Origin of the sequence: Sphingomicrobium arenosum (assembly GCF_026157085.1) — a bacterium.
In the GTDB taxonomy this organism is placed as follows: domain Bacteria; phylum Pseudomonadota; class Alphaproteobacteria; order Sphingomonadales; family Sphingomonadaceae; genus Sphingomicrobium; species Sphingomicrobium arenosum.
On record NZ_JANPVN010000001.1, the window covers coordinates 2486510 to 2539781 of the forward strand.

General features: G+C 64.5%; 57 protein-coding genes and 1 tRNA gene (1 of these 58 only partly in view). 25 read left to right on the top strand and 33 right to left on the bottom strand.

Annotated elements, in window-relative coordinates:
• A protein-coding gene (locus tag NUW51_RS12425) for an SIMPL domain-containing protein (RefSeq protein WP_265587829.1) crosses the window boundary here: on the top strand, positions 1–101 show its 3' end. Its footprint begins 634 nt before the window's first position; the window shows 101 of its 735 coding nt (coding positions 635–735); the start codon falls outside the window, past its left edge; it ends in the stop codon at positions 99–101.
• 86 nt (positions 102–187) lie between these two features.
• Here NUW51_RS12425 and NUW51_RS12430 read toward each other — a convergent pair whose 3' ends face one another.
• The 3 genes from NUW51_RS12430 to NUW51_RS12440 all read right to left on the bottom strand — a co-directional run bounded on the left by NUW51_RS12430 (position 188) and on the right by NUW51_RS12440 (position 1241).
• Positions 188–460 carry a GlsB/YeaQ/YmgE family stress response membrane protein gene (locus NUW51_RS12430; RefSeq protein ID WP_265587830.1) on the bottom strand — a complete coding sequence of 91 codons (273 nt, stop codon included), beginning with the start codon at positions 458–460 and terminating at the stop codon, positions 188–190.
• 193 nt (positions 461–653) lie between these two features.
• Positions 654–953 carry a CtrA inhibitor SciP gene (gene sciP, locus NUW51_RS12435; RefSeq protein ID WP_245112778.1) on the bottom strand — a complete coding sequence of 100 codons (300 nt, stop codon included), beginning with the start codon at positions 951–953 and terminating at the stop codon, positions 654–656.
• A gap of 90 nt (positions 954–1043) precedes the next feature.
• Entirely contained in the window at positions 1044–1241 is a 198-nt protein-coding gene (locus tag NUW51_RS12440; protein ID WP_265587831.1) for a hypothetical protein, read from the bottom strand.
• Between the two features lie 76 nt (positions 1242–1317).
• Here NUW51_RS12440 and mnmA point away from each other — a divergent pair, with 76 nt between their 5' ends.
• The gene (gene mnmA, locus NUW51_RS12445; protein WP_265587832.1) at positions 1318–2424 is read left to right on the top strand and encodes a tRNA 2-thiouridine(34) synthase MnmA; all 1107 of its coding nucleotides are present in this window, start codon (positions 1318–1320) and stop codon (positions 2422–2424) included.
• An 89-nt stretch (positions 2425–2513) separates the two neighbouring features.
• On the opposite strand, the gene NUW51_RS12450 is transcribed toward mnmA, so the two are convergent.
• The 4 genes from NUW51_RS12450 to pdxH form a co-directional block, all read right to left on the bottom strand.
• Positions 2514–2858, bottom strand: a complete 345-nt coding sequence (locus NUW51_RS12450; protein ID WP_265587833.1) for a hypothetical protein — start codon at positions 2856–2858, stop codon at positions 2514–2516.
• Positions 2859–3036: 178 nt separating this feature from the next.
• On the bottom strand, positions 3037–3834 hold the full coding sequence (locus NUW51_RS12455) for a PhzF family phenazine biosynthesis protein (RefSeq protein ID WP_265587834.1): 798 nt from the start codon (positions 3832–3834) through the stop codon (positions 3037–3039).
• A complete protein-coding gene (locus NUW51_RS12460; RefSeq protein WP_265587835.1) occupies positions 3834–4796 on the bottom strand; it encodes a cation diffusion facilitator family transporter in 963 nt (320 codons plus the stop codon). Before NUW51_RS12460 ends, NUW51_RS12455 begins: the two co-directional genes overlap by 1 nt.
• Positions 4793–5371 carry a pyridoxamine 5'-phosphate oxidase gene (pdxH, locus tag NUW51_RS12465; protein ID WP_265587836.1) on the bottom strand — a complete coding sequence of 193 codons (579 nt, stop codon included), beginning with the start codon at positions 5369–5371 and terminating at the stop codon, positions 4793–4795. Before pdxH ends, NUW51_RS12460 begins: the two co-directional genes overlap by 4 nt.
• A gap of 69 nt (positions 5372–5440) precedes the next feature.
• Here pdxH and NUW51_RS12470 point away from each other — a divergent pair, with 69 nt between their 5' ends.
• The 5 genes from NUW51_RS12470 (at position 5441) to NUW51_RS12490 (ending at position 8943) form a co-directional block, all read left to right on the top strand.
• Positions 5441–6406 (top strand): DnaJ C-terminal domain-containing protein, encoded by a 966-nt coding sequence (locus NUW51_RS12470; RefSeq protein WP_265587837.1) that lies wholly within the window; start codon positions 5441–5443, stop codon positions 6404–6406.
• Between the two features lie 120 nt (positions 6407–6526).
• Positions 6527–7447: a YihY/virulence factor BrkB family protein gene (locus tag NUW51_RS12475; RefSeq protein WP_265587838.1), complete on the top strand. Its 921-nt coding sequence runs from the start codon at positions 6527–6529 to the stop codon at positions 7445–7447.
• Positions 7444–8247 (top strand): enoyl-ACP reductase FabI, encoded by an 804-nt coding sequence (gene fabI, locus NUW51_RS12480; RefSeq protein WP_265587840.1) that lies wholly within the window; start codon positions 7444–7446, stop codon positions 8245–8247. The genes NUW51_RS12475 and fabI overlap by 4 nt, the downstream gene beginning before the upstream one ends.
• A 62-nt stretch (positions 8248–8309) precedes the next feature.
• Positions 8310–8579: an acylphosphatase gene (locus tag NUW51_RS12485; protein WP_265587841.1), complete on the top strand. Its 270-nt coding sequence runs from the start codon at positions 8310–8312 to the stop codon at positions 8577–8579.
• A gap of 10 nt (positions 8580–8589) precedes the next feature.
• The gene (locus tag NUW51_RS12490; protein WP_322597095.1) at positions 8590–8943 is read left to right on the top strand and encodes a YkvA family protein; all 354 of its coding nucleotides are present in this window, start codon (positions 8590–8592) and stop codon (positions 8941–8943) included.
• Here NUW51_RS12490 and NUW51_RS12495 read toward each other — a convergent pair.
• Both NUW51_RS12495 and NUW51_RS12500 read right to left on the bottom strand, forming a co-directional pair.
• Positions 8940–9677, bottom strand: a complete 738-nt coding sequence (locus NUW51_RS12495) for a class I SAM-dependent methyltransferase (RefSeq protein ID WP_265587843.1) — start codon at positions 9675–9677, stop codon at positions 8940–8942. The two genes, NUW51_RS12490 and NUW51_RS12495, sit on opposite strands and share 4 nt — an antisense overlap.
• Positions 9674–10963, bottom strand: a complete 1290-nt coding sequence (locus NUW51_RS12500) for an adenylosuccinate synthase (protein WP_265587844.1) — start codon at positions 10961–10963, stop codon at positions 9674–9676. Before NUW51_RS12500 ends, NUW51_RS12495 begins: the two co-directional genes overlap by 4 nt.
• 127 nt (positions 10964–11090) lie before the next feature.
• On the opposite strand from NUW51_RS12500, the gene NUW51_RS12505 reads away from it, so the two are divergent.
• Positions 11091–11909 (top strand): aldo/keto reductase, encoded by an 819-nt coding sequence (locus NUW51_RS12505; protein WP_265587845.1) that lies wholly within the window; start codon positions 11091–11093, stop codon positions 11907–11909.
• On the opposite strand, the gene serA is transcribed toward NUW51_RS12505, so the two are convergent.
• Complete coding sequence (gene serA / locus NUW51_RS12510) at positions 11906–13492, bottom strand: phosphoglycerate dehydrogenase (protein ID WP_265587846.1); 1587 nt, start codon at positions 13490–13492, stop codon at positions 11906–11908. The genes NUW51_RS12505 and serA overlap by 4 nt on opposite strands.
• A 109-nt stretch (positions 13493–13601) precedes the next feature.
• Positions 13602–14714, bottom strand: coding sequence for a phosphoserine transaminase (locus NUW51_RS12515; RefSeq protein WP_265587847.1), 1113 nt, complete (start codon positions 14712–14714; stop codon positions 13602–13604).
• Between the two features lie 376 nt (positions 14715–15090).
• Here NUW51_RS12515 and NUW51_RS12520 point away from each other — a divergent pair, with 376 nt between their 5' ends.
• The 3 genes from NUW51_RS12520 (at position 15091) to xth (ending at position 17168) form a co-directional block, all read left to right on the top strand.
• Complete coding sequence (locus NUW51_RS12520; RefSeq protein ID WP_265587848.1) at positions 15091–15996, top strand: M23 family metallopeptidase; 906 nt, start codon at positions 15091–15093, stop codon at positions 15994–15996.
• A 69-nt stretch (positions 15997–16065) separates the two neighbouring features.
• On the top strand, positions 16066–16389 hold the full coding sequence (locus NUW51_RS12525) for a HesB/IscA family protein (RefSeq protein WP_265587849.1): 324 nt from the start codon (positions 16066–16068) through the stop codon (positions 16387–16389).
• Positions 16389–17168 carry an exodeoxyribonuclease III gene (gene xth, locus NUW51_RS12530; protein ID WP_265587850.1) on the top strand — a complete coding sequence of 260 codons (780 nt, stop codon included), beginning with the start codon at positions 16389–16391 and terminating at the stop codon, positions 17166–17168. The genes NUW51_RS12525 and xth overlap by 1 nt, the downstream gene beginning before the upstream one ends.
• 3 nt (positions 17169–17171) lie before the next feature.
• Here the strand turns inward: xth and NUW51_RS12535 are convergent, their stop codons facing one another.
• A complete protein-coding gene (locus NUW51_RS12535) occupies positions 17172–18308 on the bottom strand; it encodes an N-acetyltransferase (RefSeq protein WP_265587851.1) in 1137 nt (378 codons plus the stop codon).
• A gap of 136 nt (positions 18309–18444) precedes the next feature.
• On the opposite strand from NUW51_RS12535, the gene NUW51_RS12540 reads away from it, so the two are divergent.
• Positions 18445–19572: a fatty acid desaturase family protein gene (locus tag NUW51_RS12540; protein WP_265587852.1), complete on the top strand. Its 1128-nt coding sequence runs from the start codon at positions 18445–18447 to the stop codon at positions 19570–19572.
• Between the two features lie 23 nt (positions 19573–19595).
• On the opposite strand, the gene lptG is transcribed toward NUW51_RS12540, so the two are convergent.
• A complete protein-coding gene (gene lptG / locus NUW51_RS12545; RefSeq protein ID WP_322597096.1) occupies positions 19596–20693 on the bottom strand; it encodes an LPS export ABC transporter permease LptG in 1098 nt (365 codons plus the stop codon).
• On the bottom strand, positions 20690–21934 hold the full coding sequence (locus NUW51_RS12550; RefSeq protein WP_265587990.1) for an LptF/LptG family permease: 1245 nt from the start codon (positions 21932–21934) through the stop codon (positions 20690–20692). Before NUW51_RS12550 ends, lptG begins: the two co-directional genes overlap by 4 nt.
• A 113-nt stretch (positions 21935–22047) precedes the next feature.
• On the opposite strand from NUW51_RS12550, the gene NUW51_RS12555 reads away from it, so the two are divergent.
• Positions 22048–22566 carry a DUF2141 domain-containing protein gene (locus tag NUW51_RS12555; RefSeq protein WP_265587853.1) on the top strand — a complete coding sequence of 173 codons (519 nt, stop codon included), beginning with the start codon at positions 22048–22050 and terminating at the stop codon, positions 22564–22566.
• A 9-nt stretch (positions 22567–22575) separates the two neighbouring features.
• Here NUW51_RS12555 and NUW51_RS12560 read toward each other — a convergent pair whose 3' ends face one another.
• The 5 genes from NUW51_RS12560 to obgE all read right to left on the bottom strand — a co-directional run bounded on the left by NUW51_RS12560 (position 22576) and on the right by obgE (position 28324).
• Positions 22576–24555, bottom strand: coding sequence for a response regulator (locus NUW51_RS12560; RefSeq protein WP_265587854.1), 1980 nt, complete (start codon positions 24553–24555; stop codon positions 22576–22578).
• 38 nt (positions 24556–24593) lie between these two features.
• A complete protein-coding gene (gene spt, locus NUW51_RS12565; RefSeq protein ID WP_265587855.1) occupies positions 24594–25835 on the bottom strand; it encodes a serine palmitoyltransferase in 1242 nt (413 codons plus the stop codon).
• Positions 25832–26074, bottom strand: coding sequence for an acyl carrier protein (locus tag NUW51_RS12570; protein WP_265587856.1), 243 nt, complete (start codon positions 26072–26074; stop codon positions 25832–25834). Before NUW51_RS12570 ends, spt begins: the two co-directional genes overlap by 4 nt.
• A 265-nt stretch (positions 26075–26339) precedes the next feature.
• On the bottom strand, positions 26340–27263 hold the full coding sequence (locus NUW51_RS12575; RefSeq protein WP_265587857.1) for an NAD-dependent epimerase/dehydratase family protein: 924 nt from the start codon (positions 27261–27263) through the stop codon (positions 26340–26342).
• On the bottom strand, positions 27260–28324 hold the full coding sequence (gene obgE, locus NUW51_RS12580; RefSeq protein ID WP_265587858.1) for a GTPase ObgE: 1065 nt from the start codon (positions 28322–28324) through the stop codon (positions 27260–27262). Before obgE ends, NUW51_RS12575 begins: the two co-directional genes overlap by 4 nt.
• A gap of 99 nt (positions 28325–28423) precedes the next feature.
• Here obgE and NUW51_RS12585 point away from each other — a divergent pair, with 99 nt between their 5' ends.
• Entirely contained in the window at positions 28424–28939 is a 516-nt protein-coding gene (locus tag NUW51_RS12585) for a VOC family protein (RefSeq protein WP_265587859.1), read from the top strand.
• 15 nt (positions 28940–28954) lie between these two features.
• On the opposite strand, the gene NUW51_RS12590 is transcribed toward NUW51_RS12585, so the two are convergent.
• Positions 28955–29512 (bottom strand): TetR/AcrR family transcriptional regulator, encoded by a 558-nt coding sequence (locus NUW51_RS12590; RefSeq protein ID WP_265587860.1) that lies wholly within the window; start codon positions 29510–29512, stop codon positions 28955–28957.
• 84 nt (positions 29513–29596) lie between these two features.
• Here NUW51_RS12590 and NUW51_RS12595 point away from each other — a divergent pair, with 84 nt between their 5' ends.
• A complete protein-coding gene (locus NUW51_RS12595; RefSeq protein WP_265587861.1) occupies positions 29597–30469 on the top strand; it encodes a metal-dependent hydrolase in 873 nt (290 codons plus the stop codon).
• A 146-nt stretch (positions 30470–30615) separates the two neighbouring features.
• Here the strand turns inward: NUW51_RS12595 and NUW51_RS12600 are convergent, their stop codons facing one another.
• The 8 genes from NUW51_RS12600 to NUW51_RS12635 form a co-directional block, all read right to left on the bottom strand.
• Positions 30616–31152 carry a GNAT family N-acetyltransferase gene (locus NUW51_RS12600; protein WP_265587862.1) on the bottom strand — a complete coding sequence of 179 codons (537 nt, stop codon included), beginning with the start codon at positions 31150–31152 and terminating at the stop codon, positions 30616–30618.
• A gap of 180 nt (positions 31153–31332) precedes the next feature.
• Positions 31333–31602 (bottom strand): 50S ribosomal protein L27, encoded by a 270-nt coding sequence (gene rpmA, locus NUW51_RS12605; protein ID WP_265587863.1) that lies wholly within the window; start codon positions 31600–31602, stop codon positions 31333–31335.
• A 2-nt stretch (positions 31603–31604) separates the two neighbouring features.
• Positions 31605–32102 carry a 50S ribosomal protein L21 gene (gene rplU / locus NUW51_RS12610; protein WP_265587864.1) on the bottom strand — a complete coding sequence of 166 codons (498 nt, stop codon included), beginning with the start codon at positions 32100–32102 and terminating at the stop codon, positions 31605–31607.
• A gap of 151 nt (positions 32103–32253) precedes the next feature.
• Positions 32254–32589, bottom strand: coding sequence for a heat shock protein HspQ (gene hspQ, locus NUW51_RS12615; RefSeq protein ID WP_265587865.1), 336 nt, complete (start codon positions 32587–32589; stop codon positions 32254–32256).
• A 29-nt stretch (positions 32590–32618) separates the two neighbouring features.
• Positions 32619–34010, bottom strand: a complete 1392-nt coding sequence (locus NUW51_RS12620; RefSeq protein WP_265587866.1) for a sensor histidine kinase — start codon at positions 34008–34010, stop codon at positions 32619–32621.
• The gene (locus tag NUW51_RS12625) at positions 34007–34726 is read right to left on the bottom strand and encodes a response regulator (protein WP_265587867.1); all 720 of its coding nucleotides are present in this window, start codon (positions 34724–34726) and stop codon (positions 34007–34009) included. Before NUW51_RS12625 ends, NUW51_RS12620 begins: the two co-directional genes overlap by 4 nt.
• 70 nt (positions 34727–34796) lie before the next feature.
• Positions 34797–35306: an EF-hand domain-containing protein gene (locus NUW51_RS12630; RefSeq protein ID WP_265587868.1), complete on the bottom strand. Its 510-nt coding sequence runs from the start codon at positions 35304–35306 to the stop codon at positions 34797–34799.
• Between the two features lie 121 nt (positions 35307–35427).
• Positions 35428–36135: an SDR family NAD(P)-dependent oxidoreductase gene (locus NUW51_RS12635; protein ID WP_265587870.1), complete on the bottom strand. Its 708-nt coding sequence runs from the start codon at positions 36133–36135 to the stop codon at positions 35428–35430.
• 174 nt (positions 36136–36309) lie between these two features.
• Here NUW51_RS12635 and NUW51_RS12640 point away from each other — a divergent pair.
• Positions 36310–36399: transfer RNA gene (locus tag NUW51_RS12640), tRNA-Ser, on the top strand.
• Positions 36400–36783: 384 nt separating this feature from the next.
• Here the strand turns inward: NUW51_RS12640 and NUW51_RS12645 are convergent.
• Genes NUW51_RS12645 through NUW51_RS12655 form a run of 3 tightly spaced genes read right to left on the bottom strand, consistent with a single transcriptional unit; the run spans position 36784 to position 38916 of the window.
• On the bottom strand, positions 36784–38313 hold the full coding sequence (locus NUW51_RS12645; RefSeq protein WP_265587872.1) for a recombinase family protein: 1530 nt from the start codon (positions 38311–38313) through the stop codon (positions 36784–36786).
• On the bottom strand, positions 38310–38708 hold the full coding sequence (locus NUW51_RS12650) for a DUF2924 domain-containing protein (protein WP_265587873.1): 399 nt from the start codon (positions 38706–38708) through the stop codon (positions 38310–38312). Before NUW51_RS12650 ends, NUW51_RS12645 begins: the two co-directional genes overlap by 4 nt.
• Positions 38701–38916, bottom strand: coding sequence for a DUF3489 domain-containing protein (locus NUW51_RS12655; protein WP_265587874.1), 216 nt, complete (start codon positions 38914–38916; stop codon positions 38701–38703). The genes NUW51_RS12650 and NUW51_RS12655 overlap by 8 nt, the downstream gene beginning before the upstream one ends.
• Positions 38917–39087: 171 nt before the next feature.
• On the opposite strand from NUW51_RS12655, the gene NUW51_RS12660 reads away from it, so the two are divergent.
• The 3 genes from NUW51_RS12660 to NUW51_RS12670 are packed head-to-tail and all read left to right on the top strand — an operon-like array spanning position 39088 to position 41446.
• Positions 39088–40368: a site-specific DNA-methyltransferase gene (locus NUW51_RS12660; protein WP_265587875.1), complete on the top strand. Its 1281-nt coding sequence runs from the start codon at positions 39088–39090 to the stop codon at positions 40366–40368.
• Entirely contained in the window at positions 40368–40895 is a 528-nt protein-coding gene (locus NUW51_RS12665; RefSeq protein ID WP_265587876.1) for a DUF5681 domain-containing protein, read from the top strand. The genes NUW51_RS12660 and NUW51_RS12665 overlap by 1 nt, the downstream gene beginning before the upstream one ends.
• Entirely contained in the window at positions 40871–41446 is a 576-nt protein-coding gene (locus NUW51_RS12670; protein WP_265587877.1) for a DUF5681 domain-containing protein, read from the top strand. The genes NUW51_RS12665 and NUW51_RS12670 overlap by 25 nt, the downstream gene beginning before the upstream one ends.
• Before the next feature lie 180 nt (positions 41447–41626).
• Here the strand turns inward: NUW51_RS12670 and NUW51_RS12675 are convergent, their stop codons facing one another.
• Positions 41627–44137 carry a DUF4238 domain-containing protein gene (locus tag NUW51_RS12675; RefSeq protein ID WP_265587878.1) on the bottom strand — a complete coding sequence of 837 codons (2511 nt, stop codon included), beginning with the start codon at positions 44135–44137 and terminating at the stop codon, positions 41627–41629.
• Positions 44138–44184: 47 nt separating this feature from the next.
• Between NUW51_RS12675 and NUW51_RS12680 the strand changes: the two genes are divergently transcribed.
• The 4 genes from NUW51_RS12680 to NUW51_RS12695 are packed head-to-tail and all read left to right on the top strand — an operon-like array spanning position 44185 to position 47565.
• Positions 44185–44553, top strand: a complete 369-nt coding sequence (locus tag NUW51_RS12680; protein WP_265587879.1) for a hypothetical protein — start codon at positions 44185–44187, stop codon at positions 44551–44553.
• 14 nt (positions 44554–44567) lie between these two features.
• Entirely contained in the window at positions 44568–45515 is a 948-nt protein-coding gene (locus tag NUW51_RS12685; RefSeq protein ID WP_265587880.1) for an MvdC/MvdD family ATP grasp protein, read from the top strand.
• A 23-nt stretch (positions 45516–45538) separates the two neighbouring features.
• Positions 45539–46456 (top strand): hypothetical protein, encoded by a 918-nt coding sequence (locus NUW51_RS12690; RefSeq protein WP_265587881.1) that lies wholly within the window; start codon positions 45539–45541, stop codon positions 46454–46456.
• Positions 46453–47565, top strand: a complete 1113-nt coding sequence (locus NUW51_RS12695) for a hypothetical protein (protein ID WP_265587882.1) — start codon at positions 46453–46455, stop codon at positions 47563–47565. The genes NUW51_RS12690 and NUW51_RS12695 overlap by 4 nt, the downstream gene beginning before the upstream one ends.
• A 331-nt stretch (positions 47566–47896) precedes the next feature.
• On the opposite strand, the gene NUW51_RS12700 is transcribed toward NUW51_RS12695, so the two are convergent.
• On the bottom strand, positions 47897–49372 hold the full coding sequence (locus NUW51_RS12700) for a hypothetical protein (RefSeq protein WP_265587883.1): 1476 nt from the start codon (positions 49370–49372) through the stop codon (positions 47897–47899).
• Positions 49373–50169: 797 nt separating this feature from the next.
• Between NUW51_RS12700 and NUW51_RS12705 the strand changes: the two genes are divergently transcribed.
• Complete coding sequence (locus NUW51_RS12705) at positions 50170–51075, top strand: Calx-beta domain-containing protein (RefSeq protein ID WP_265587885.1); 906 nt, start codon at positions 50170–50172, stop codon at positions 51073–51075.
• 53 nt (positions 51076–51128) lie between these two features.
• A partial coding sequence (locus tag NUW51_RS12710) for a hypothetical protein (RefSeq protein ID WP_265587886.1) occupies positions 51129–53272 on the top strand: 2144 nt, incomplete at its 3' end.

Below are 53272 nucleotides of genomic sequence, written 5' to 3' on the forward strand. Positions count from 1 at the left end.
CGGGGAGCCGGATGCGGATGGAAGCCGCCTCCGCGCCGCCGATCGCGGCGGGCGAGCAGGAAGTCGGGGTGATGCTCAACCTGCGCTACATCCTCGAATAGCGCGCTTCACGGTGGTGCAAACAGAAAAGGGCCGGTGCCTCGTCGGAGGCACCGGCCCTTGTCTTTTCGCCTGGTGGCGCGGTCCGTTAGCGGACGCGGCCGCGGCGGACGAGGTTCACGATGGCGAGCAGGATGATCGCGCCGAGAAGCGACACGAGCAGGCTCGAAACCGAGAAGTCGCCGCTGGTGATCGCGCCGCCACCGATGAGCGGGTTGAGCAGCAGGCCGCCCAGAATGGCGCCGACGATGCCGACGACGATGTTGAGCAGGATGCCCTGCTGGGCGTTGGTGCGCATGACGATGCTGGCGAGCCAGCCGAGAATGCCGCCGACGATGATGATGAGAATCCACGTAAGCATGTCTGTCTCCCTATGAGATACGCCCGGCTTCTGTCGGCCGGTTGTGACCCATCAATCGGTCGGACCGGGGGATTGTTCCGCGCGCGACTCTTTTGGGACAGGCATAAAAAAACGGCCCCGTCAGGGAGAAGACGGGGCCGTTTTCCAGGGAAGACGATTAAGTCTTTGATACGCTTACGCGTGAAGGGGCGACCTAGAAGCGCTGCTGGCGCTCATATTGGTCGCGATACTGCTTGAGGCGGGTGACGCGAAGGCCGGGCATGCCCGAGCGATCGACGGCACGCTGCCAGCTGGTGAATTCCTCGAGGCTGAGGTCGTAGCGCTCGCAGGCCTCATCGACGGTCAGCAGGCCACCGGCGACGGCAGCAACGACCTCGGCCTTGCGGCGCACGACCCAGCGGGTGGTGGTCGCCGGCGGCAGGCTGTCCAGCGTCAGCGGTTCACCGAGCGGGCCAATCACCTGTGCGGGGCGGATTTCCTGGTTCTCGAGCATTGAATTCCTCAACCTGATGTCTCTCGTTACACCCTGATGTTTAACCGGACCCCTTGAACAAATGGTCATGGGGAAGGGTTAACGGGGCGCTTAACTATCCTTGTCGGCCGTTAACCTTGCGATGTCCGCGAAGGCGCCCGAGAGCGTACCTTCGATCGTCTCTCCCGAGAGGAAACGCACCAGATCCTGGTCCTTCGCGATACGGACCTTGAATTCGGGCAATCCCGCCTCGATCATCTCGAGGGTGACGGGGGTGCCATCGTCAAAGTCCTGTTCATGTTTCGCCAACGGCTTTTCCCCTATTTACACCTCGTGGTTCCCAAGCCCTATGCGAACAGGGTGAATTTCCGGTAAAGAAGACGTCATGTTTCCGACTTTCGATCTCCCCGGCGCGCCGTCCGCAGCGCGCATCGTCGTCGCCATGTCCGGCGGCGTGGATTCGAGCGTGGTCGCCTGCCTCGCCGCCAAGACCGGCGCCGAGGTGATCGGTGTCACCTTGCAGCTCTACGACCATGGCGAGGCGGTGGCGCGCTCGGGCAGCTGCTGCGCGGGGCAGGACATCTATGATGCCAAGATGGTGTGCGACCGGCTGGGCATCGCCCATTATGTGCTCGATTACGAATCGCGCTTTCGCGAAGGGGTGATCGACAAGTTCGCGGACGATTATGCGGCGGGGCGCACGCCGATTCCCTGTTCGCAGTGCAACCAGGGGGTGAAGTTCGTCGACCTGCTCGCCTTCGCGCGCGAACTGGGCGCGACCTGCCTTGCGACCGGCCATTATGTTCGCCGCGTCATCGGCGAGGATGGCAGGCCGCAGTTGTGGAAAGGGCGCGATCCGCGGCGCGACCAGAGCTATTTCCTTTCTGGCACGACGCTCGACCAGCTCCAGTTCCTGCGCTTTCCGCTGGGCGACCTGCCCAAGCCAGAAGTACGCAGGCTCGCTGAGGAAGCGGGGCTCGAGGTGGCGGGCAAGCCCGACAGCCAGGACATCTGCTTCGTGCCCGACGGCGATTATGCCAGCCTCGTGAAGAAACTGCGTCCCGAGACCGAGGCGCCGGGCGAGATCGTCGGGCTGGACGGCAGCGTGCTCGGCACGCATCGCGGCACGGTACATTATACGATCGGCCAACGCCGCGGGCTCGAGATCGGGGGGCAGCCCGAGCCGCTTTACGTCGTGCGCATCGACGCCGAGGCGCGCCGCGTGGTGGTCGGCCCCAAGGCCGCGCTCGCGGTGTCGGCGGCAAGCATCGAGGATATGAACTGGATCGGCGAGACGCAGGCGCTGGTCGATGCCAAGGTGCGCAGCCTCGCGCCGCCGGTGCCCGCGCGGCTCGAAAACGGGGCGGTGCGGTTCGAGACGCCGCAATATGGCGTCGCGCCGGGCCAGTCGGCGGTTTTCTACGAGGGCGAGCGCTTGCTCGGCGGCGGCACGATCACGGCGACGCAGGCGGCCGAGCTGGCGCCGGCCTGAGCCGCGACCCGGTCAACGAGGGTTGAAACGACAAGCCCGGCGGTGGTCCGAGAACCACCGCCGGGCTTTTTGTCGGTTCGATCGAGCGCCTAGTTGGAGGCGGCACGGTCCTTATCGGTCATTTCGAGGATGGCACCGACGACCAGCGCGCCCTGGACGCCGCCGAGCACCGCATGGCCGACGCCGAGCTGGCCGCCCTGCGTACCGGCCGCGGCCTGGCTTTCGACCGGCTGGCAGGCACCGGCACCGGCAGCGGTGCTGTCATCCTCGTCGACGACACGGCGGTCGTCCTCGTCGGCAGCGGCGACCACGGGTACCCACACGGTGCCGAGCGGGCAGGTCGGGACGACGGCAGCAGCTCGATCATTGGACTCTGCAGCCGGTTCGGGCGCGACGGCGAGCAGCGCGGTGGCGGCGAGAAGCTTCAGCATCATATGCTCCAATTAAATATGCGGCCTTTCACGCGCCGCAAAAAATTCAGGTCGGTTCGGCAAGGTCACCGAAACGGGATCGTCCGGTATCTAAGGGGTAATTGTCACCAACTCGTTGATGGCGCAAGGCGTTTGTGCGCGTGCGAGATCGGCGCGGCCGCGATGACCGGCGACCGGGCTGCTAGAGAGTGAAGCGGCCTTCGATCACGCTGGTGGCGGTGCCGCCGAGCGCGAGGCGGTCGCCATGGATGCGGCACGATAGATCGCCGCCGCGCGCACTGGCCTGGTGCGCGGTGAGCGTGTCGCGGCCGAGCCTGTTCGACCAGTAAGGCGCGAGGCCCATATGCGCGGCGCCCGTGACCGGGTCCTCATCGATGCCATAGGCACCGGCGAAGACGCGGCTGGCGAAATCGCATCGCTCGTCCGGCGCGGTGACCATGACGAGCGCCTCGATGGTCTTGAGCGCGCGAAAATCGGGGGTGCAGGCACGAACGGCGGCTTCATCGTCGAGCGGGATGATGACGATCGGCTCGACGCCGGCGTAGAAATGCGCCTTCGTGCCGATGCCGACGGCAGCGAGGGCAGCCTCGGCGCGCGGATCCTCGGCAGGGGTGGCGACGGGAAGGTCGAGGACCAGCCGCTCGCCATCGCGGGTCACGGTGATGATCCCCGCCTTGCGAGTGCGAAAGCGGATGCTGTCCGCCGTGCCGATGAGGGCGTGGGCGCTGGCGAGCGTGGCATGGCCGCACATTGCGACTTCGCAACCCGGCGTGAACCAGCGCAGCTCATAGTCGGCCTCGGCATCGGCGCACGGCAGGGTGAAGGCGGTCTCGGACAGGTTGTTTTCGATGGCGATGGCGAGAAGCGTGTCGTCGTCGAGCCAGTCGCCGCCCAGCGGCATGACGGCGGCGGGGTTGCCGGTGAGTGCGCGTCCATCGACGGTAAAGGCATCGACCTGATGGAAGGGAATGGTCGGCATCAGTCGCTCGCCGTCTCGGGCGTCATGTCCTGCCCCGGCTCCTCCAGCCCCTTGGGATCGGGATGGATGAGGATGTCGACGCCGGGGAATTCCTTGACGATGCGCGCTTCGACATCGTCCATCACGTCATGTGCTTGTGCCACCGTCATCTGGGGATCGAGCCAGATGTGGAATTGCGCGAAGTCGTGGCCGCCCGACGTGCGGGTGCGCAGTTCGTGGATGCCGTGCAGTTCGGGATGGGCATTGATCATGGCGATGAAGCGGTCGCGTTTTTCATCGTCCCACTCGCGGTCCATTAGCTGGTCGAGGGCATGGCTCGCCCCTTTCCATGCGCCGCGCAGCAGCCAGGCGGCGATGAGGATGCCGAAAATCGGGTCGGCGAGCGGGAAGTTGCCGAGCTGGTCCAAGGCCAGCGCGGCAATCACCGCCATGTTGAGGAGGAGATCCGACTGGTAGTGGACATGGTCGGTGGCGATGGCGACCGAGCCCGTTTTCCTGATGACCATGCGCTGGTAGGCGAGCAAGGCGAGGGTGACGAGGATCGCCACCGCCGACACGCCGACGCCCAGTTCGAGCTCCTGCGTCCGCTCGCCCGAGCCGAAGCGGGCGATGGCGCGCCACGCGATACCGATGGCGCTGACCGAGATGAGGATGACCTGGAACAGCGCGGCGATGCTCTCCGCCTTGCCGTGACCGAAGCGATGCTCCTCGTCGGCGGGCATGGCGGCGTAGCGCACGCCGAAGAAGGTGACGAGGCTGGCGATGAGGTCGAGGCTGGTGTCGGCAAGGCTGCCGAGCATGGCGACGCTGCCCGTCGACCAGCTGGCCCAGACCTTGAGGGCGACGAGGAAGAGCGCGACCGAGACCGAGAAGATGGCGGCCTTCGAGGTCAGGCTGGCCCGTTCGCCGTGATGGTCGTGGCCGTGGCCGTGGCCGTGGTCATGTCCGTGAAATCCGCTCATGGGTAGAGAAGCCCTTCCTGCCAGCCGCTGCCAGTCCGGGTGAAAAGAATGCGGTGGTGCATACGTTCCGGCGTGCCTTCCCAGAATTCGATAGCGTCGGGGATGAGGCGAAAGCCGCCCCAGTGCGCCGGACGCGGCAGATCGCCTTCGGGATAGTCTTCTTCCAGCGCGGCGATCCGCTCGAGGAAGATGTCGCGCGAGGGCAGCGGGCGGCTCTGGTCCGAAGCGGTGGCGGCGAGCTGCTTGTCGCGCCCGCGGCTGGCGAAATAGGCATCGGCGGTGGCGTCATCGACATGCTCGATGCGCCCCGTGATGCGCACCTGCTTGTAGGTCGATTTCCAGTGGAAGGCGAGCGCGGCATGGGCGTTGGCGGCCAGTTCCTCGCCCTTTCGGCTCTGCTTGTTGGTATAGAAGGTGAAGCCGTCCGGCCCATGGTCCTTCAGGAGCACGATCCGCACCGAAGGGAGCCCCTCGGGAGTCGCGGTGGCGAGTGCCATGGCGTTGGGATCGGACGGTTCGCGGGCGCATGCCTCGGCAAACCAGTCGTCGAACATTTGGAACGGATCCATGTCCATGGCGTAGGGGGCAGGGAGGAGCCTTGCAAGGCTGGCTTTTCGGTGAAGGATGCGCTTTAGGACTGTTCTATGGACCTATACCAGCAACTGGGCGTCTCGCGCAGCGCGAGCGAAGCCGATATCAAGAAAGCCTATCGCAGCCTCGCCAAGCAGCTGCATCCCGACCGCAACAAGGATAATCCCAAGGCGGCCGAGCGGTTCGGCAAGGTGACGCAGGCTTATGATATCCTGTCCGACAAGGACAAGCGCGCGCAATATGATCGCGGCGAGATCGACGAGGACGGCAATCCCAAGTCGCCCTTCGGCGCGGGCTTTGGCGGAGGCAGCCCGTTCGGCGGCGGCGCGCGCGGCCGGGCGCAGGGCTATCCCGGCGCGGGCGCGGGGCAGGCCGGTTTCGAGGAAGCCGATCTGTCCGACCTGTTCGAGGGACTGTTCGGTGGTGGCGGCGGCGCGCGCCAGCGCCAGTCGCAGGGCGGCGGTGGCTTCGGCGGTTTCGGTCGCCGCAGCCCGCCGCAAAAAGGCGCCGACGTCAATTATCGGTTGAGCGTACCCTTCGTCGATGCCGCGACGCTGGAGCCGCAGCGGGTCAAGCTGTCGGGCGGAAAGACGCTCGACATGAAATTGCCCAAGGGGGTCGAGGACGGCATCAAGATCAGGCTCGCCGGACAGGGCGAGGACGGCCCCGGCGGCAAGGGTGATGCGATCGTCACCATCGCCATCACCGGCCATAAGCATTTCAAGCGCGACGGCGACGATATTCGCCTCGACCTGCCGATCACGCTGCCCGAGGCGGTGCTGGGCGGCAAGGTGAAGGTGCCGACCGTGACCGGCGCGGTGACCATGACGATCCCCAAGGGGACCAGCGGCGGCACCGTGATGCGCCTCAAGGGCAAGGGTTTTTCGAAGAAGTCGGGCGGCAATGGCGACCAGCTCGTCACGCTTGAAGTCGCCATTCCCAAGGGCGATGCGGCGCTCGAGGAGTTTGCCAAGGATTGGAGCCATCCCGGCAATCCGCGCGAGGGAATGGGAGGCTAGCGCCTGACCCAGCGATCGCCCCAATCGCCCGAGGCGCGGCGGCGCCGGCTGGCGGCGCTCAAGGCCAGGTTCGGCGGCGACGCGATCCGACGCTTTCGCGACAGCGACCGGCCGTGGGAGGTGACCAAGCGGGTTGCCATCGGCGTCTATTCGGACGGCTTCATCCATGCCGGCAATCTCGCCTACATCTCGATGCTGGCGATTTTCCCCTTCATCATTCTCGCCACCGCCATCGCGGTCCTGTTCGATGCAGGCAGCGCCAGCGAGGGCGCGATCCTCACGATCCTGTCGCGGCTGCCGCCCAATGTCGCCGAAGCGCTCGCCGATCCCCTGTTCGAAGTGTCGGCGCGCGATCCGGGGCCGCTTTTATGGTTCGGTGCCATCGTCGGCATGTGGACGACGGGCAGTTTCATCGAGACGATCCGCGACGTGCTGCGGCGGGCCTATGGCGTGCGGATGGTCGCGCCCTTCTGGGAATATCGGCTCGCTTCGATTGGGCTCATCGTCGGCGCGGTGATCCTGCTCATCATCGCCTTCGCATCGAGCCTCACGCTGTCGAGCATCCAGGAACTGATCGAACAATGGTTCCCGGTGACGCGCGAGGGGTCGGGGCTGGTGATGGCGCTGCGCATCATCCCGGCAGTGACGCTTTACATCACCGTCTATCTCGTCATCTGGGCGCTGACCCCGACGCGCTATCGTAAGAAGCAATGTCGCATCTGGCCGGGCGCGCTGGCGATCACTTTGTGGTGGCTGATCACCGTCGCGCTTCTGCCGCAGGCGGTGCAATTGTTCGGCGGCTACGGGCGCACCTATGGCAGCCTCGCGGGCGCGATGGTGGCGCTCATCTTCTTCTACATCATCGGCTTCGGGGTGGTGATCGGCGCGGAACTCAACGCGGCCCTAGCGTCATCGGGCGACAAGGCGCTAAAGGGCGAACATTATTCGGGACCGCATGCGGACGAACTCGAGGTCGAGGACCCGGGCGAGGACGAGGAGGTCGACGAGGAAGAACCGGACGAAGAAGAGGGAAGTCGATGACCGGATTGATGAAGGGCAAGCGCGGGTTGATCATGGGCCTCGCCAACAACAAGAGCCTGGCGTGGGGGATCTCCAAGCAGCTCGCCGACCAGGGCGCCGAGCTCGCCTTCACCTATCTCGGCGATGCGCTGAAGAAGCGCGTCGGGCCGCTTGCCAATGAATTGGGCAGCGACATTCTGATCGATTGCGACGTCAGCGACATGGACAATCTCGACCGCGCCTTCGCGGAGCTGAAGGGGCATTGGGACAGCCTCGACTTCGTCGTTCATGCGATCGGTTTTTCGGACAAGAACGAGCTGCGCGGCGGCTATGTCGACACCAGCCTCGACAATTTCCTCATGACCATGAATGTCTCGGCCTACAGCCTGGTCGCGGTGGCGGCGCGCGCGAAGGAAATGATGACGAACGGCGGTTCGATCGTGACGCTGACCTATTATGGCGCCGAGAAGGTCATCCCGCACTACAATGTCATGGGGGTTGCGAAGGCGGCGCTGGAAACGAGCGTACAGTATCTCGCCGCCGACCTCGGGCCGCAGAACATCCGCGTCAATGCGATCAGCGCGGGGCCGATCAAGACGCTGGCGGCGAGCGGTATCGGCGATTTCCGCTACATCATGAAGTGGAACGAATATAATTCGCCGCTCCGCCGCAACGTCACCATCGAGGATGTCGGCGGGGCGGGGGTCTATTTCTGTTCGGACCTGTCGAGCGGGGTGACGGGCGAGGTGCATCATGTCGATGCGGGCTATCATGTCGTCGGCATGAAGAACCCCGAGGCGCCCGACATCACGGTCGAATAGCGCGCGGAACGTCAAAGTTTGCTGCAATGCAACAGAGGGAGGCGAGGTGCGTTATTTCCCTCATGGTTGCACGTCATCTCCATATCACCGGCAAGGTGCAGGGGGTCTTCTTTCGCGACACGACGCGCAAGGAGGCCGAGGCGCGCGGCGTCACCGGCTGGGTGCGCAATTGCGAAGACGGCAGCGTCGAGGCCTATGTCGAGGGCAGCCGGATTGCGGTGGACGAGCTGATCGACCGGCTCGCCGAGGGGCCGCCCGCCGCCAAGGTGACCGCGGTCGAGAGCGAGGATGTCGAACCGCTGGGCTGCGAGAAATTTCTCATTCGGCGATGAGGCCCCTGTCGTGAAAGATTGGGCACGGCGGCTGAAGCGCGAGGCGCTGCTGCTGTGGGTGGCGGCGCGGCATCCGGGCGTACCGCTGCTCGCCAAGACAGTAGCGGGGCTGGTCGCGGCCTATGCCTTTTCGCCGATCGACCTCATCCCCGATTTCATCCCGGTGCTGGGGCTGGTCGATGACCTGCTCATCGTGCCGCTCGGCGTGTGGCTGGCGCTGAAACTGGTGCCGCGCGGGCTGCGGTCGCAATTGCGCGCCGAGGCGGCGCAATTGGCGGAGAGGCCGGTCAGCCGCACGGGACTGGCGCTGGTGATCGTCGCCTGGATCGCTTTGGCCGCGCTTGGTTGGCGGCTCTTGGCCTAGGCCTTTTTCTTGCCGACCAGCGTGCCCTTTTCGCCGCCCTTCCAGAGGTGGAAGTCCATTTCGGGGTGGAGCTTCTTCCAGCGGCGCGCGACGAGGCGTTCGCCGGGGCGGGCGGCATCGTCGAGGAAGACGGTGGCGCCGGGGGCGAGCTTGCCGAACAGGCGTTCGGCACCGCCGCGGGTCATCGGATGGATCGTCCAGGGCGGGCCGTCGATGATCATCATGTCGACGCCGTCCTCGAGCGGGCCGGTGTCGTAGAAGAGGCCGGGCCAGTCGCTGTCGATGGGCTTCAAGGGCGCGTGGCGGATGTCGGCCTCGAGGCCGTGATCCTCGAGCCAGCTCATCGTCTTCTCGACGAATTCGAGATGCTGATCGAAGCTGATGTGCGGCGGGCAGCCGGCCTTTTTCAGGGCGGCGGCGATGACGAGGCTGGAGGCGCCGCAACCGAATTCCACGACGCGCTTGGGGCGATGCTCGAGGATATGGTCGACGATGAGGTGGAGAAAGCCGGTGTCGGCCTTCCACGAGCCGAGGTTGGGCAGCGCATCGGGCGCGAGATCGAGCCGGTCGCACAGCCGCTCCTTCTCGGCCACCGATCCGCCGCGCAGGCTCTTGAGGAGGAAGGGCGCGGTGAAGGGGGCGAGCAGCGCCACGGCGATGCGGTCGGCAAGGCCGACATGGGCGTTGGCGGCATCGTCGCGGGCGAGCAGCCCGGTGGTTTCGCGGCTGGTCATTGGCTGAAGGGGTCCGAAACGAGAATGGTGTCGTCGCGCTCGGGGCTCGTCGACAAGAGGGTGACGGGGCAGCGCACCAATTCCTCGATGCGGCGAACATATTTGATGGCGTTGGCGGGCATGTCGGCCCAACTGCGCGCGCCGGCGCTGGTCTCGGACCAGCCGGGCATTTCCTCGTAGATCGGTTCGATCTTCTCGGTCAGCTGCGCCGAGGCGGGGAGATAGTCATACTCCTTGCCGTCGATCTTGTAGCCGGTGCAGATCTTGACGGTGTCGAGCCCGTCGAGCACGTCGATCTTGGTCAGCGCGATGCCGTTGATGCCGGTGACGGCGACGGACTTGCGCACCAGCACGGCGTCGAACCAGCCGCAGCGGCGCTGGCGACTGGTGACGGTGCCGAATTCGTGGCCCCGCTCGCCGAGGCGCTGGCCGATCTCGTCATGCAATTCGGTCGGGAAAGGCCCCGAGCCGACACGGGTCGTATAGGCCTTGGTGATGCCGAGCACGGTGCCGGCCGCATTGGGGCCCATGCCCGAGCCCGCGCCGACCGTGCCCGACACGGTGTTGGACGAGGTGACGAAGGGATAGGTGCCATGATCGACGTCGAGCATGGTGCCCTGCGCGCCTTCGAACAGGATGCGCTTGCCTGCGCGGCGTGCCTCGTCGAGGTCGCGCCAGACGGGGCGGACGAAAGGCGTGACGAAATCGGCGATGTCGCGCAGCTGCCCCAGCAATTCGTCGCGGTCGATCGGATCCTCGCCGAACCCGGCGCGCAGATGATCGTGATGCGCGCACAGCCGTTCGAAGATGGGCGCGATATGGTCGAGTTCGGCAAGGTCGCAGACGCGGATCGCACGGCGACCGACCTTGTCTTCATAGGCCGGACCGATGCCGCGGCGGGTGGTACCGATCTTACCCTTCGACAAAGCATCCTCGCGCAGCGCGTCGAGGTCGCGGTGGATCGGCAGGATGAGCGGCGTATTCTCGGCGATCCACAGATTGTCGGGGGTGATCGAAACACCCTGGCCCGAGACCTTCTCGATTTCGCTCTTCAGCGCCCAGGGGTCGAGGACGACGCCATTGCCGATGACGCTCGGCGTGCCGCGCACGATGCCCGAGGGTAGGAGCGAGAGCTTGTAGGTGGTCCCGCCGACGACCAGCGTGTGGCCGGCATTGTGCCCGCCCTGGAAGCGGACGACGAGGTCGGCGCGGCTGGCCAGCCAGTCGACGATCTTGCCCTTGCCTTCATCGCCCCACTGGGCGCCGATGACGGTCACATTGGCCACAAATTCGCTCCCGAGACGATGACGGGGGCTGTCTAGGCAAGGCACGGCCAGTCGTCCAGCAAGGATTTGCCCACCTGCTGGGAACGCTGGCCGGGGTTCGGCTCTTGGAGGGGCAAAGGAGACATTCATGACCGACCAGCCGATGCTCACCCTCAACGATGATCGCGCGATGCCCCAGCTGGGCTTCGGCACCTACAAGATCGACGAGGAGGATGCGGCCGAGGCGGTGCGCAGCGCGCTCGAGGTCGGCTACGGGCTCGTCGATACGGCGGCGATCTACGAGAATGAGCGCGGCGTGGGGTCGGGGCTCGAGGGTCGCGGCGACATCTGGCTGACGACCAAGGTGTGGAACGACGATCAGGGGTATGAGGCGGCGAAGACGGCGTTCGGCCACTGCCTCAACAGGCTGGGCCGCGAGGATGTCGACCTCGTGTTGATCCACTGGCCCTGTCCCGACAAGGGCAAGTTTCTGGATACGTGGAAGGCGTTTATCGAGCTTCGCGAGGACGGGCGGGCCAAGTCGATCGGCGTTTCGAACTTCCGCCGCCAGGAGATCGAGGCACTGGTCGAGGAGACGGACTTCGCGCCCTGCGTCAACCAGGTCGAATGCCACCCCGCCTTCCAGCAGCGCGAATTGCGCGCCTTCCATGACGAGCTCGGCATCGTGACGCAAAGCTGGTCGCCCTTAGGGCGGGCCAAGCATTTCGACGACGAGGTGCTACAGGCGCTGGCCGAGGAAACCGGGCAGTCGCCCGCCGCGATCGTGCTGCGCTGGCACCTCCAGCATGGGCTGTCGGCGATCCCCAAGGCCTCGGGCCGCGCGCATATGGAGGACAATTTTTCGGCGCTGTCGTTCAGCCTGTCGGACGAACAGATGGGGCGGATCGACGGCATGGACCAGGGCGAGGCCGGGCGCATGGGGCCCGACCCCGCCGATTTCTGCTAGTCGAAGCGCAGCGGCACCACCCGCTTGACGTCGGGGATGGCGCGGAGCGCGTCGAGCAGCGGGGCAGTGGGCTCTGAATCGATGGCGATGAGCGCCAGCGCCTCGCCGCCGATGTCGCGGCGGCCCAGCGCGAAGGTGGCAATGTTGACGCCCGCATCGCCGAGCGTCGAGCCCAGCGCACCGATGAAGCCCGGGGCGTCGGCGTTGACGATGTAGAGCATCGGGCCGGCCAGTTCTGCCTCGACCGTCACGCCGAACATGTCGACGAGGCGCGGGTTGGCGTTGCCGAACAATGTGCCCGCGACCGAGCATTTGGAGCCGTCCTTCAGGGTCGTCTTGACGCGCACAAGCGTATGGAAGTCGCCCTCGTGGCTGTGGCGCACCTCGGACACGTCGAGGCCGCGGTCCTTGGCCAGCACGGGGGCGTTGACCATGTTCACGCTCGACGAATAGCTGCCCATCAGCCCGGCGAGCACGGCGCCCGAAATGGGGGTGATGTTGAGTTCGGCGGCCGCGCCCTCGACCTCGACCGAGATGGCGCAGACATCCTCGCCCAGCACTTGGCCGACGAGGCGTCCGAGGTTGGTCGCAAGGCCCATGTAGGGACGCACGCGCGGGGCTTCCTCGGCACTGATCGAGGGTGAATTGAGGGCGTTGGTCACGCCGCCAAGGAGGAGGTAGTCGGCCATCTGTTCGGCGACCTGGATGGCGACATTGACCTGCGCCTCGGTGGTCGAGGCGCCGAGGTGGGGGGTGGCGACGAAGCCCGGCGTGCCGAAGAGCGGACTGTCCTTGGCGGGCTCTTCCTTGAAGACGTCGAGGGCGGCGCCGGCGATATGGCCGCTTTCCAACAGGTCCTTGAGGGCGGCCTCGTCGATCAGCCCGCCGCGCGCACAATTGACGATGCGCACGCCCTTCTTCGTCCGCTCGAGCCGCTCGCGCGAGAGGATGTTGCGCGTCTCGTCGGTGAGCGGGGTGTGGAGCGTGATGAAGTCGGCGCGGGCGAGCAGCGTGTCGAGATCGACCTTCTCGATGCCGAGGTCGAGCGCGCGTTCGGGGGTGAGGAAGGGATCGAAGGCGACGACCTTCATCTTGAGGCCCTGCGCTCGGGCAGCGACGATCGAGCCGATATTGCCCGCGCCGATGAGGCCCAGCGTCTTGCCGGTCAGCTCGACCCCCATGAAGCGCGACTTCTCCCACTTGCCGGCCTGCGTCGAGGCATCGGCCTCGGGGAGTTGGCGGGCGAGCGCGAACATCAGCGCGACGGCATGCTCGGCGGTGGTGATCGAGTTGCCGAAGGGGGTGTTCATGACGACGATGCCGCGCGCGGTGGCGGCGGGGATATCGACATTGTCCACGCCGATCCCGGCGCGGCCGATGACCTTGAGCCTGTCCGCGTGGGCGAGGATGTCGGCATTGGGCTTGGTCGCCGAGCGCACGGCGAGGCCGTCATATTCGCCGATGATGGCTTTCAGCTCATCGGGCGACAGGCCGGGTTTCTCGTCGACCTCGATGCCGCGTTCGCGAAAAATCTCGGCGGCGCGCGGGTCCATCTTGTCGGCGATGAGGACTTTGACGGTCATATGGTGATCCTTTTGTTCGTCGTCCCAGCGCGGGCTGGGACCCATGTCGTCTCGCCTGCATCAAGTCGCAGGCATGGGCCCCAGCCTTCGCTGGGGCGACGCTTTGAGTTTAGGCGGTCTGTGCCCACGCCCAGTCGAGCCACGGGCCGAGTTTCTCGATGTCGGCACTGTCGACGGTGGCGCCGCACCAAATGCGAAAGCCCGGAGGGGCGTCGCGATAGGCGCCGAAGTCGTAGGCGACCTCCTCGTCCTCGATCAGCTTGACCATCGCCTTGGCGCGCGCCGGTTCGGCGTCGAGCGTGAGGCAGACGCCGGTGCGGCTGCGCAGCGCGGGGTCGGGGCAGAGATGATGGAGCCAGTCGCGCGCCTGCACCAGCGCATCGACCGCGGCGGCATTGGCCTTGGCGCGCTCGATCATGCCGTCCAAGCCGCCGATGCTGTTGGCCCATTCCATCGAATGGATCGCATCCTCGACGCACAGCATCGAGGGGGTGTTGATGGTAGCGCCGGTGAAGATGCCTTCGTTCAATTTGCCGGCCTTGGTCAGGCGAAACAGCTTGGGCAACGGGCGGTCGGGCTTGTAGCTCTCGAGCCGCTCGACCGCGCGCGGGCCGAGGATGAGGACGCCATGCGCAGCCTCGCCGCCGAGGACCTTTTGCCAGCTGAAGGTGGCGACATCGATCTTGTCCCACGGCAGGCGGTGGGCGAAGACCGCGCTGGTGCTGTCGGCGAAGGACAGGCCCTCTCGGTCGTCGGGAATCCAGTCGCCGTTCGGCACGCGCACGCCCGAGGTCGTGCCGTTCCAGGTGAAGAGCACGTCGGTGGTCCAGTCGACCTCGTCGAGATGGGGCAGGTCGCCATAATCGGCCTCGACCGCGATGGGATCGAGTTTCAATTGCTCGATCGCGTCCTTGACCCAGTCCTTGCCGAAGCTCTCCCAGCCCATGGCGGTGACGCGGCGCGCCCCGAGCATCGTCCACATCGCCATTTCGAAGGCACCGGTGTCGGAGCCGGGCACGATGCCGATTCGGTGCGAATCGGGCAGTTCGAGCAAGTCGCGCATCATCGCGATGCAATGCGCGAGGCGGGCCTTGTTAACCGCACCGCGGTGCGATCGGCCGAGGCCGCCCAAGTGCAACTTGTCGGGGCTCCAGCCCGGCGGCTTGGCGCAGGGGCCGGACGAGAAATAAGGGCGCGCGGGGCGCACGTCAGGCTTGTTCAATCAAACTCTCCTCCCAGAGAGGCGCGCCGCGTTGGGGCGGCGTGTCCCGAGACGGTGTTAAGCCCCTTTGAACCAAGAAGATAGCCGGGACTTTAGCCCGTTAAAATTTAACAAGAACAACGGATTACTGCGTTAAATCTGCGTTAAAAAGTTAATCTAATGTAATCGGTGCCTCAACTCATCGCTTCGTCTCATCGACTCGTCCCCTTATTGGGAACAGGCGCTTGAGTTTCTTAACCAAAGCAGGACAGGGTCACCCTCGACAAAGCGCTGTGAACCTTCACGGCGAGAGCGGGAGGGATGGGGCCCTCCATTGTATTGGACGCGATTTTCTCCCGGGGGAGGGGTCGCACGAGTGACTGGAGCGGGCGGTATCATGGCTTTCATGTCGATGTTGAAGGGCGGGCTTTTTCGAAATCGCGAGATTTTCCTGCGTGACGGTGAAAAGGTCACGCGGTTGAAGGTGTCGGCGATCTCGCAGATTTTCGCCGTCGCCATGGTTTTCGGCCTGACCAGCTGGTCGGGCTTCGCTACCGCGCAGCTGCTCAACGAACGCGAAGAGGTGATGAGCCTCGAACAGGAACTGGCCTTCCATGAGAAGGTCGAGACCCGCCAGCGCGTGCTCGCCGAAATGGCCGGCCGCCTGCTCGATGAACGCTATGCCGCGCAGGTCAAGGAGCTCGAGAGCCTCGGTGTCGCCGACCGCGTCGACGGCGTCGGCGGTCCGCTCGAAGCCGCCGCCAATGGCGATGAAACTTTCGCCCAGCTGTTCCAGAGCTGGAAGCGCCTCGACAATCTTCAGGGCAGCGCGATCGCCGTGCCCTCGGCCAAGCCGGTGGAAGCCGCGCGCCTGACCTCGAGCTATGGTACGCGTAACGACCCGTTCAAGAAGCGCCGTGCCCGTCACGGCGGCATCGACCTTGCCGGCCCGGTCGGCACGCCGATCCTCGTCACCGCCGACGGCATCGTGAAGCGCGCCGGTTGGAACTCGGGCGGCTATGGCAACCTCATCGAGGTCGATCATGGCAATGGCATCACCACCCGCTATGCCCACTTGTCGAAGGTTGAGGTTCGCGCCGGCGAGCGCGTCACCCGCGGCATGCAGATCGGCAAGATGGGCTCGACCGGCCGTTCGACCGGTAGCCACCTCCACTATGAGGTCCGCATCGACGGTCGCTCGGTCAACCCGATCCCCTTCATGGAATCGACCGATTACCTCGTCGCCATGCGCGATGGTGGTGAGGGCGACATGATGCACGGCGTGGGCGGCGGCGCGCAGTAAGCGCCTCGCGACCACAGGAATGCAAGAAGGGCGGTTGCCGGGGGCAGCCGCCCTTCTTACATCGGGGCCATGGATATTCCGCTTCTCACCAAGAACGCCGCCGCGCGCGTGCGTGCGATCGCCGACAAGCAGGGCAAGCCCGCGATGCTGCGCCTCGGCGTCGATGGCGGCGGTTGCGCCGGCTTCACCTATCGGTTCGAATTGAGCGAGCCCGAGGAGGGCGACGTGACTAGCGAGACCGACGGCGTGACGCTGTTGGTTGACACGGTCAGCCTCGATTTCCTCAAAGGCAGCGCGGTCGATTATGTCGAGAACCTCGGCGGCGCGAGCTTCCAGGTGACCAACCCGCAGGCGGCCTCTGGCTGCGGCTGCGGCTCGAGCTTCTCGATCTGATGCCCAGTATCGTCAGCTTCAACATCAACGGCATCCGCGCACGCCTCGAGCGGCTGACCGAATATCTGGCCAAGGAACAGCCCGACATCGTCTGCCTGCAGGAGCTGAAGTCGGCCGACGACACGCTGCCGAAGGCGGCGTTCGAGGAAGCGGGCTATCCGGGCGTCTGGCACGGCCAGAAGGGGTTCAACGGCGTCGCGATCCTCGCGAAGGGGGAGCAGCCCGAGCTCGTGATGAAAGGGCTTCCCGACGACCCCAATCCCGACCAGTCGCGCTATATCGAGGCGCAGGTGAAGGGGGTGCGGGTCGCCAGCATCTATCTGCCCAACGGCAATCCGATCGGGACCGAGAAATTCAGCTACAAGCTCGACTGGATGGAGAAGCTCAGGCTGCACGCCGCCGAACTGCTCGCGAGCGAGACGCCGGTGGTGCTGGCGGGCGATTACAACGTCATCCCCGAGGATCGCGACACATTCTCGCGCTCGGCGATGAAGGATGATGCGCTGTTCCAGCCGGAGAGCCAGCATGCCTTTCGCCGGATCGTCAACCAGGGATGGACCGACGCGCTGCGCAGTTTCCATCCGAACGAGCCCAAGCTCTACACCTTCTGGGACTATCAGCGCGGGGCGTGGCAGCGCGATGCTGGGTTCCGCATCGATCACCTGCTATGCTCGCCCTCGGCGGCCGACCGGCTGACCGGGGCGGGGGTCCACAAATGGGCGCGCGGCGAGGAAAAGGCGTCGGATCACGCGCCGGTGTGGGCGACGCTGGCGGACTGACCGCTAGAGCGTTTTTTCGTAGACGCGATAGGTGTGGTTGGTGCCGGCCCCGGGGAGTTGGGCGATGCTCATCATGCCCTGATTGTCCTCGAGCACCCAGCCGAACTCGCCCCAGTTGATGCCATATTTGTCGACGCAGACGCGGCGGGTGAATTCGATCATCATGAAGGCGAGCTGGGTCGCCATGCGGCCCTTCTGGTGCGATTTGCGCACCCCCATGAGCGGCACGCGCACACGGCTGGTAATGGGGCGGCGCAGGCGCCAGTGCAGCTTGGCCCAGCCGAAGGGCAGCAGCTTGCCATCGAGGTCGGCGATCAGTTCGTTGATGTCGGGGATGGTCAGCATGAAGGCGACCGCCTCGCCATCGACTTCGGCGATCTTGACGAGATCCTCGACGATGATCGGTTTCAATTTCTTGCCCGCATAAGCGATCTCGGCATCGGTCAGCGGGATATAGCCCCAATTGTCCGACCAGGCGTCGTTCAAGATATCGAGGATGATCGCGGCTTCCTCGTCGAATTTCGACTTGTCGACGTCGCGGATGCGGATGCGCGGGTTCTTCTCACCCAGCTGGATGAGCTTGTCGATTACCGGGATCATGTCGATGCGAATATCGAGCGCGAAGGTGTGGAGGTCCTTGACCTTGGTATAGCCCGCCGCCTCGACCCAGCCCTCGTAGGCGGGGCGATGATGGCCCATCATGACCATCGGCTTTTCCTCGAAACCGTCGATGAGGAGCCCGGGTTCGTCCCAGATCGACAGCGAGAAGGGGCCGACCGCTTGGCCGATGCCCTTGGCGCGGAGCCAGTCCTCGGCGGCGGCGATGAGCGCGGCGGCGGCCTCTACGTCCTTGGCCTCGAACAGCCCCCAATGGCCCTGTCCGGGATAGCGTTCGATCCACAAATGATCGATGTGCGCGCTGATGCGGCCGACGACCTCCTCGCCGCGACGGGCGAGGAAAAGCTGCAATTCGCCATGACCGAACCAGGGGTTCTGCCGAGGATTCAGCAGGGCCTTCACTTCGGCTTTCAGCGGCGGCACCCAATAAGGATCATCGGCATAGATCGACCATGGAAGATCGACGAAGGCGTCGAGGTCGGCGCGGCCCTCGACCGGCGTGATGCGAAGCGCGTTTGACATGGCGCAAAGCGCTAACCGCGAATGAATGATTTGTCATCCTGGCTTCAGCTTCGTTTTGATAAAAGACCGAAATCCAGGCCGCTGCCATCAGCTTGCCCTATTTGGCGGTAAAAGGCGCAAGATAGAGACACGCATCATGACCTTCGAGAGCAAGACCATCGCCCCCGCCGAGACGGGCTTCATGCTGGCCGGCGCGTCGGCCCGCACGGCTGCGCCCGTGCGCAAGGCGGTGAAGAAAAGCAATGACGACAAGGCGATGCTCAAGGCCGCTGCGCAGCTGACGCGCGACCTCAACCGTCCCGATGCGCGCATCTTCTGGGCCGACATGCTCGGCTCGGTGCTGCTAGGTTATCTCGGACTGGCCGCGACGATCCTCGTCGGGCCGATGGCGCTCAAGCTCGTCTTCGGGGCGATGGCGACGCTGGCGCTCTATCGCGCCGGCAGCTTCATCCACGAAATTTCGCACATCAAGCGTGGCGACCTGCCCTATTTCCGGCTGGCGTGGAACGCGCTGGTCGGGGTACCGCTGTTCGCGCCGTCCTTCATGTACGAGGGTGTCCACAACCAGCATCACGCCAAGACCAAGTTCGGGACCATCGAGGACCCGGAATATCTGCCGCTTGCCTCGATGAAGCCCTGGAGCCTGCCGCTGTTCATGCTGTTCGGCACGCTGGCGCCGGTGCTGCTCCTCTTCCGCTTTGCCGTGCTCGCACCGCTGAGCTTCTTCTCGCGCCGCCTGCGCCGCCAGGTCGTCGAGAAATATTCGGGGCTGCAGATCAATCCCGATTTCCGCCGCGCCTGGCCCGAGGGCGAGTTCGCCAGGCAATTCACCTATCAGGAAGTGGGCAGCGTCATCTGGAGCTGGCTGCTGATCGGTTCGGTGGCGAGCGGGGTGGTGCCGCTGTCGGCCTTCGTCACCTTCATGGTGGTGGCCTGCGCGCTGATGGGCTTGAACCAGCTGCGCACGCTGGTCGCGCATCTGTGGGAGAATGACGAGCGCCAGCCGGTGTCGGTGACCGAGCAGTATCTCGACAGTGTCAACGTGCCGCCGCCCAACCTCCTGTCCGCTTTGTGGGCGCCGGTGGGCCTGCGCTATCACGCGCTGCATCACCTGCTGCCGGGTGTGCCTTACCATAATCTCGGCAAGGCGCATGCGCGGCTGTCGAGCGAACTGGAAGCGGGGTCGGCCTATCATCGGACGACCGCCACGGGGCTGTGGCCGCTGGTCGCGAACCTCGCGCGTCAGACGCTCAAGAGCCGCTAACGGCTGCGCCGACGTGGCGGCGCTTACTCTTCCGATCGAATGAGAATGGCTTCGCCCAGTGCGGCGAAGAGCATCACCGGTCCCCATGTCGCGAGCAGGGGCGAATAGACGCCTGCATTGCCCATCGCGAGGCTGAAATTGTCGGCCACGAAATAGGCGAAGCCCAAAGCCATGCCGATCACCGCGCGCAGCAGGAGCTGGCCCGAGCGGGCGAGGCCGAAGGCGGCGACGGCGGCCAGCAGCGGCATGAGGATGGTCGAGATGGGCCCCGTGATCTTGTGCCACCAGCCCGCGCGCGCGACGGTGGTCGACAGCTCCGCGGCCTCGAGATCGTCGATGGTGCGGCCCAGTTCGACGATGTTCAATGCCTCGGGATCGACCTTGGCGAGGCGGAACTGCGCGGGTTCGACCCCTTGAAGGCCGGTTTCGCGTGCCGTCTCGGTCACGAGGTTCATCTCGGCATCGTAGCGGCGGATATTCTCGAACGCCCAGCGATCGCCGTAGGGCCGGGCGCGCTCGACCTCGACGATACGCGCGACGCTGCCCGCCTCGCGTTCGTAGAGGGTGAGGCCCGACAGCTGGAAGTCCATGCCCCGACCCGAGGCGCGGCGCGCGTGGACGAGGGTGCCGTCCTGCGCCAGCCAGATGTTGGCATAGATGCCGGTGTCGGGCGGGATGGGCTCATAGTCGCTGTCCTTCCACGCGTTGATGACGCGGGCGGAATCCACCACCACCGCCTCGTTGAAGGCGAACAGGAGGCCGCCGAGCCCCGCCGCCGCGATGATCAGCGGCGCGAGGATCTGGTGCGCCGACAGGCCCGCCGCCTTCATCGAGATCACTTCGCTATTCTGGTTCAGGCCGGCAAAGGCGATGAGGCAGCCCAAGAGCACCGAGAAGGGGAGGAAGCGGCTGACGAGCATGGGCAGGCGCAGGCTGGCGTAGCGCCACAGGTCGGCCTCGCTGTTTCCCTCGATGGCGAGGATCTTGCCGCTCTCGCCCAAGAGATCGAGCATCAGGAGGACGAGCACCAGCGCCACCAGCACGGCGAGGCTGCGGGTCACCATCAGCTTGACCATGTAGAGCGCGAGGCGGCGCGAGGGCATGAAATCCATGTTGATCATGAGCTGGCGGCCTCCCCCGCGTTGCGTTCGGCCTCGCGGCGGGCGAGCGCGCGGGCGCGCGGGTTGGGCAGCACCTTCTTCACCGCCTTGGCGATGGAGGCGAAGGCGGCCTCGAGCGCGCCGATGGGTTGGCCGCCGGGGCGGTGGGCGATGACGTGGTACATCCAGCCGATCATGATGATGAAGGCGAAGAAAGGCGTGTAGAGCGCGAGTTCGGGATTGAGGCGCCCCTGTGCGCCCGCGCCCTGCGCATATTGGTTGATCTTGTGATAGGTCACGACGGTGACGATGGCGACGAAGATGCCGAGCGAGGAGGATGATCGCTTGGGCGGTACGGCGAGCGCGACCGCGAGCAGCGGCAGCATCAGCATCATGATGACCTCGACGAGCCGGAAATGCAGGTTGGCGCGCGCGGCGAGGCGATTGTCGAGACTGGCCTCGGGGGTGAAATAGGCGAGGCGGGTCAGCTCCGGCAGGTAAAGCTCGCGGATCTGGTCGAGCCCGCGTTCACGGAAACTGCCGACCTGCGGCAGGCTGACGGGCAGGTCGTAGCTGTCGAAGGCGAGCGTGCGCGGCGTGGCGAAGCCGGGCTCGTCCTGGATCAGGCGACCGTTCTTGAGGCGGAAGATGATGGTGTCGGGATCGTCGGTGGCGAGGAATTCGCCGCGCTCGGCGGTGGCGGCGACGTCCATCTCGTCAGTCTTCAGCGAGACGAAGATGCCCGACAGGTCGCTGCCCTCGTCCTCCGACTTGTCGATGCGCAGCGTCAGATTGTCGCCGAGGCGGTTGAACTCGCCGACCTTGATCGAGGCACCGAGCGTGCCCGAGCGCAAATCGAACTGGAGGCCTTCGTAATTGTAGCGCGTATAGGGCTCGACATAGGAGACGATGAAGAGGTTCAGCGCCATGAGCGCTAGCGCATACATGTAGGGCACACGCAACATGCGGCCATAGCCCACGCCGATGCCGCGCAAGGCGTCGAGCTCGGAGGACAGGGCGAGGCTGCGGAAGGCGAGGAGGATGCCGAGGAGAAGCCCGATCGGGATGCCCAGCGCGAAATATTCGGGCAGCATGTTGGCGAGCAGTTGCCACACCACGCTGACCGGCCCGCCCGCAGAGATGACGAAGTCGAACAGGCGCAGCATCTTGTCGAGCACCAGCAGCATCGCCGCGAGCAGCAGCGTGCCGACCAGCGGGACGAAAATGGCTCGTCCGAGGTAGCGGTCGATCAGCGCCATTATTCTCCCGTTCATCAACCGACCATGAAAATGCCCAAATTCCGACCATAAGGGACGGCTGGGGCGCCTCGTGAGGCGCGGCTGCCCCCTGTGCCCATAGCCCGGAAGCCAAGTCAATGATCTCCAAACCGCTGTTTGCCGTCAAAAGTGCCGCACTGCTCGCGCTGGCCGCCACGGGGCTCGCCAGTCCGGCGCAGGCCGCGGTGAGCGTCCTTGGCGACATCGCCGCCTGCGATGCTGGCAAGCCGGCGGTGCTGATCCGCGTCTCGGGCTTCAAGGAGCAGCGCGGCAAGATCCGCCTGTCGCTCTATGACGGCAATCCCGACAATTGGCTGGAAGGCGGCAAGAAAATCCATCATGTCACGGTCGACGTGCCCTCGCGCGGCGATGTCGATGTCTGTGTCGCGGTGCCGCGGCCGGGCACTTATGCCTTCGCGCTGCAGCACGATCTCGACAATGACAAGGAAATGAGCCGCCGCGACGGCGGGGCCTTTTCCAACAATCCGAGCATCACGCTGCTCGATCGCAAGCCCAAGTTTCGCGAGGCCGCCTTTACCGTGGGCAATGGCACCAAGCGGATGGGCATCCGCCTCCTGTATTTGAAGGGCCTGTCGATCGGGCCCTGGCGCAAGTAGCGCCGCGGGTCAGCCGAGCGCGCTTCGCGGGGCGGGCTTGATCGCCGACTTGAGCGCATCAGCCACCGATTTCGACAAGGCACCGACCGTGAAGGGCTTGCGCAGCAGTTCATGGTCGGCGAGCTCGTCGCTCTGGTCATCGCCGACATAGCCGGTGACGAACAGCACGGCGAGATCGGGCTCGCGCGCTTTCAAATGGCGAACGAGTTCGGTGCCGGTCATCTCGGGCATGATGACGTCGGAGATGACGAGGTCGAACTTGCCCGGTTCGAACAGCGCCAATGCCTCGTCGCCGCTGCCGCAGCTGACGGGGTCGTAGCCCAAATCCTCCAGCGCGCCGACGGTGGCGGTGCGCACGCGTGGATCGTCCTCGACGAGGAGGATGCGCGCGTTGGCGCAGACCATGCTGTCGTCCTGGTCGTGGGCGAGGGGGTCGGCGGGCACGGCCTGCGGCGCATTGGCCTCGAGCGCGGTGCGCGGCAAGTAGATGGACACGGTGGTGCCGGTGCCGACCTTGGTGTCGATGCCGATGTCGCCACCCGACTGGTGCGCGAAGCCGAAAATCTGCGACAGGCCGAGCCCGGTGCCCTTGCCCACTTCCTTGGTGGTGAAGAAGGGTTCGAAGGCGCGCTCGCGCACTTCCTCGCTCATCCCCTTGCCGGTGTCGGACACCGAGACGCGGACATAATCGCCGGCGCGGATGTCGCCGACCTCGCCATCGCCCAGCGTCACGTTCCTGGCGCTGATGACGAGTTGTCCCTCGCCCTCCATCGCGTCGCGGGCATTGAGCGCGAGGTTGAGCAAGGCGTTTTCGAACTGGTGGGCATCAACGAAGACGGGCCAGGTCTCGTCGGCCATGGCATAGGTGATGTTGATCTGTTCGCCGAGCGTGCGGTCGAGCAGCTCGCGCATCGAGCCGATCATAGCGCCAGCCTCGACGCGTTCAGGGAGCAGCGGCTCGGCGCGGGCGAAGGAGAGCAGGCGGCGGGTCAGCGCGGCGGCGCGGGTGGCCCCCTCCATCGCATTGGTGAGGTGGGCCATGAGGTCGCGGCGCGGGCCGTCGATGTGGCGGCGCGCAAGGTCGAGCCCGCCGACGACAACCGCGAGCATGTTGTTGAAGTCGTGCGCGATGCCGCCGGTCAGCTGGCCGACGGCTTCCATCTTCTGGGCCTGGCGGAGGCGGGCTTCGGCGGCCTCGCGCTCCTCGGCCTCGGCACGCAGCGCCTCGTTGGCGGCGGACAGTTCGGCGGTGCGCTCGGCGACGGCTTCCTCGAGCGCATCGGCGCGCTCGGTCTCCTGCTCGGCTTCCTTTCGGGTGAGCGCATATTGGCGCAGCACCTCGAAGGCGAGCCCGCCGAGGAAAATGGCGATGAGCCCCGAAATGGCCCCGAGCCAGATGAGATAGTCGTTGAGGCGGTTGGCGCGCGCGGCGAACAGCTGGGTCGCGTCGATCGAGGAAGACAGCGCCTCGCGCTCCGCATCGGCGATATCCTGAAGCGCGCTGCGCAGCCTCGGCCCCGTGGTCGAGCGACCAGCCGCATAATAGAGGCTGACCCCGCCTTCTCGCTGCTTTGCGGCGGCGGCGCGGGCGGCGGCCGAAAGCTCGTCGTCGCGGGCGTTGAAGAGGGCAACGAGCTGCTCGACCCGCTCGCGCTGCTCGGGGCGGGCGCGGGTGAGGCGGTAGAGCTGGTTCAGCTGCTGCCGGGCGAGGCGCCAATTGTTGTAGTAGAGATTGCCGCTCTCGGTCTCCTCGTCGAGGACGAAGCGGCCGAGCGCGGCCTCGGAGCGCGACATGCTGGCATCGAGCGTGCGGGTGAGCAGGGTGACGTCATAGGCGGCGCGCTCGCGCTCCATGGCCGCATCGCGGGCACCGGACGAGACCGAGACGAGCCAGATCGTGCCGAGCAGGGCGAGCATGGCCATGAGGCCGATGACCGCGACTCCGGCGCGTCGCCACTCGGCCGCGCCCTTCTGTTCCCCACCCGTCATTGGCTCGACCATAAGCGAACGCACCGATGGTTAAAAGGTCAGATACATCCGGTCTTCTTGCCGGCCCGTTCGAACATGCCGAGAATGTCGCCGACCTGTTCGTCCGAATGCAGTGCGCAGAGCGAGCAGCGCAGGAGTGTCATCCCCGCGGGCGTCGCGGGCGGGCGCGCGAGATTGACGTAAAGGCCCTCGTGGAGGAGCGCTTCCCACATCATGGCGCCTTTTTCGAGGTCGGGCATGATGACGCTGATGATCGCCGATTGCGGCTCCTTGGTGCCAAGGATGAAGCCCATGTCGGTGAGCCCCTTGTGGAGGCGGCGCGAGTTTTTCCAGAGGTGCTCGCGCTTGTCCTTGGCCGTCATGATCTTGCGGATCGAGGTCGCGGCAGTGGCGACGACGCTGGGCGGCAGCGAGGCGGTGAAGACATAGCCGCGGCTGACGAGGCGCATGATCTCGAACTTGGGATGGTTGGAGACGCAATAGCCGCCGACCGTGCCGACCGACTTGGAGAAGGTGCCGATGATGAAGTCGACATCGTCGATCACGCCCTGCGCTTCGCACACGCCGCGGCCATGTTCGCCGATGAAGCCCATCGAATGGGCTTCGTCGACCAGCACCATGGCGCCATATTTCTTGGCGAGCGGGACCATCTTGTCCAAGGGCGCGACGTCGCCGAGCATCGAATAGACGCCCTCGAGGATGACGAGCTTGCCGGCGCCTTCGGGCAGGCGCTTCAGGCGCTTTTCCAGCGCTTCGATGTCATTGTGGCGGAAGGGCACGACATTGGCGTTGCCCATCGCGCAGCCATCGAAGATGGAGGCGTGGCTGTCCACGTCGAGGATGATGTAGTCATCCTTGCCCGCGATCGTCGAGATGATGCCGGTGTTGGCGAGATAGCCCGTCGAGAAGACCATCGCATGGTCCATGTCGAAGAACTCGCGCAGCGCTTCTTCCACGTCCTTGTGACCGGCATAGGTGCCGTTGAGGACGCGGCTGCCGGTGGTTCCGGCACCGAACTCGTCCAAGGCTTTTTTGCCCGCCGCGATGACGTCGGGATCGAAGGTCATGTCCATGTAATTATAGGTGCCGAGCAGGATCGTCTCGCGGCCGTTGCAGATGGCGACGGTGGGCGAGACGACGCGTTCCATGACGAGGTTGAAGGGGTCGGTGACCCCGGTCGCCAGCAGCGCCTCGCGCTGGTCGATCAGCGGCTGGAACTTGTCGAACAGGTCGCCGCCGGTCGGGGCACCGCCTGCGAGGTTCGCACCGGTGCCGCTCACTCGGCCATCTCCGTCACCGCGTCGATCAGCTGGCCGACATTCTCGATCTCGGCCTGCTGGTTCATCGTGATGAGGATATCGAATTCGTCCTCCACCTCGGCGACGAAGTCGAGGACGGTGAGGCTGTCCCATTCGAGGTCCTGCGCGAAGCGGGTGTCTTCGGAGACGTCGACGCCTTTTTTGTTATATTCCTCGATGAGGGTGAAGAGGCGGGTTTTCACATCTGCGCGGTCGGTCATGGTTCAAGCCCTTATGTCTGCTGGCGCGCATTGGCAATGGAAAGCGGCGAAAACGGGGCGCTGTTGGATGAAATCCGAACAGTGTCCACTTTGTCCACTTCGTCGAACTTTGCATCGGGACGACAGCGATCCATTGGCGCGAATTGTTTCAGGACAATTCCTACTTTTCCAGTAGAAAGGGAGGAAGCCTCGGCGCGGCCCGACAATGGATGCGAACATTGTCGATGGCATGGATCCCAGCCTTCGCTGGGATGACGGGAGGGGGCTAGAGCCAGCCCTTGTCGCGATACCAGGCGGCGGTGGCGGCGAGGCCCTCGTCGGTGGGGATGGCGGCTTGCCACAGGTCGGGGGCGGGGCGGTGGTCGGGCCGCACGGTCCAGTCGGGGTGGCAGAAATAGGCGGCGCGGTCGGGGGTGAGCTTGGCGCCCTTGCCGCGCAGGAGCTTGTCGAGCTGGGCGCCGAGCCGGACCATGTTGCGGGGCATCGACAGGGTCCTGACCTTGTCGCGCCCGACGGCGTGACCGATGGCCTGTGCGAATTCCTCCTGGCTCCAGCCGCCCTCGCGCCCGTCGTCGGGTTCGAGGAGGAGGCCGGGGCGGCCCTTGCCGGTGGCGAGGTCGAGGAGCAGGTCGGCGAGATCGTCGGCGTGGATGAGGCTCAACCGACCCTTGGGCGGCAGCGGCACGAAGCCGCGCTGCGCGAACTGGAAGAGCTCCAATGTCTCGCGGTCGCCGGGGCCGTAGACGGCGGGCGGGCGGATGATGAGCTGGTCGAGGCCGCTGATGCGCACGGCGTTTTCGCTGCGCGCCTTGGAGGCGCCGTAGAGCGAGATGCTTGGTTCGCGCGCGGCGAGGCTGGAGACATGGACGAAGCGGGGCGATCCCGACGCGCTGGCGGCGGCGAGGAGGTTCCTGGTGCCCGTCACATTGCCATGGTCGAAGCCGGCGGCGTCGGGGGCGTTGATGACGCCTGCGATGTGGATGATGGCGGAGGCACCGTCGCACAGGCGGGCGAGGGCGTCATGGTCGTCGAGGTCGCCCTGGACCCAGGCGACGCCGTCCTGCTCGGGCTGGAGGCGACGGGTCAGGCAGGTGAGCGAGAGGCCGCGCGCGGCGGCGCGGGTGAGGAGGCGACCACCGACAAAGCCGGTGGCGCCGGTGACCGCGAGGCGACCTGCCGGTACGCTCACAGCGGGGACCAGTCGCCCGTGCCTTCTTCCTCATCCTCGGCGTCGCCATCAGCGGGCGCGGCGGTCTTGCGCTCGGGCAGGATCGAGATGATGCGGTCGAGCAGCGGGTCGAGGCCGGTACCCGCCATGGCGCTAAGTTCGAGGAGGTCGGTCACGCCGAGCGCGGCCAGTTCCTCACGGGCGATGGCAAGGACGTCCTCGTCGACGGTGTCGATGCGCGACAGGCAGACGATTTCTTCCTTGTCCTCGAGGTCGGCACCATAGGCTTCGAGCTCGCCGCGCACGGTCTGATAGGCCTTGGCGGGGTCGCCGCCGTCGGCGTCGATGAGGTGGACGAGGATCTTGGTGCGCTCGACATGGCCCAAGAAGCGGTCGCCGATGCCCGCGCCCTCCGCCGCGCCCTCGATGAGGCCGGGGATGTCGGCCATGACGAAGTCGCGGTTCTTGTGCTGGACGACGCCCAATTTGGGATTGAGCGTGGTGAAGGGATAAGCGCCGGTCTTGGCCTTGGCGTTGGTGACCGCGTTCAAAAGCGTGGACTTGCCCGCATTGGGCAGGCCGACGAGGCCGACGTCGGCGAGCAGCTTCAGGCGCAGCCAGACCCAGGCCTCCTCGCCCGGCTCGCCCGGCTGGTGCTGGCGCGGGGCGCGGTTGGTCGAGGTCTTGTAGGACAGGTTGCCGCGGCCGCCCATGCCGCCTTCGAGAAGGCGGACTTCCTGGCCTTCCTTCGTGAGGTCGGCGATCAGCGAGCGTTCCTCGTCATCGGCGAGGATCTGGGTGCCGATAGGGACATCGATATAGAGGGTGCGGCCCTGTGCGCCGGTCTGGTTGCGGCCCGCGCCGCCCTTGCCGCGCGGGGCCTTGAAATGCTGGGTGTAGCGAAAGTCGATGAGCGTGTTCAACGCGGGCACGGCGCGAAAGACGATATCGCCGCCCTTGCCGCCATTGCCGCCGTCGGGGCCGCCGAATTCGATATATTTCTCGCGGCGGAAGCTGACCGCACCGGGGCCGCCCGCGCCCGATGCCACGTAGATTTTCGCCTGGTCTAGAAAATGCGCCATGGCGCGCCCCTAGCGCAGTTCGCCGCAACTGGCGAGGGGGGGCGGAAACACGTGCCCGCCGCGCCGCTTTGGTTGCTCGAAACCGAAAAAGGAGACCCCATGGGCATCACCATGCAACGCATCCACCATGTCGGCGTGATCGTGACCGATATCGAGCGCTCGATGAAATTCTACAACACGCTCTTGGGTAAGGAACCCGACATCCGCACCGATGTCGCCAACAGCGCGGGGCTGAGCCGCCAGTTCGGGGTCGGCGAGGAGGCGGGCGATGCCAAGGTCAAGATCGCTTTTTATCATATCGACAATACAAGCTTCGAGATCATCGAGGTCGAACAGCCCAATACGATGCTCGACCAGCCCGAGGTGTTTCATGCGGGCGCCAAGCATGTCTGCTTCCAGGTCGAGGATTGCGATGCGACCTATGAGAAAATGAAGGCCGAGGGCTATGAATTCGTCTCCGAGCCCTGCCATTTCGATGAAGGCCAGCCCAAGCTCGAAGGCGTGAAATGGGCATATTTCCGCGATCCCGACGGCAATTTCCTCGAGATCATGGAGGACCCGGGCAAGGAAGGTTATGTCGGGCGCGAACCCGCCGCCGGACTGGAACCGGGCTAGAGTCGGGCTAGAGCTTCAGCGCAATTCGCCGAGGACAGCGAGGATCTGCTTGACCGCGATGTCATGGGCGACGGCAGGTTCGAGGTTGCAGGCCCGTGCGACCTCGGCGCCGACCAGCGCATCGCCGATGGCGAGGAGGACGAGCCCCATGGTGGCGCGGTCGAGCGCGCGGGTGTCGCCGGGTTCGGTGATCTTTTCGACGACGCTCGCGATGGCATGTTCGACGGGGGCGAGCGCCTCGCGGCGGCGCTGGAGCACGACCCAGGCGATGAGTTCGCCGAAATGCTGGTCGCGAAAGGCGGTGAACATTTCCTCGATGACGGGGCGCAGCTTGACCTTGCCCGCCTGGTAGCGGCCGATCGAGCCGGCGATCGAATCGGCGACCTCATGCGCGATCTCGTCGGCGAGCTGGGCGTGGAGCCCGTCGACCGAGCCGAAATGATGGAGCAGCGCGGCATGGGTGCGGCCCATGCGGCCCGCGACCGCCTTCAGCGTGACCGCCGCGGCACCTTGCTCGCGCAGGATGTCGCGCGCGGTCGCGACCGCGACGGCGCGGCTTTGCTCGGGGCTCATGCGTTTACGACTTGGTGACACTGTTGACATATTTGTCAGTAATATCCATCTAGATCGTCAAACGCATCCTTTAGGAGCAGCCACGTGGCCACCGCAACCGTTACGCCATCCGACCTTAGCATCACGCCGCGCGATCGCGAATTCGGGCGCGAGGGCGCGACGCCGCGCTGGTGGCACGGCGGCAACCCTTATGCGAGCGCCATGTACAATGCGCTGTCGGCGACCTTTCCCGACGGCGAGGCCTTTTTCGTGCGCTCGGTGCGGGCGTTCGCGAAGGATTGTCCCGAGGCGCTGAAAAAGGACATCAAGGCGTTCACGACGCAGGAAGCGATCCACAGTCGCGAACATGATGCGTTCAACAAGCGCGCGAGCGACAGCGGATATGACATGGTCCCGCTTTATGACCGCGTGAAAGAGCGGATCGCGCTGTTGGGCGACAAGCCGCCGATCGCGGCGCTGGCGGCGACGATGGTGCTTGAACATTATACCGCGATCCTCGCGCATGAGATCCTCGCCAATCCCAGGCATTTCGCGGGCGCCGAGGAGGCGACGGCGATGCTGTGGAAATGGCATGCCGCCGAGGAGATCGAGCATAAGGGCGTGGCCTATGACACCTGGCTTCATGCGACGCGCGACTGGTCGCGCTGGAAGCGGTGGCAAGTGAAGGCGAAGGTGATGCTATATGTGTCGAGCCACTTCTTCCCCGACCGGTTCAGGGGCGCGCTCTACCTGCTCGAGCAGGACGGGATCACGGGGTGGAAGGCCAAGTGGGGGCTGATCCGCTACGGGCTGATCTCGCCGGGCATGTTCCGCAAGATCCTCGGCGCGTGGCTGGAGTTCTTCCTGCCCAAATTCCATCCGTGGAACGAGGACGATCGCGCGCTGATCAAGGCCTATGAGGATGCCGAAGGGCATCGTTTCATGCGCAATGGCAAGAAGGTGCGCGCGGCGGCCTGAGGGCGCTGAGGTGGCGTTACGAAAAAAGGGGCGGTGCCGACGTGGCACCGCCCCTTTTTTCGTCATTGCGAGCGTAGCGAAGCAATCCAGCGGCACTGCCCATGGATTGCTTCGGCGCTTCGCTCCTCGCAATGACGCGGTTCGGGTCAGGCGACGGCTGGCTCTACAGTTTCCTCGTCGTTGAGCGCGAGCATGTAGAGGCGGCTCATGGCTTCCTCGCCGCGGCCGCAGCTGTGGCGCATCGCGTGGGTGCCGGTGGGGATAAAGCCGAGCTTTTCGAGGACGCGGCCCGAGGCGGGATTGTCGAGGAAATGCGCGGCCTCGATGCGCGCCCAGCCGAGCGTGCGGGCGACGTCGAGGGCGGCGCGGGCCGCCTCGGTCGCATAGCCGCGGCCCCAATGGGGTTCGGCGATCCAATAGCCCAGTTCGATCTCGCCCGAGGGGGCGTAGCCGAAGCCGACGACGCCGATGACCTCGGCGCTGTGCCGCAGGGTGATGAGCATGTTGGGTAGCGGCATTTCGTCGAGGCGCGCGAGGAAGGCCTGCGCCTGTTCGAGGCCATAGGGCCATGGCGCGCTGGCGAGATTGGCGACGATTCGCTTCGACCCCATTGCCTTGGCGAGCGCGGGCGCATCGCAACTCCAGCCGGGCCGGAGCAGCAGGTTCGTCGTCACTGCAAACATCTCACACCTCCTTTGCCGCCGCCCCTAGACGGGGACGGTGACAGTTCAGGGAGAAGTTTCGGACGCGCCCTTTACAATGATAGCGGGCACAAAAAAGAGAAGGGACCTGGAGCGGTCCCTTCTCCCATTTGTCTCAATGTCCGGACCGTCCCAGGTGGGATGGCCCGTTATCGACCAACCCTATTCGGCAGCTTCGCCCATCGGGGCTACGTGCACGTATTTGCGGCCGAGCTTGCCGTCACGGAACGTGACTCGGCCGTCGGTAAGCGCAAAAATGGTGTGGTCGCGGCCCAGGCCGACGTTGTCGCCCGGGTACCACTTGGTGCCGCGCTGGCGCACGATGATGTTGCCAGCGACGACGCTCTCGCCGCCAAACTTCTTGACGCCGAGATACTTCGGATTGGAATCGCGGCCGTTACGCGACGAGCCGCCTGCCTTCTTATGTGCCATTGTTACTTGCTCTCGGTCTTCTTGGCCGCGGGCTTCTTGGCTGCGGCAGTTTTCTTCGCTGCGGGCTTCTTAGCAGGTGCAGCATCCTTTGTCGACTTGGCGTCGGCCTTCTTGGCCGGAGCCTTCTTGGCTTCGGTCTTGGCCGGGGCATCGTCGCTCTTGGCAGCGGCCTTCTTGGAGGCTGCCTTCTTGGCGCCGCCCTTGCCGCCGATCGACAGGATCTCGAGGATCGTGTGCTGCTGGCGATGACCGCGCTTGCGGCGATAGTTGTGACGACGACGCTTCTTGAAGACGGTGACCTTCTCGCCCTTCGCCTGCGCCACGATGGTGGCGGCGACGGTCAGGCCGTCGGTCGACTGAAGGTCGGAGCCCTCGCCGGCGAGCAGGACGTCATCGAGGGTCACCGAATCGCCAGCGTCACCGCTGATCTTCTCGACGACGATCTTGTCTCCGGGGGCAACGCGATACTGCTTACCGCCGGTGCGCACGACTGCGAACATAAGCTCTTCTCTTCGGTCTAGTATTTATCTTTTCGGCCCAAGGCGAAGCGCCATCGAAAACGGCACCTGCGCGAGGGGATGGGGCCACCTATGGAAATCGCCCCTTGCTGTCAACCGATTCGCCCGACTTTCTCGGGCGTGATCGGGCCGATCAGTGGCGGCGTTCGGGGCGCAGGTGGTAGCGTCCCGCCTCGAAGCCGTCGAAGATCGAGGCGATGGCCGGGTGGACGATCTCTTCCTCGTCATCGTCGGCGACGAGGTTCTGCTGGCTGACATAGGCGATGTAGCTCGTCTCCTCATTCTCGGCGAGGAGGTGGTAGAAGGGCTGGTTCTTGGCCGGGCGCATGTCCTCGGGGATCGATTCATACCATTCGTCCGAATTGGCGAATTCGGGATCGACGTCGAAAATCACGCCGCGAAAATCGAGGAGCCGGTGGCGCACTACCTCGCCCAGGGCGAAGCGTGCGGTGGGAATCGCATTATTCATCGTCCAACCAATGTAGGCCCATGTGCGCCTCACACAAGCGGTGCACGCGGGAAATGGAGCCGCGCGCACAGCCCGGCCTTGCCATCGGGGCGGTCCCCAAGGTCGAGCCGTCCGCCGTGGCGGCGCATGATGGCAGCGACGATGGCGAGTCCGAGACCATGCCCGCCGGTGGCGCGATTGCGGCTCTGCTCGGCGCGCTCGAAGGGGCGCAGCAGCCGCGCGCGCAGTTCGGCGGGGATGCCGGGGCCGTCGTCGCACACCATGATGACCACTTCGCCGGGATAAGGGGCGAGCGAGAGGTGGACGGCGGTACCGTGACGAAGGCCATTGTCGATGAGGTTGGCGAGCGCGCGCTCGACCGAGGCGGCATCGCCGGGGAAGATGGCCGAGACTGGAGGGTCGACAGTGAGGGGCTGGCCAGCATAGCTCGCCGCGAGCCGGTCGAACAGCGCCGCATCGTCGACCATCGCGTCGGGCGCGGGCGCGCGATTGGCGCGAGCGAGGTCGAGCACCGCCTCGAACTGTTCGTGAAGGCGCTCTATCTGCTCGATCAGCGCGGCGCGGCGTTCCTCGTCCTCCACGCCCTCGACCTCGATCCGCAGCGCGGTGAGCGGGGTGCGCAGGTCGTGGCCGATGGCCCCCAGCATGACGTCCTTTTCGGACAGCATCGCGGCGATGCGCGCCTGCATGTCGTTCAAGGCGGCGGCGAGCGCGACGATGTCGCTCGGCCCCGTCTCGGGCAGCGGCGGGCCGGCGGCCCTGCCATCGAAGCGCTGCGCCGCGCCGGTGACCGCGCGGAGCGATCCGCCGACGCGGCGCAGGAGGAGGAGGGTCGGCAAGAGCACGGCGAGCGCGATCAGCAAGGACTGGAAGATCATGGCACCGATGAGGGGACGCAGCGGGCGCGGGCCGGGCACGGCGAGGCTGATCCAGCGTCCGTCCTGAAGCTGCGCGGCGAGGAGGAGGCGCTGGCGCGCTTCCTCACCGGGACGCGGCAGCCGCGGGTTGTCGAGGAGCCCGGCGCCGGCATCGCGCAGCGGCACGCCCGCGTCGGCAAAGGCGTCGGCGATGATCGCGTCGGCGACCGCGACGGGGTGGCTATTGGTGGCGAGCGGATCGGCCAATCCGACCTCGGCGCGGATGCGGCCCAAGGGGCGGTTGCGGCGCGGACCGAGGGCGCCGCGGGGCGGGCGCAGGCCGCGTGTCCCGCGCCGCTCGCCGATGCGCTCGACGCGGTCGAGGAGCAGGGGCTCGGCGGCGAGGAGCGCGAGCCGCTGGGCGCCGGGGACGATGGCGTCGTCGAGCAGCTGGGCGTGGCGGCGCTGGAGCGCGATGGCGAGGTTGAAGGCCTGGGCGAGGAGGATCGCGACCGCGACCAGCAGCGCGACCTGGCCCGACAAGGTGAGGCGGGGGCGAGTCATGCCTTTTCGACCGGGACGGCGAGGCTGTAGCCGGTGCCGTGGACGGTGCGGATGATCTCCGCCCCGCGCGGCCCCAGCTTCTTGCGAAGGCGCATGACCGCATTGTCGATCGCACGGTCGAAGGGATCGGCCTCGCGGCCCTTGGTGAGGTCGAGCAGCTGGTCGCGCGACAGGGCGCGGCCGGGGCGTTCGAGCAGGGTTAGGAGAAGCGTGTAGTCGCCGCTCGTCAGCTCGATCGCGCGGTCGCCCTCGCGCAGCAGCTGGTGCGCGGTGTCGAGGGTGAAATCGGCGAAGCGATAGGCGGGCAGCGCGGCCTCCTCGGCGGTGGGCGCGGTCTCGCGCGGGCGCGCGCGGCGCAGGATGGCCTTGAGGCGAGCGGTCAATTCGCGCGGATTGAACGGCTTGGTGAGATAATCGTCGGCGCCCATTTCGAGCCCGACGATGCGGTCGACATCTTCGGCGCGCGCGGAGAGGAAGAGGATGGGCAAGTCGCCGCCTTCGCGGATCGAGCGGGCGAGGCTCAAGCCATCCTCGCCGGGCAGCATGATGTCGAGAATGGCGGCGTCGAGCGCATAGGAGGCGAGCGCCTCGCGCGCGGCGGCGGCATCGGCGCAGGGCGTGACGCGATAGCCTTCGCGTTCGAGATAACGCACCAGCGGGGTGCGGATCGCGGGTTCGTCCTCGACGAGGAGGAGGTGGGGGCGTGTCGCGCTCATGGTCGGTGTTTTCCATGCAACGAGGGGGCCGGCATGGCCAGCCCCCTCGCGCCTCGGGGATGAGCGTGGGTTACTGGGAGCGCTGCTGGCGACGCTCGTGGCGACGTTCGCGCACCGTGTCGCGGGCGGCTGCGCGCTCGGCCTCGGTGAGGATACCGTTCTTGTCGGCATCGGCGCGCTCGAACATGGCGAGCGGGCGGGCCTGGAACTCGGCGAGGCTGAGCGCGCCGTCGCCGTTGCCGTCCATGCGGGCGAAGCGCTGTTCGTGGCGCTGGCCGCGATGCTCGCCGCGGCGCTCCATGTGCTGCTTGGCGCGCTCGCCGCGCTGCTCCATGCGCTCGGCGCGGCGCTCGTGACGCGCCTCGCGTGCGGCGTCCATCTCGGCGCTGGTGACGAGTCCGTTGCCGTCGGCATCGAGCTTGGCGAAATGCTCGGCGCTGCGGGCCTCGACATCGGCCAGCGTGATATCGCCCTCGACATGGCGCATGCCGGGCCCGCCGTGCGGCTGGGCCGCGAGCGCAGGGATGGCGACGAGGCCGGCGGCGGCGGCGGCGATGAGGGAAGTGCGGATCTTGTTCATGGGGTACTCCTTATGTGCTGATGATGCCGTTCTAGGAGCCCGGTGTCGCAGCGCGATCCCGACATCGCGGGCATTTGTCGCAACTTGTCGCAAGGCGAGGGCAGGGAGGCAGCGTTGCCACTCAGGCGGGGATGGGTTTGCCCGCCCAGTCGAAATGACCGCCGCTGTCGGCGGGGGTGAGGGCGCCGAGCACGTCGAGGAGGTGGTTGGCGCTTTTTTCGGGCGAGAAGAGCTGACCTTCCGGCACATTGGCCTGAAAGGGCTCGGACAAAGCGGTGTCGACGGTGCCGGGGTGGAGCGCGGCGACGACGAGCTGTTCGTGGGTGCGCTTGAGCTCGATCGACAGGGTGCGGGCGAATTGGGCGAGCGCGGCCTTGGCGGCGCGATAGCCGTACCAGCCGCCGAGGTGATTGTCGGAGATCGATCCGACGCGCGCGCCGAGCATGGCGAAGCGCGCCGGGCGGTCGCGGGGCAGGAGGGGGAGGAGCGCGCGGGCGGCGAGCATGGGGCCGATGACGTTGACGTGGAAGGTCCGGATCAGCGGATCGGGGGCGAGCATCTTCCAGCTCTTCTCGGGGCCCCAGTCGTCGTCGTGCAGGAGGCCGGTCGCGATGAGGATCGTGTCGTAGGGGGCGTGCGGCGCGAGTGCCTCTGCGGCGGCGGCGAGGCTGGCGGGCTCGTCATAGTTGACTTTGAGCGCGTCATGATCGTCTGGGCGCCCGCGGGCGAGGCGGGCGACCTTGCCGCCGCGCGCCTCGATGGCGGCGGCGAGCGCGGCGCCGATCCCGCCCGAGGCGCCGAGGACGATGCTGTTGGAAAAAGGCGTCATGAAACGGGCAATGCGCCAGCGCGGGCGAAGGGTGCATCGCGGGGCATCGCGGGGGCATTGGCGCGAAAAGCGGCGCGGCGGCGACAATAGGGCTTTTCAAGGCCGGGATGGCTTGCTAGAGGCGCGCTCCGACCGGGAGGCGAGGCGTTGACGCCGCGTCCCGAACTTTTCCGCGGAGAGGTGCCGGAGTGGTCGAACGGGGCGGTCTCGAAAACCGTTGTGCGGGTAACCGTACCGTGGGTTCGAATCCCACCCTCTCCGCCATTTACTTCACGCACAATTCTCTCTCGGCGACGCCCTAGCGGAAGGCCGCGGAATCGGGCGCTATTTCCATCAGATCTGGGAATAACCGAAGCGTCTTGGCGGCACTCGTTGGGCTAATGCCGCCGAGTTGCGCAGGCGCGTCTCTTCCTGTGATGCATTCGGTACCGTTCCCAGTGGAACAGGGAAAAACCCTCAAATTAACAAGAAAAACAGGTCGCGCCGCTGGCGTCAGCTGGAACGGGCTGGAGATTTTTCGGAGTTTTCCGCCGATCGCCATGTCGGGAGTCGCTTCGCCTGTTATTTGGCAAAACAGGGGTCGGATTTGACATTATCAGGGCGTTTGTTCGGCATCATCAGGTGTTTTTGGCTCAAAACAGGAAGAAGCTAGAGTTCCGCCAGCATCTTTCGCTGAGCGCCCCATTCCAACGGAGGTGCCGTGCGGATCAGCGCCTCGAGCGTGAGCTTTGGCGACTGAGTGCCATCTAGAATTGCTTGCTGGATGTCGGGTGCCAGAAAGGCGAGGCGCAGAATCCGTCGGTCATAGCGACCGGCTGGAAGAGCCTTGATCATGGGGCGTCCCTGGGCGTCGTAATGAAGCCATGCATTGGCTTTGCGCAGGGCCTCGACGAGGTTCACGTCCGGCTGCGGTGACGGGTGGCCGGCTGCTCGTATGTTTGCTTTCGCGCTCCAACAGGTCGGGATCGACCAGCGCAGAAGAGTCTCATTTTCATCGACGACACATTCGTGCTGACCAAGGCATTGCAAGACGGCTGGCCGCAGTTCGGCGGGTAAGAAAATGTCCGTGCGGTCGCGATGGAGAATGACTTTCCGAATGACGCTAAACGGATCGGTCGCGCTGATACCGGCTCGGCTCGTGGCACCCATGACAAAGCGCTCGATGCTTGACGCTGAAACGCGCTTCGGGCCGGATGCCGCGGCCGGCTCGCCGATGACGGCATAATATTTGTATCGACGGCCGGATGCGCCCACCGAATGCGTTGGCGATAGCCGCTTCCCATCCGCCAAGAAGAGTTTGCCAGCAAGCGGTGAAGCTTGCTTCGTGCGCCGCTTCCGTTGCTGCGCTTTGCTCGCCAGCATCTTTTGCGCCGCGCTGAATATCTTCCCATCGACGATGCTGCGGTGGCGCCCTTTGAACAGCTCATCCTTGTGGACGATCTTTCCAATGTAGATCGGGTTCTTCAGGAGGTGGAACAGGGCGGTCCGGCTGAACCGGTCCCCGCCGATCAGATTGCCTCGTTTCGAGGTGCGTTGCTTGGGCCTGATCCCGCGGGCATCAAGCTCGGCTTTCAGCTTCTGCACCGAGCCGATCTCGAGGTAGCGATCGAAAATCAGTCGAACAGTCTCGGCTTCCGTGTCGTTCACGCGAAGCACGCGCTCGCTGTCGAGTGGGGGATCATAGCCGAGCGGGGGCACGCCGCCCATCCACATTCCCTTGGCTTTCGACGCGGCGATCTTGTCGCGGATGCGCTCGCCGGTGACCTCGCGCTCGAACTGGGCGAAGGACAGCAAGACGTTAAGCGTCAGCCTTCCCATCGAGGTCGTGGTGTTGAACGCCTGCGTCACGCTGACGAAGCTCACCTCCTTCTGATCGAAGCGTTCGACGATCCGCGCGAAGTCGGGAAGGCTGCGGGTCAGGCGATCGATCTTGTAGACGATGACGACGTCTACCTTCCCCGAAGCGATGTCGCCGAGCAGTCGCTGCAAGCCCGGTCGCTCCATGTTGCCGCCCGAAAAGCCGCCATCATTATAGCGGTCGGGCAGCACCCTCCAGCCTTCACCGGCCTGGCTTAGCGCATAAGCCTCGCAAGCCTCGCGCTGGGCATCGAGGCTGTTGAACTGCTGGTCGAGCCCTTCCTCGGAGCTCTTGCGGGTGTAGATGGCGCAGCGCTTCACGAGCGCAGCCCGAAGAAGCGCGGGCCGGACCAGCGGGTGCCCGTGATCTCCTGCGCGATGCGCGAGAGGCTGGAATAAGTTCGGCCGCCATAGCGAAAGCCCTCCTCCGCCACCTCGACCCGCACCAGCGCGCCTTTCCAGCTTCTTTCGAGCACCGTACCTACGCCCAGCTGCTGCGCGGAAGTCGCAACCGGCCCGACCTTCTTCAGCTCCAGCTTGGTATCGCGCGAATGACCCCCATGGGCCTCTGCTTGCAGCCGCCAGGCAAGCAGCATTCTGAAGAAGGCGGTGGACCGGATCGGCGGCATCGGTCCAAAGCGTGCCGGCCAATGTTCGCGCAGGGCGGAAAGATCGAGACGCTCAAGCGCCTCGATCCGTTCGGCAAGATCACTCACCGGCGGTCTCGACAATGCGATAGCGTCTCTCCGCACCGACCTTCTCGGACGATACCACAAAGCCTTTCTTCTTGAGGCTGCCGGCCATCGCGCCGCGCACCGAATGCTTCTGCCATCCGGTGAGACGGGCGAGCTCCTCGATGGTGGCGCCCTTGTCCCTCTTCAAGCGCGCGATCAGCCTATCGATCTTGGTTTTGGGTTTGGTCATTTTCGTCTCCTTCTGCAGCGCGCCGAAGGTGGGCGCTGCTACCGAGACGACCCCGTCGACCGGGGTGGGACAAAGCAATGCTCACTATCCACAGTATGTCCACGGGTTTCTGACCCCATATCTTGTGTTTGGGTATTGCGGCAGGTTGTAGTTCCCGTTATGTTCTCATCGATGACCGACTCAGCCGCGGGGGCGCTACCCATTCACCATGACCTGACGGTGGAATTCCGTCTGGTCACCACCATCACTCCGGATCCGCGCAATGCGCGGACCCACAGCAAGAAGCAGGTCGAGCAGATCGTCGCCTCGATCCGCGAGTTCGGGTTCACGAACCCCGTTCTCGTCGACGAGCAGGGCATGCTGATCGCGGGCCACGGGCGTCTGCGCGCGGCCAAGCAGATGGGCTTTGAGAAGGTGCCGTCTATTACGCTTGCGGGGCTAAGCGAAGTCCAGCGCAAGGCACTTCGACTTGCCGATAACAAGATCGCGCTCAATGCTGGGTGGGACAGCGAGATCCTGAAGCTCGAACTCGAAGAGATCGGCAACCTCGACGTCGACTTTGACCTGACGCTGACAGGCTTCTCGATGGGCGAGATCGATGTCGCGTTGCAGCCTGCCAACGATCCCGACGAAGAGATCATTCCAGCCGTGCCGGTCGCTCCGCGGACGCAGATGGGCGACATTTGGCAGCTTGGCGACCATCGTATCGGATGCGGCGATGGCCGCGACGTCGCATTGCTAAAGAGGATCATCGGGGAAGGCGAGGCGATCGACGCTGCTTTCTTGGATCCGCCCTACAACGTGAAGATCAACGGTCATGTGAATGCCAAGGGTCGGCACCGCGAGTTTGCCATGGCCTCGGGCGAAATGGCCGACGACGAGTTCCGGCAATTCCTGCGCGACACGCTGGGTGCTGCAGCTGCGGTCTCCCGCGACGGGGCTGTTCATTACGTCTGCATGGACTGGCGCCATATGGGCGATGTCGAAGCGGCGGCCGAGACGGTCTACGACGAGTTTCTCAACCTTTGCATCTGGAACAAGAGCAACGCCGGCATGGGCTCGCTCTACCGGTCCAAGCATGAGCTGGTGTTCGTCTACCGTGTCGGAAAGCAAGGCCACGCCAATAACGTCGAGCTCGGCAAGCACGGTCGCTATCGCACCAATGTTTGGGATTATGCGTCGGTCAACACGCTGAAGGGCAGCCGGCGCGAGGACCTCGATCTGCATCCGACAGTCAAACCGGTGGCGATGGTTGCCGACGCCTATCAGGACGTCACCAAGCGAGGCGACCTCGTCTTCGACATGTTTCTGGGATCGGGAACGTCGCTGATCGCGGCCGAACGGGTGGGGCGCCGGTTCCGCGGCTGCGACATCGATCCGGCCTATGTGGAGGTCGCTGTCGAGCGCTGGGAAGTCCTGACGGGCAGAACCGCGATCAAGGTCGAAGGCTGATGCCGCGCTGGGAGAAGGGCCAGTCGGGTAACCCTGCCGGGCGGCCGAGAAAGCGCCGCCCGAATATCTCGGCGTTCGACATCATCTTCGACAAGCGGATCACGGTTTCACAGAATGGGGAAGAGCGCGAACTCACGGTCGACGAGGTGCTCGAGCTCAGGACCTACCAGGATGCGCTGAAGGGAAGCCGAATGGCCATCCGGCAGGTCCTGAAGATGATTGAGCGGCGCGAAAAGGCGCTGGTGAAGAGGGCACCTTCTCAAGGCTTCACGCCGATCAAGATCACTACCGAGAATGATCCGCGAAATGCGGATGAGGCGATGCTCATTCTCGGTATCGCTGTGCCTGATCCATTCTGGGAAGGGCGCGCGACCGATGAACGCCGCATCCTCCTTTCGACTTGGGCGACGCAGGCGGCGATCAGCCGGCCGGGTCGTAAGTTGCTCACCGAGAAAGATGTCGATGCCGTCGAGCGGTGCACACTCAATTCGGGCGATCTTCAATGGCCTCGCGGAGGAAAGAGGTGAGTTCGGCTGATCGCGAAAAAGTAGGCTACGGACGTCCCCCTCGCTCGGGTCGGTTCAAGAAGGGGCGCAGCGGTAATCCGCGCGGTCGGCCGAAAGGCAGGAAGGTGGGCCTGCCGCACGATCACGTGCTTGGCCAAATGGTGACAGTAAGGGAAGATGCGCGCGAGAAACGCGTCACAGCCGCCGAGGCGTTTCTGCTACATCTGACAAAGCGTGGGCTCGAGGGTGACAGCGCGGCAGCACGCGCGTCACTCGCCGCGATCGAGGCAGCAAGGGCGTCACAGCCAGATGGAAATCAGGACCGAATCACAGAGATCGTGATTGTCCCGATCGATGTTGGAAGCGTGGGAATGGCCGCATCGCCTCTTCGGATGGTGACGCGATATGGACGCGGCGAGAACGGGCGCTTTAAGCTGAACCCGTGGATCGTTCAGAAGGCTCTCGATCGCTTGGAGGTGCCGTTAGTTGTTGAGCAGCAGAAGAAGGTGTGGGACGTGACGCGTCAGCGCGACAAGGTGAACTGGCCTCATTGGTGGGTGTGGCGGGGCTGACGTCGGCTTTGCGCCCCATTCCAGCCATTCCAGCCATTCCTGGATTGTACTTCAAAGCGGTCGTTTCTTCGGGCAGCGACGACAGGTTGGGATTGGGTAGAAAGCTGTCGTTGACGCGCTATCCTGCCGCCGCCAACCCAAGGCTGAAGTCGCGTACTGACCGTTGATGAAAAAACGCAGTTATCTCCCCACGCTTTCTATGTAGAATGCCATCGGCACACTCGGCAGATGGTGCTCGGAACTGGACATGAGCAACAACCGGTTGACGGTGTTGTTTTGGATGCCGCCCAACGGGAGCAGCGCATGCATGCGGCCGGATGTAAAGGAGGCAACGTTCTTGCGCAGCCGCGCCTGAGATTCCCGGTGCAGCCTCGCCAGACGGGCCGCGAGACCTGCCTCCCAGTTCGGCTTCGTTCCGCGCCTGTCGATCTGGGCCAGATATCGGAAGGCGTCGCGCATCAGCGGCGGGTAGCCCTCGAATGCGCTAGTTGCGGCGATGTTGAAGAAGTCGTCGAGGTCATTGACGAAGCCGAGCGGGGCCCCTGCCAGTGCTTTCGAGAAGCCCGGAATGCGCATGGGCTGCCCGCCACCCTGCCGGGCTACGGCGAGTTGTATCTCCCTCCAGCGGTGGGGCGAATCCGTGACGATCGCGGCGCCTGTGGCCTGCGCGATGTAGAGCACCATCTCGAAGTTGGGCGCCATCTTCGAAAGGTTGATCTGGCCGCCCTTGCCGTCGAGCAGACCGTCCTTGACGGCGGCGAGTGGATCCCGGTCTCGGGCCTCGCATATGTAGGCGATCACGGCGTCTAGCTCTGTCTCGTTGAGCTCGGGCGAGGATTTGCGCAGCTGCGCCCGAAGTCCGTCTTCGGGCATCGAGAGCAGGTTCCGCTTGAAGTCGAGCTCCATCAGCTCCTTTGCGCGCGGCTCCGCGTCAAGCGAGATGTTCATACTGCCCGAGCGGCGGCGCGCCATCTCCATCATCTGATGATGGAGGTGTTGGTCGAAGACTGTCGGATTGGGGATCAGATTGACGTATCCGGCCTCGACGAGCGGCATCAGCGTCAGGAACAGGAATACCGTCTTCACGAACTCCTGGTGGTAGGCGTGGGGGTTGTCGATCGGACTGAACTCGGGTCGCATCTGTGCCGCGTGCACGAACGGGTTCTCGATGATCAGCTCGCCGAAGTAGAGGGCGGATCCCAGAGCGAAGTCCATGATCGCTGCAGGGTGCAGCGATCCGGTGTAGACCGCGCGGGGGCGACCGTCGGGCTTTGGCAGGAGCTGCAGGATGTCTGTGTCGGTCGGCCACAGGGCGCGGTAGAGGACGTGCACCTCGCGGATGTGTTCATCGGTGATCGCCCGCCTGACCTCGAGCCAGTCGCGCCCCTTGTCGAGCCCCAGAATGTTGGTGATGCCACGGTAGAGCATGAGGTTCCGCTCGCGGATGCCGCGCTCGCTCCACGACGGACGCAGCTTGGCCGGCAATGGCGCGCAGCAGCTCTTGAACGCCATGCCCGACCCGCAGCCGCAGACGTGACCTGGGCGCATCGACTTCTCGTCGACTTGCTTCTTAAGGAAGTCGTTACCGCGTTCGGTCCGCCCGAACTGATCCTGGTAGTGGACGCTGCCATCCTCGAACTTGGCGAACATCTCGCCGCCGAAGCCTAACAGCGCCTGCTCGGGCGGGCGGAGCACGCCCCGGAGGTCCGACCATCCGGCCCCGTCGCCGGCCTCGGGGTCGAGCCATTCCTCGCGTCCAGCCGCCACGTAGCGCCGCGCGCGCGCCTTGATGACGCGGTTGATCTGGCGCACCTCGTCGTCGCCGAGACGCCGCAGCCGAGGGAAGGCGTCGGTGCGCACCATCGACGTGCGGAAGTTGCGGGCGAAAGTGCGCTTCTCGGTTGGCGGCGTGCCTTCGTTCTTCGCGTATTCCAGGTTGGTGAGGATCAAGCAGTGGTCCCGGTCGAGCGGATAGATGGTCTGCGAACCCTTGAGCGCGATCGAGGGATCGTTGGGATAGCGGCAGGCCTCCGTCTCCGGTGCGAGCGCATGGTTGTAGACGGTGACCGGGTGATCGCTGATGATGAACTTCACCGCGCTGTCCGCCGCCGAGACGATCTCGCGAACGCCCTCGCTCCAGATCGTGCAGTGCATGGCCTGGATGGCCTGCATTTCCACCATCAGCTGGTTCTGGGAGAGGCGTGGATACTGGGCTCTCAGCCAGTCCAATCCCTTGGGGGTCCGCAGCTTCTGGACATCGATGAACCTGAACAGCATCTGGAACTGCTCGTGCCACTCGCGCACGTCTTCGCCGATGAATGCCCGGATCGCGGGCGCGCCGTCGGTGTCGATCGCCCCGAAGAGCCGCTTCTCGATCTCGTCGTTCACCAGCGTCCCGAAGAACGTCGTGTAGAGGTCGCGCGCCACGAAGCACTGCTTGGGGAATGACCTGAACCGGGAACGGCCCGGCCGTCTCGTTCCGTCGGGCAGGTCGTGCCGGTCGGGCTGCATGTCCCGATATGCGAGCTGATTCGCGCCCGGCTCTAGGAAGCCGCGCTGATACCAGATCGGGACGTAGTGGTTGTTGCGGGTGGTCGACATGTTCCTTCCAGGCCTGCTGGCCGACTTATCCTTGGCGAAAGTCGCGCCGACGCGCTTCGCCCCTTGTGCTGTCCAGCTTTTCGTGATCATCTTTCCCGATATGTTCTTCAACCTGAATCTCGGGGGCAGCCACAACCATGATGTATTCGCCGTCCAGCGCCGACCCATTCCTCATGCGGTTCGCGACGCCCCGCACGGCGCAGCCGCCGATGCCCGGGCGCTATTCGGCCTCGCTCGGTGTGTGGGTGGTCAATTGCGTGGAAGGTGAGCGGCCGATCGTCGAAGTGGATGGCGGTTCGCTCGTCGCGACGCAGAGCAAGACCATGACCCAAGTCGAGGTGGATGACGACGACCCAACGCGCTTCGGCTCCATGGAGACCGGCACCTATACGAACGTGCGTCAGGAGGCAGACGACGAGGACGCGATGTTCGCGTTGTCCGAACTGCAGACGAAGACAGAGGTGCAGCAGGAGCGCGACGATGAGGCGGTCGCCACCGGCTGGTGAGTGAGCCGCCCTGCATGATCCTGCTCGTCACGAATAAGCGCGACGTGACGACCGACTTCGTCGTCCTCGAGCTGCGGCGCCGCGGCGTCCCTTTCTTCCGTCTCAACACGGAGGACCTGCCGCAGTGCGAGATTGCGATGCCCGACGGCGATCCGGCTCGGCTGATCCTCCGTGGTATTGAAGGCGAACTCGACCTGTCCGAGATCACCGCCGCCTACTACAGGCGTCCCGGCGGCCTCGAGGCCGACGATGCCGATCCGGTCGCTGCCTATGTGACGGCGGAGTGGTCCGCGATCTTGCGTTCGCTCTGGAACGGGCTGGAAGGGCGCTGGCTTAACTCGCCATTCGCGATCCTCCGAGCAGAGGATAAGCCGCGCCAGCTCGCGGCCGCCCGGGGCGTGGGTCTGCGCGTTCCCGGCACCCTGGTGACCAACGACCCGGAGGCCGCGCGCGCATTCCTTGCGGATGGATCGACGGTGGCCAAGCCGTTGCGGCACGCGCTCGTCGATGTCGGGGAGGTTGGCAGCGTCCTGTTCACCAGCCGTGTCGCTCGGATCGACGAGGAGGACGCCGCTGCGTTTCGGCGGGCACCGATAATCTTGCAACGCGAGATCCCCAAGCGTTCCGACGTGCGGGCGCTGGTCGTCGATGACGACGTGTTCGCGACGAGGATCATGTCCCAGCGGCACAACGAGACGCAGGTCGACTGGCGCCGGGGCGTCCGCACCGACCTCGCCCACAAGGTCTGCGAGCTGCCGCGCGACGTTGCCGAAGCATGCGTGGCGGTGACGCAGACCCTCGGTTTGCGCTTCTCGGCCATCGACCTCGTCGAGGCGACCGATGGAGATTTTTGGTTCCTCGAGGCCAACCCCAACGGCCAGTGGGCGTGGATCGAGCAGCGCACCGGCGCGCCGGTCTCCGCTGCCATAGCCACCGCCCTGTGCAGTAGCGACGCGCCGTGAGATGGCGACGCGTCCTGGACGCGGTGTTCCCGCATATCGAGCCGCTGTCCGCCGCCGACCAGGCGGCCGAGGACCAGCGCCTCCTCGACGACGAAGCCGCCATCGCCGCATCGACTTGGACGCCGGGGGAGGAGTTGGCCCTCGACGAGGCCCAGCGCGTCGCCGATGCCGACATGGAGCGGGTTCGCATCGCGGAGGGCAAAGCCACGACCTATCTCGCCGTCCTCGCCGCTCTAGTGCCGATCATCATCACGCTTCAGGCGGCGAATTGGGAGAAGAAGGCGGGTCCTGCGCCTGACTCGGCGCGGTTATTTGTGCTCGCCGTGGCCACCATCTACATCGCGGCGGTCGGCTACCACGCCTTCAAGACGCTGCAGGTGACGGGCTTCCAGCGCGTCGGCGAGGCCGAACTCGTAAGGGCTTGGAGCGGCCCGGACCACATGCGGAAGGTGATCCGCGGCACCCTGCTGGCATCGCGCCGATCGCGGAACGCCGTGAACGCCAAGGTGACCCGGATCCGAGTGACGCACGAGCACCTGCTGCGAGCGTTCGGCACCTTCATCCTGCTGCTGTTGCTCGATCCGCTCTTCCATCTGGCCGGCTTCCGCAACGCGGCTCAGGAACCGGCACCGACCCGCGTCATCGTCGAGCGACCGCCGAAGGCGGTGCAGCCGCCAGCCGCGAACTGTCCGGCCCCAGCGACGCCGGCAGACCGCGTTGAACCGACAGGCGTTGCCTCAACCCGGCTTGGCGCCCGTGGAGCCGACCGAGGAAGCTCCACCGGTCTCAATCGCCGGCCTGCACCGGACCGTCAGTCCACGCCCACTGGCGGGGGTGGCCGCCCTGATGAGGCGAGGGCCTGCCCGGCACCGCCGCCCGTCGAGGATGCATGGGGCGAACACCAAACGTCGGACTCCGTGACGCCAGGCGAACGCGAGTGAAGCTCGAGCGCCCGACGATCATTGCGCCCGACACCTCGCACTGGGCGAATTGGATCGATGCCGCCGTGCGCGGAGGCGATGCCTCTCAGACCGCCCTAGATCTTCATGACCGGCTGCTCCGCGGCGGTAGGGTGCCTTTCCTCTCGATGCATCACCTCGAGGAGCTGCTGGTCGTCGACGACCCAGTCAACGCCAAGGCCCGCGTCACGTTTCTGCGGTCGCTGCCACTGATGGCGTGGATGCAGACCCCGGGGGATGCCGTTGTCGGCAGCATCGTCGACATCCTGGCGGCCGAGGCGGTCGCCCACGACGCCGGCTACGAGGGAATCGCCGACATAAGGGATCACGTCCGCACGAGCCTGATGCGCGTCGGAGCCGGCGAAAGGGCCGTTGGTGTCGATGGATTGGTCTGGGACGTGGCCCGCCACGCGATGCGCGAGCGGCGCGTGCACGTCGGGATGATCGCCGCGCTCTCCGGCATGAGGTCGATTGACGATACTCAGACCTTTGGCGAAATCTGCAGGCAGAGCATTCGGACGCCCGCTGAGCGTGAGGAAATGCTGTCCGCTATTCACAAGGCCGCCTTCGTCCGTTCCAAGATGACAGGCTCTCGGCGCAGCGATGCGGAGGCGTTCGAGTTCGCAAACGAGTTCGTTGCCCGAGTGGCCGCGCAGATGCCCCCGCATGATATCCCCGTGCGGCAGCTGCTCATCGATTCCTACGTGAAGCAGGGTATCGATGAGCACGAGGTTCGTGACGATCGCACCATTGCCGAGCTTTCCGCGCTCGGCACTTTCCGGTCCCAGCTGGCGGTCGTGGCAGAGAAGACCGGCCTGCCATTCCAGCGGCTGAAGCGCATCGAGATGCAGAGCCTGCCGAGCTGGCGGATCGCCGATGCGCTCCGGCGGCACGGCCAAGAGCGCGCCAGCAAGCCCGGCAGCGACGTGCACGATCAGCACCTGGCGGCACTCGCGGCTTACACCGACATCCTTTTCGTGGATAAGCGTACCCTAGAGGACTTCCGTCGCGTGCGCCAGAAGGAGCCCGAGCTGGCCGCGCTTTTCGGAGAGATCCGCAAGGCAAGCGACTTTTCGGCGATCGCCGGCTAACTGGAATTGCTCGGGCCGACCAGGTCGCGTTTTCGTCGAAGACACACTCGCTGCGGATCAGCTCGCTACATCCATTTCCATGTAGCGACTGTGCCGGTCGTAATGCGCCCCAATCCCAGTCATTCGTGCCTGAATGATCAGTCCAGAAGCGTGCGTCACTTTGATGCGGTTGAAGTGAAGGTTGAGTGGGACACTCCTTAGCTCGAGGACGCAGCCGCTGACATGGGCAGCGGCAGAGGGACGACCAAATTGCCGCGCTGCCGGGTTGATAGCCTGGCAGTAGCCCGCTCCGCCGGCTAAGACGCTTTCGCAGACGCGGGATGAAGCCGGTCTAGGCCTTGTCCTTGCTCCTACCCTTGGCCTTCACGTCCTTGGGCCAGATTCCTTTCATCTCTACCCTGTAGTATTCTACCATCGGGCTCGACGCTGCCCTCTTCCTTCCAGCCTCACACATTGGCAGTTCGCGGATGAGCATGAGATAGGCAAAGCACTCGGCCGCGTGGACAGCTTTGGAGAACAGCTCATACTCCTCGTCGGTCTGACGGATGATCGGACGATGGGCGGCCTTGCCGCGGAGGGTAAATGCCTCCGCCACCCAGGCCGCTAGGTCATCCCCCACTACCTTGTCGCCAAACGTGGCCTTCAACTCCGCCACGAGCCTCACGAATCTGTCGGCGTTTTGCTCCTCGGCTATCCGCCTCAGAGAGTTCTTGAGTCTCCCCAGCAGCTTTTCATAACCCAGCCTGACGGCGTGGCGGGAGAGCAGGCTGGAGAGCGCGACGACATGCCCCTCCTCCATCGCTTGCTTTGCAGCAGTTCCAGGGGTGCTTTCGATCCACTTGGTAGCGTTGAGCAGACGAGTGGGGGACATGACGTCGTCAAGAGAGAACGCGTCCATCATGGCTGACGCCGCACCCTCCCATTTGTCATCGCGCGCGAACCACTCGACAAGGCAGTTTACGAACGCTTTCCGCTCGTCATCATCGTGCAGGAGGGCGTAAGAGCCGTAAATTCGAGCATCCGTGATGGGCGCTCGCTTGCGACCTTCGTAATAATAGATCGAGAAGTCCGGAGGGTTGTTGTGCTCGTGGACCTCCTTGATCCATTCCTCATGCGATAGGCGTGACACGATCTGCTCGCTCGCCTTAAAGGCATTCGAGGATAGGCTTGATAGGAAGCGCAGGAAGGTGATGACACGGCGGCGCATCTCCTCAAGCGGCTGTAAATCGTCAAACTCTAACTCGACGACAGGCCAGACTTCCTTGGCATAGTCACTATCCATTGAACCAGACGCATTGTAGTAGATACGAACTCGCCCACCTTTGACGGTAGCATCTACCGCTACGTGCTCCTTTTTATCGCCGAACTTCTTGTTCGCCATGCCATCGAACGTAGGATAGTGGCGCATCACGTAATCGGCGCCCGGCACGCGAAAGACCGTCCGTCTCGTCCGATACTCGGGAAGCCAAGGTTTCCAGCCAATCAGTGCGGTGTTGACGAGCATCGTCTGATGATAGGTGGTAAGGTCGGTATGGCCGCGCTGGCCGCTCCCACCGGGCACCAAATCATAGAGCGATGCCGTCCAGTTCTTCTCCGTTCGGGCCATGAGGTGTGTTTCCTTCGCGACGTGAAAGAATTCATCGAAGCGCACTAGGCTGAGACGAATGTCGCCATCATGAATCATGAAGGTGCCACCCATCCGAAGGGGCGGCTGCGGCTCTTCGACGCCCTCAACGATTATGACCGGCTGCTCTACCGTCACTTCCGCGTAAAGAGCGCGCCCCTCTTCGACGTCAATGTAGCTCACGCTTCAACACCTCTCTCTGGGCACAATTCAGCTGAAGGCATAGAGAAATCCGGCCTCATCGAAGGATGGTAGCCGATGAAGGAGCGGCCGAAAATGGGGCGCTGCGAAGCAGACGCTTTTAGCCGCGACTAGGGTTGCCGGACACTCCATTCGGGGGCCTGTGAACGACAAATTTACCGGATTTCGAGCCGAAAGCCGACATTCCGCTACCGGCCCAGTAGCTGCCACGGTGCCCATCTTCGATATTTTTCTAGTCGGATAAATCGCGCCTAGATCCAAGCCTTTTGGAAAATGGCGCGCGCGGCGTAACAAAGATGGGCACTCAAATCATTGCGAAATTTTAGTTTGGAGACAAAACAATAACTGCTTAGCGTCGCATTTTAATTTTTGAAACTCTGCACTCCGTGTCTCCAATAGTTACCATCAACGGAGGCAGGCGTGATGTAGTGGGAATTGTCAGGCCTATCCAGGCCGGCCCCTTGTTAAACGCACTCTGTAAATCTTAGTAGAGGATCAAACTTAACCGAAATTTTATCTTGACCAATGTTCATCAACTATCAAAAGTAAAAATGTCGAATCGAAGTATATGAGGGTCAAATGACGCGGCTGGTGTCCAATAGTTTTGCCTAGGAAGATATTTAGGTGAGGTAGGCTGGGTCGTTGTGCGTGACGACGATGACCCCTTTCAAAAAGTTCTGCCTATTGCGGTTGCGTCGAACACGTAATGTTTCGCGATCGGATCTGTGCGACCATGCTTTGTCTGTATTCTTGCGGGCAATAATCTTTTGGGGGGAATAATGAAATCGATCTTGCTGGGAGCGACTGCCTCGATTCTGGTGGCCGTGGGCATTTGTGCCCCGGTGTTCGCTCAGGAAGTGCAGCAATATACCTATGATGGCCGGGGGCGACTTGTGGCGGTCGATTCAGCGCGCACGTCGCTCGACGATGTCAGCGAAACTTATAGTTTTGACGATGCGGACAACCGCCTAATGGTTTCGACGAGCATCGATGACGGCGTACTTGGCGAGGGTGTTACGTTCAGCCTGACGGCCTCGACGCTGTTCTGGGACGAAGGCGAGGCGGTGACGTTCACTATAAATCGCAACGGGCCTCTCGAAGATGCGCTGAGCGTTTATTTTAGGACGGTCGACCTCACGGCGAGTGCCGCTGACTATCAGCAATGGCCCGGGACCAAATTCTCCTTCGCCTCGGGCGAGGCAAGCAAAACGCTGACGGTCGCCATTGCCGACGATAGCGAGGTGGAAGACGAGGAACGTTTCAGGGGGGAACTCTACAACCCCTCAGATTCCTCTCAACTCGGAACGCCCTATCGGCGGACGATCCGAATTGTCGATAACGATGTTGCGTCGGCCAACCAGTCGCCGGTAGCGGTCAACGACACGGCGACGGGATATTCGTGTCAATTGCTGACCATCTATCCGCTTGCCAACGACAGCGATCCGGACGGCGATGCATTGACGATTACGGCGCTCGACGCAGGAAGCTGGAATGCGTCGATCAGCGGCGATGGGCAATCGATCCAGATGATGGCCCCGCCGATGGGCAGCATGACCTTTTATTACACAGTTGAAGATACGGCGCAGAACAGCGCAGTGGGCCAGATCGATGTGACAATCAATTACGCGGCGAACGGCTGCAACATCGGGGACCCGACCGATCCGATCGGCGAGCCGGCCCGCTAAACCGCACGCTTTCGAAATTTCGATGCCGCCCTCGGGGCGGATTGGGGGAAATTATGTCCAAGAATATCACTACTCGTCTTCGCGCCGCCGCGCTTTGGAGCAGCAGTCTCGTGCCGCTCGCGCTGGCGACGCCGGCCCTTGCGCAGAACAGCGACGCCACCGCGCAAAACCAGCTGAGCCTCGATGAAAACGGGGTCGACCTGTCGACCGGGAAGTTCCACTTTTCCCTGACCGAAGGTTCGGTTGGTTCGGGCTCCGATGAACTGTCGATCGGCCGCGTGTGGGATTCGCGGAATCGCTTTTCCGACAACGTCCCTGGCCATCTCCAGCGGCGCGAAGACGCTAGTACCGAGACGATCTATCTTCATTTCGGTATGCGGTCGCTCAAGTTTGAGAAAACGGGCGGAGTTTGGGTCGATGCTCAAGGCGCCGGCGGCCAGCTGACCGAGATCGTCACCGCCGATACCGTGACCTACGAATATGTCGCGCCCTCCGGCCGGGTGATCGAATATACCAACCCCGAGCCCGGTGCCCAGCTGGATATGACGACCAATGGTTTCTGCCACCCCATGTCGGGGGTGAAGTGCCAGCTAATGCCGACGACCGTGCGCTACACCAACGGTGCCGAATGGACGCTGAGCTACGACAATCACACTTATTGTTACCAGATCTCCGACCCGAATGATCCGTTACTGCCACGCAGCCCGGAAGAGGAGGTTCAAGACCCCGAGACGATGACGTGGGAATGTTATCAGAATAGCCGCGTCGACAAGGTTTCGAATGGGATTTACGAGGCCGACTTCACATATTTAACCTCGGCGACGGTAAATGGGCCGGCGACCGGCGATTGGTACAAGCGTGCATCGGTCAAGTTTAAAGATCTGACGACCGCGACCGAGATCGCCACCATTTCCTACACATATCCCGATGCCAATACGACACGGGTCACCGATGCCGATGGCGAAGACTGGGAATTCAAGACCAGCGCTGGCGACCTCGTGTCGATCAAGCGGCCCGGCGAGACGACGGCGGGCAAGAGCATCACCTATACAAACGACAAGGTGACCAAGGTTATCGATGGCGATGTGCAGACCACTTATGCTTGGTCGACGCTCGCCGATGGCAGCATCAAGGTAACGAAGACGACCGGCGCCGTGACGTCCGAGCAGGTGGTGGTCGACGTCGTCTCCGACCCGGTGCTCGAACAACCCGTCTCCTACACCAGCGGAAGCGACAGCGTGATCCGCGAGCTGGATAGCAAGGGGCGCGTGACGCTCGAGACCTATCCCGAGGGGAACAAGGTCCGCTACACCTACGACCCCACGCATGGCGAATTGACCAAGGTCGAACGAATCGCCAAGCCTGGTTCGGGTCTCCCGACGCTGGTTAGCCAGAAGGGCTATATCGACAGCTGTTCGGCGCTGCCCGAGACCTGTCGCCGCCTGGCGTGGGAACGAGACTTTGCGGGTGCGCAGGTCGACTACAGCTACGACACGCGCGGAAACCTCGTGAAGATCGAGGGGGTGCCCTCCGCATCCGGCGGCCCGCGCCCCACCGTCCACCGTGCCTTCGGCCAGCACAGCAACAGCTCGGGCTCGGTCACCAAGTGGCTGCTCGACGAGGAGCGCTTCTGCACGACGGCGGCCAATTGCGCTGGCAGCGCGAATGAAAGGGTGGTCGAATACGCCTACCGCGCCTCGGACCTGAAGCTGGAAAGTGTGACCACCCGCTCGGGTGATGGCGCGATCAGTGCGACCAACAGCTATAGCTATTCCTATGACGGCCGCGTGGCGTCGGTTGACGGCCCGTTGGCGGGGTCGGGCGATACCGTCGACACGGTGTTCGGGTTCAAGACGGTTGCGGGTTCGATCGGGGTGGATCCCGATGGGAGCGGTGCGCGCCTGCGGCCCGCGTCCTTCATTTCTCAGGAGATTGGCGGCAAGCCGGTCATCGTGCGGCAGGGAGCGACCTCTATCACGGGCAGCACGAATACGGCTACCCTCAACAGCAGCCTCGTCGACGACAGCACGTTGCAAAATGTCTACGATGCCGACTTCGACCATGTCGTCAGCCGGAAGGTGTTCGCGGGCAAGCACACTGACGGCACGCTGATCGCGCAGACCGATTTCAGCTATGACAGCGCGGGCCGCGTCGTCTGTACGGCCGTGCGCAACAACCTGTCGTCGATCCCGGCCGA

Excerpts from the sequence above, each read along its gene's own strand:
- pdxH (WP_265587836.1), bottom strand. The coding sequence starts at position 5,371 with ATGGACATGGATCCGTTCCAAATGTTCGACGACTGGTTTGCCGAGGCA.
- NUW51_RS12705 (WP_265587885.1), top strand. The coding sequence starts at position 50,170 with ATGAAATCGATCTTGCTGGGAGCGACTGCCTCGATTCTGGTGGCCGTG.
- NUW51_RS12625 (WP_265587867.1), bottom strand. The coding sequence starts at position 34,726 with ATGAGCGCGACACGCCCCCACCTCCTCCTCGTCGAGGACGAACCCGCG.
- NUW51_RS12525 (WP_265587849.1), top strand. The coding sequence starts at position 16,066 with ATGGATATTCCGCTTCTCACCAAGAACGCCGCCGCGCGCGTGCGTGCG.
- NUW51_RS12590 (WP_265587860.1), bottom strand. The coding sequence starts at position 29,512 with ATGAGCCCCGAGCAAAGCCGCGCCGTCGCGGTCGCGACCGCGCGCGAC.
- xth (WP_265587850.1), top strand. The coding sequence starts at position 16,389 with ATGCCCAGTATCGTCAGCTTCAACATCAACGGCATCCGCGCACGCCTC.
- fabI (WP_265587840.1), top strand. The coding sequence starts at position 7,444 with ATGACCGGATTGATGAAGGGCAAGCGCGGGTTGATCATGGGCCTCGCC.
- NUW51_RS12655 (WP_265587874.1), bottom strand. The coding sequence starts at position 38,916 with ATGACCAAACCCAAAACCAAGATCGATAGGCTGATCGCGCGCTTGAAG.
- NUW51_RS12560 (WP_265587854.1), bottom strand. The coding sequence starts at position 24,555 with ATGACGGGTGGGGAACAGAAGGGCGCGGCCGAGTGGCGACGCGCCGGA.
- NUW51_RS12675 (WP_265587878.1), bottom strand. The coding sequence starts at position 44,137 with ATGATCACGAAAAGCTGGACAGCACAAGGGGCGAAGCGCGTCGGCGCG.
- NUW51_RS12535 (WP_265587851.1), bottom strand. The coding sequence starts at position 18,308 with ATGTCAAACGCGCTTCGCATCACGCCGGTCGAGGGCCGCGCCGACCTC.
- lptG (WP_322597096.1), bottom strand. The coding sequence starts at position 20,693 with ATGATCAACATGGATTTCATGCCCTCGCGCCGCCTCGCGCTCTACATG.
- NUW51_RS12455 (WP_265587834.1), bottom strand. The coding sequence starts at position 3,834 with ATGCCGACCATTCCCTTCCATCAGGTCGATGCCTTTACCGTCGATGGA.
- NUW51_RS12570 (WP_265587856.1), bottom strand. The coding sequence starts at position 26,074 with ATGACCGACCGCGCAGATGTGAAAACCCGCCTCTTCACCCTCATCGAG.
- NUW51_RS12430 (WP_265587830.1), bottom strand. The coding sequence starts at position 460 with ATGCTTACGTGGATTCTCATCATCATCGTCGGCGGCATTCTCGGCTGG.
- serA (WP_265587846.1), bottom strand. The coding sequence starts at position 13,492 with ATGACCGTCAAAGTCCTCATCGCCGACAAGATGGACCCGCGCGCCGCC.
- NUW51_RS12660 (WP_265587875.1), top strand. The coding sequence starts at position 39,088 with ATGACCGACTCAGCCGCGGGGGCGCTACCCATTCACCATGACCTGACG.
- NUW51_RS12665 (WP_265587876.1), top strand. The coding sequence starts at position 40,368 with ATGCCGCGCTGGGAGAAGGGCCAGTCGGGTAACCCTGCCGGGCGGCCG.
- mnmA (WP_265587832.1), top strand. The coding sequence starts at position 1,318 with ATGTTTCCGACTTTCGATCTCCCCGGCGCGCCGTCCGCAGCGCGCATC.
- sciP (WP_245112778.1), bottom strand. The coding sequence starts at position 953 with ATGCTCGAGAACCAGGAAATCCGCCCCGCACAGGTGATTGGCCCGCTC.
- NUW51_RS12460 (WP_265587835.1), bottom strand. The coding sequence starts at position 4,796 with ATGAGCGGATTTCACGGACATGACCACGGCCACGGCCACGGCCACGAC.
- NUW51_RS12680 (WP_265587879.1), top strand. The coding sequence starts at position 44,185 with ATGATGTATTCGCCGTCCAGCGCCGACCCATTCCTCATGCGGTTCGCG.
- obgE (WP_265587858.1), bottom strand. The coding sequence starts at position 28,324 with ATGGCGCATTTTCTAGACCAGGCGAAAATCTACGTGGCATCGGGCGCG.
- NUW51_RS12520 (WP_265587848.1), top strand. The coding sequence starts at position 15,091 with ATGGCTTTCATGTCGATGTTGAAGGGCGGGCTTTTTCGAAATCGCGAG.
- NUW51_RS12630 (WP_265587868.1), bottom strand. The coding sequence starts at position 35,306 with ATGAACAAGATCCGCACTTCCCTCATCGCCGCCGCCGCCGCCGGCCTC.
- rpmA (WP_265587863.1), bottom strand. The coding sequence starts at position 31,602 with ATGGCACATAAGAAGGCAGGCGGCTCGTCGCGTAACGGCCGCGATTCC.
- NUW51_RS12470 (WP_265587837.1), top strand. The coding sequence starts at position 5,441 with ATGGACCTATACCAGCAACTGGGCGTCTCGCGCAGCGCGAGCGAAGCC.
- NUW51_RS12620 (WP_265587866.1), bottom strand. The coding sequence starts at position 34,010 with ATGACTCGCCCCCGCCTCACCTTGTCGGGCCAGGTCGCGCTGCTGGTC.
- NUW51_RS12600 (WP_265587862.1), bottom strand. The coding sequence starts at position 31,152 with ATGTTTGCAGTGACGACGAACCTGCTGCTCCGGCCCGGCTGGAGTTGC.
- NUW51_RS12495 (WP_265587843.1), bottom strand. The coding sequence starts at position 9,677 with ATGACCAGCCGCGAAACCACCGGGCTGCTCGCCCGCGACGATGCCGCC.
- NUW51_RS12670 (WP_265587877.1), top strand. The coding sequence starts at position 40,871 with ATGGCCTCGCGGAGGAAAGAGGTGAGTTCGGCTGATCGCGAAAAAGTA.
- NUW51_RS12555 (WP_265587853.1), top strand. The coding sequence starts at position 22,048 with ATGATCTCCAAACCGCTGTTTGCCGTCAAAAGTGCCGCACTGCTCGCG.
- NUW51_RS12505 (WP_265587845.1), top strand. The coding sequence starts at position 11,091 with ATGACCGACCAGCCGATGCTCACCCTCAACGATGATCGCGCGATGCCC.
- NUW51_RS12485 (WP_265587841.1), top strand. The coding sequence starts at position 8,310 with ATGGTTGCACGTCATCTCCATATCACCGGCAAGGTGCAGGGGGTCTTC.
- NUW51_RS12635 (WP_265587870.1), bottom strand. The coding sequence starts at position 36,135 with ATGACGCCTTTTTCCAACAGCATCGTCCTCGGCGCCTCGGGCGGGATC.
- rplU (WP_265587864.1), bottom strand. The coding sequence starts at position 32,102 with ATGTTCGCAGTCGTGCGCACCGGCGGTAAGCAGTATCGCGTTGCCCCC.
- hspQ (WP_265587865.1), bottom strand. The coding sequence starts at position 32,589 with ATGAATAATGCGATTCCCACCGCACGCTTCGCCCTGGGCGAGGTAGTG.
- NUW51_RS12685 (WP_265587880.1), top strand. The coding sequence starts at position 44,568 with ATGATCCTGCTCGTCACGAATAAGCGCGACGTGACGACCGACTTCGTC.
- NUW51_RS12585 (WP_265587859.1), top strand. The coding sequence starts at position 28,424 with ATGGGCATCACCATGCAACGCATCCACCATGTCGGCGTGATCGTGACC.
- NUW51_RS12540 (WP_265587852.1), top strand. The coding sequence starts at position 18,445 with ATGACCTTCGAGAGCAAGACCATCGCCCCCGCCGAGACGGGCTTCATG.
- NUW51_RS12450 (WP_265587833.1), bottom strand. The coding sequence starts at position 2,858 with ATGATGCTGAAGCTTCTCGCCGCCACCGCGCTGCTCGCCGTCGCGCCC.